Annotated in this window: 38 protein-coding genes and 3 riboswitches; of the genes, 29 read left to right on the top strand and 9 right to left on the bottom strand. The window is 36.4% G+C overall.

Translation table 11 applies throughout. The features are described 5' to 3' along the window. The first annotated feature begins 124 nt into the window (after positions 1 to 124). Positions 125 to 221, top strand: a riboswitch (TPP riboswitch). 57 nt (positions 222 to 278) lie between these two features. The 8 genes from thiS to NK356_RS16725 all read left to right on the top strand — a co-directional run bounded on the left by thiS (position 279) and on the right by NK356_RS16725 (position 7,402). Beyond that, positions 279 to 485, top strand: a complete 207-nt coding sequence (gene thiS / locus NK356_RS16760) for a sulfur carrier protein ThiS (RefSeq protein WP_253317511.1) — start codon at positions 279 to 281, stop codon at positions 483 to 485. A 24-nt stretch (positions 486 to 509) separates the two neighbouring features. Continuing rightward, on the top strand, positions 510 to 2,321 hold the full coding sequence (thiC, locus tag NK356_RS16755) for a phosphomethylpyrimidine synthase ThiC (protein WP_253317510.1): 1,812 nt from the start codon (positions 510 to 512) through the stop codon (positions 2,319 to 2,321). After that, positions 2,318 to 2,905: a thiamine phosphate synthase gene (locus NK356_RS16750; protein ID WP_034692579.1), complete on the top strand. Its 588-nt coding sequence runs from the start codon at positions 2,318 to 2,320 to the stop codon at positions 2,903 to 2,905. The genes thiC and NK356_RS16750 overlap by 4 nt, the downstream gene beginning before the upstream one ends. After that, complete coding sequence (locus NK356_RS16745; protein WP_253317509.1) at positions 2,881 to 3,618, top strand: hydroxymethylpyrimidine/phosphomethylpyrimidine kinase; 738 nt, start codon at positions 2,881 to 2,883, stop codon at positions 3,616 to 3,618. Before NK356_RS16750 ends, NK356_RS16745 begins: the two co-directional genes overlap by 25 nt. Positions 3,619 to 3,623: 5 nt before the next feature. Beyond that, the gene (locus NK356_RS16740) at positions 3,624 to 4,238 is read left to right on the top strand and encodes a thiamine phosphate synthase (protein ID WP_034692572.1); all 615 of its coding nucleotides are present in this window, start codon (positions 3,624 to 3,626) and stop codon (positions 4,236 to 4,238) included. After that, a complete protein-coding gene (locus NK356_RS16735; RefSeq protein ID WP_034692569.1) occupies positions 4,235 to 5,011 on the top strand; it encodes a thiazole synthase in 777 nt (258 codons plus the stop codon). Before NK356_RS16740 ends, NK356_RS16735 begins: the two co-directional genes overlap by 4 nt. 9 nt (positions 5,012 to 5,020) lie before the next feature. After that, complete coding sequence (gene thiH / locus NK356_RS16730; protein ID WP_253317508.1) at positions 5,021 to 6,139, top strand: 2-iminoacetate synthase ThiH; 1,119 nt, start codon at positions 5,021 to 5,023, stop codon at positions 6,137 to 6,139. 546 nt (positions 6,140 to 6,685) lie between these two features. Next, a complete protein-coding gene (locus NK356_RS16725) occupies positions 6,686 to 7,402 on the top strand; it encodes a HesA/MoeB/ThiF family protein (RefSeq protein WP_034692564.1) in 717 nt (238 codons plus the stop codon). A gap of 208 nt (positions 7,403 to 7,610) precedes the next feature. On the opposite strand, the gene NK356_RS16720 is transcribed toward NK356_RS16725, so the two are convergent. Next, positions 7,611 to 9,839, bottom strand: a complete 2,229-nt coding sequence (locus NK356_RS16720; RefSeq protein WP_253317507.1) for a TonB-dependent receptor — start codon at positions 9,837 to 9,839, stop codon at positions 7,611 to 7,613. A gap of 118 nt (positions 9,840 to 9,957) precedes the next feature. Further along, positions 9,958 to 10,055, top strand: a riboswitch (SAM-I-IV-variant riboswitch). 296 nt (positions 10,056 to 10,351) lie between these two features. Here NK356_RS16720 and NK356_RS16715 point away from each other — a divergent pair. Beyond that, positions 10,352 to 13,090: a TonB-dependent siderophore receptor gene (locus NK356_RS16715; RefSeq protein ID WP_253317506.1), complete on the top strand. Its 2,739-nt coding sequence runs from the start codon at positions 10,352 to 10,354 to the stop codon at positions 13,088 to 13,090. A gap of 252 nt (positions 13,091 to 13,342) precedes the next feature. Here NK356_RS16715 and NK356_RS16710 read toward each other — a convergent pair whose 3' ends face one another. Then, positions 13,343 to 15,466: an outer membrane beta-barrel family protein gene (locus NK356_RS16710; RefSeq protein ID WP_253317505.1), complete on the bottom strand. Its 2,124-nt coding sequence runs from the start codon at positions 15,464 to 15,466 to the stop codon at positions 13,343 to 13,345. A gap of 191 nt (positions 15,467 to 15,657) precedes the next feature. Here NK356_RS16710 and NK356_RS16705 point away from each other — a divergent pair, with 191 nt between their 5' ends. Beyond that, positions 15,658 to 16,677, top strand: a complete 1,020-nt coding sequence (locus NK356_RS16705) for a sensor histidine kinase (RefSeq protein ID WP_034692551.1) — start codon at positions 15,658 to 15,660, stop codon at positions 16,675 to 16,677. After that, complete coding sequence (locus NK356_RS16700) at positions 16,670 to 17,347, top strand: LytTR family DNA-binding domain-containing protein (protein ID WP_253317504.1); 678 nt, start codon at positions 16,670 to 16,672, stop codon at positions 17,345 to 17,347. Before NK356_RS16705 ends, NK356_RS16700 begins: the two co-directional genes overlap by 8 nt. A 158-nt stretch (positions 17,348 to 17,505) precedes the next feature. Here the strand turns inward: NK356_RS16700 and NK356_RS16695 are convergent, their stop codons facing one another. Further along, positions 17,506 to 19,773 carry an aconitate hydratase gene (locus NK356_RS16695; protein WP_034692830.1) on the bottom strand — a complete coding sequence of 756 codons (2,268 nt, stop codon included), beginning with the start codon at positions 19,771 to 19,773 and terminating at the stop codon, positions 17,506 to 17,508. 317 nt (positions 19,774 to 20,090) lie between these two features. Continuing rightward, positions 20,091 to 22,874 (bottom strand): bifunctional aconitate hydratase 2/2-methylisocitrate dehydratase, encoded by a 2,784-nt coding sequence (locus NK356_RS16690; RefSeq protein ID WP_253317503.1) that lies wholly within the window; start codon positions 22,872 to 22,874, stop codon positions 20,091 to 20,093. A 287-nt stretch (positions 22,875 to 23,161) separates the two neighbouring features. Between NK356_RS16690 and NK356_RS16685 the strand changes: the two genes are divergently transcribed. The 9 genes from NK356_RS16685 to NK356_RS16645 all read left to right on the top strand — a co-directional run bounded on the left by NK356_RS16685 (position 23,162) and on the right by NK356_RS16645 (position 33,054). After that, a complete protein-coding gene (locus NK356_RS16685; protein WP_253317502.1) occupies positions 23,162 to 23,932 on the top strand; it encodes a WG repeat-containing protein in 771 nt (256 codons plus the stop codon). A 163-nt stretch (positions 23,933 to 24,095) separates the two neighbouring features. Next, a riboswitch (TPP riboswitch) is annotated at positions 24,096 to 24,187 on the top strand. Positions 24,188 to 24,291: 104 nt separating this feature from the next. Beyond that, complete coding sequence (locus tag NK356_RS16680; protein ID WP_034692545.1) at positions 24,292 to 26,409, top strand: TonB-dependent receptor; 2,118 nt, start codon at positions 24,292 to 24,294, stop codon at positions 26,407 to 26,409. Positions 26,410 to 26,631: 222 nt separating this feature from the next. Next, positions 26,632 to 27,384: a hypothetical protein gene (locus NK356_RS16675; protein ID WP_034692540.1), complete on the top strand. Its 753-nt coding sequence runs from the start codon at positions 26,632 to 26,634 to the stop codon at positions 27,382 to 27,384. Then, on the top strand, positions 27,372 to 27,914 hold the full coding sequence (locus NK356_RS16670) for an acyl-CoA thioesterase (protein WP_034692538.1): 543 nt from the start codon (positions 27,372 to 27,374) through the stop codon (positions 27,912 to 27,914). Before NK356_RS16675 ends, NK356_RS16670 begins: the two co-directional genes overlap by 13 nt. A gap of 156 nt (positions 27,915 to 28,070) precedes the next feature. After that, positions 28,071 to 28,376: a GxxExxY protein gene (locus tag NK356_RS16665; protein ID WP_367399311.1), complete on the top strand. Its 306-nt coding sequence runs from the start codon at positions 28,071 to 28,073 to the stop codon at positions 28,374 to 28,376. Positions 28,377 to 28,421: 45 nt separating this feature from the next. After that, positions 28,422 to 29,351 (top strand): 2-hydroxyacid dehydrogenase, encoded by a 930-nt coding sequence (locus tag NK356_RS16660; RefSeq protein ID WP_034692535.1) that lies wholly within the window; start codon positions 28,422 to 28,424, stop codon positions 29,349 to 29,351. Between the two features lie 170 nt (positions 29,352 to 29,521). After that, the gene (locus NK356_RS16655) at positions 29,522 to 30,784 is read left to right on the top strand and encodes a serine hydrolase (RefSeq protein ID WP_253317501.1); all 1,263 of its coding nucleotides are present in this window, start codon (positions 29,522 to 29,524) and stop codon (positions 30,782 to 30,784) included. A 25-nt stretch (positions 30,785 to 30,809) separates the two neighbouring features. Continuing rightward, positions 30,810 to 32,591: an Ig-like domain-containing protein gene (locus tag NK356_RS16650; protein WP_034692528.1), complete on the top strand. Its 1,782-nt coding sequence runs from the start codon at positions 30,810 to 30,812 to the stop codon at positions 32,589 to 32,591. 4 nt (positions 32,592 to 32,595) lie between these two features. Next, positions 32,596 to 33,054, top strand: a complete 459-nt coding sequence (locus tag NK356_RS16645) for a heme-binding domain-containing protein (RefSeq protein WP_253317500.1) — start codon at positions 32,596 to 32,598, stop codon at positions 33,052 to 33,054. A gap of 104 nt (positions 33,055 to 33,158) precedes the next feature. On the opposite strand, the gene NK356_RS16640 is transcribed toward NK356_RS16645, so the two are convergent. The 5 genes from NK356_RS16640 to NK356_RS16620 form a co-directional block, all read right to left on the bottom strand. Beyond that, positions 33,159 to 33,671: an NUDIX domain-containing protein gene (locus tag NK356_RS16640; protein ID WP_253317499.1), complete on the bottom strand. Its 513-nt coding sequence runs from the start codon at positions 33,669 to 33,671 to the stop codon at positions 33,159 to 33,161. Then, positions 33,668 to 34,582, bottom strand: a complete 915-nt coding sequence (xerD, locus tag NK356_RS16635) for a site-specific tyrosine recombinase XerD (protein ID WP_034692523.1) — start codon at positions 34,580 to 34,582, stop codon at positions 33,668 to 33,670. The genes NK356_RS16640 and xerD overlap by 4 nt, the downstream gene beginning before the upstream one ends. 6 nt (positions 34,583 to 34,588) lie before the next feature. Further along, entirely contained in the window at positions 34,589 to 35,011 is a 423-nt protein-coding gene (locus tag NK356_RS16630; RefSeq protein ID WP_034692520.1) for a dCMP deaminase family protein, read from the bottom strand. A gap of 54 nt (positions 35,012 to 35,065) precedes the next feature. Continuing rightward, positions 35,066 to 35,833: an enoyl-CoA hydratase/isomerase family protein gene (locus tag NK356_RS16625; protein ID WP_253317498.1), complete on the bottom strand. Its 768-nt coding sequence runs from the start codon at positions 35,831 to 35,833 to the stop codon at positions 35,066 to 35,068. Positions 35,834 to 35,980: 147 nt separating this feature from the next. After that, the gene (locus NK356_RS16620; RefSeq protein ID WP_253317497.1) at positions 35,981 to 37,468 is read right to left on the bottom strand and encodes a catalase; all 1,488 of its coding nucleotides are present in this window, start codon (positions 37,466 to 37,468) and stop codon (positions 35,981 to 35,983) included. A gap of 134 nt (positions 37,469 to 37,602) precedes the next feature. On the opposite strand from NK356_RS16620, the gene NK356_RS16615 reads away from it, so the two are divergent. The 9 genes from NK356_RS16615 to NK356_RS16575 all read left to right on the top strand — a co-directional run bounded on the left by NK356_RS16615 (position 37,603) and on the right by NK356_RS16575 (position 45,350). Next, the gene (locus tag NK356_RS16615) at positions 37,603 to 38,553 is read left to right on the top strand and encodes a LysR substrate-binding domain-containing protein (RefSeq protein ID WP_034692517.1); all 951 of its coding nucleotides are present in this window, start codon (positions 37,603 to 37,605) and stop codon (positions 38,551 to 38,553) included. A 237-nt stretch (positions 38,554 to 38,790) separates the two neighbouring features. Next, positions 38,791 to 40,071, top strand: coding sequence for a methionine adenosyltransferase (gene metK, locus NK356_RS16610; RefSeq protein ID WP_253317496.1), 1,281 nt, complete (start codon positions 38,791 to 38,793; stop codon positions 40,069 to 40,071). Positions 40,072 to 40,155: 84 nt separating this feature from the next. After that, the gene (locus NK356_RS16605) at positions 40,156 to 40,647 is read left to right on the top strand and encodes a hypothetical protein (RefSeq protein ID WP_253317495.1); all 492 of its coding nucleotides are present in this window, start codon (positions 40,156 to 40,158) and stop codon (positions 40,645 to 40,647) included. Between the two features lie 195 nt (positions 40,648 to 40,842). Continuing rightward, entirely contained in the window at positions 40,843 to 41,433 is a 591-nt protein-coding gene (locus NK356_RS16600; RefSeq protein WP_034692511.1) for an RNA polymerase sigma factor, read from the top strand. A gap of 202 nt (positions 41,434 to 41,635) precedes the next feature. Then, entirely contained in the window at positions 41,636 to 42,331 is a 696-nt protein-coding gene (locus NK356_RS16595) for a YjjG family noncanonical pyrimidine nucleotidase (RefSeq protein ID WP_034692509.1), read from the top strand. A gap of 207 nt (positions 42,332 to 42,538) precedes the next feature. Then, positions 42,539 to 42,988, top strand: a complete 450-nt coding sequence (locus NK356_RS16590) for a PepSY-like domain-containing protein (RefSeq protein WP_034692507.1) — start codon at positions 42,539 to 42,541, stop codon at positions 42,986 to 42,988. 35 nt (positions 42,989 to 43,023) lie between these two features. Beyond that, on the top strand, positions 43,024 to 43,230 hold the full coding sequence (locus tag NK356_RS16585; RefSeq protein ID WP_034692505.1) for a PepSY-like domain-containing protein: 207 nt from the start codon (positions 43,024 to 43,026) through the stop codon (positions 43,228 to 43,230). Between the two features lie 162 nt (positions 43,231 to 43,392). Next, complete coding sequence (locus NK356_RS16580; protein ID WP_034692504.1) at positions 43,393 to 44,064, top strand: response regulator transcription factor; 672 nt, start codon at positions 43,393 to 43,395, stop codon at positions 44,062 to 44,064. Then, positions 44,064 to 45,350 (top strand): HAMP domain-containing sensor histidine kinase, encoded by a 1,287-nt coding sequence (locus NK356_RS16575; protein ID WP_034692502.1) that lies wholly within the window; start codon positions 44,064 to 44,066, stop codon positions 45,348 to 45,350. The genes NK356_RS16580 and NK356_RS16575 overlap by 1 nt, the downstream gene beginning before the upstream one ends. The last annotated feature ends 93 nt before the right edge of the window (positions 45,351 to 45,443 follow it).

Genomic DNA, 45,443 nt, shown 5'->3' with positions numbered 1-45,443 from the left:
ATCATCCTAAAAAAATAATATGGGTAGTTTATAAACAAAAACCGCCTCAAGGAAAATGAGACGGCTTCTTTTTATTTAAAATCATTTCAGATTTTGCCCATTCTGAAAAAATGTCTAACTTCGTCCCAAACTTTAGGGGTGTCTGTTACCAACAGACTGAGACTTTACCCTTTGAACCTGATCTGGATCATACCAGCGTAGGGAAAAGTAGATGACTTTTGCTGTACATTCTATTGTACAATAATGGCCATTCCTAAAGTATATATAAAATATTAGGAATGGAACTTATAATCAACCACACCCGAAAAACATTTGATGTACTTCCTGAAAATCTGGAAGCATTACTGGCTATTGAACTGCCTGGTAAGAAAAAAGGCATTGCTGTAGCGCTCAACAATCGCATTATTCCCCTGTCAATCTGGGCGGAAACAATCCTTAACAACAACGATTCTATTTTAATCATTACTGCCACTCAGGGCGGTTAATTCTCATATTTAATACCAATACTTATGGCTCACTCCATTACATGTTCGCCATTTCCGAACTCAAAGAAAATCTATGTTGAAGGAACATTACACCCTATCAATGTAGCAATGCGTGAAATACAGCTTAGCCCGACCAAATTAACCAATGGCGGCTTTGAACATAATGCTCCGGTAACGATTTATGACACTTCAGGTCCTTATACCGATGAAAATGCAGTCATTGATATTCAGAAAGGGCTTCCAAGAATCAGAGAACAATGGCTTCTGGATAGAAATGATGTGAATATCCTTGACGGAATTACTTCTGAATACGGAAAAGCCCGTTTAGCAGATCCACGTCTGGATGAACTGAGATTCTCTTATGATCATAAACCTAAAGTTGCACAGGAAGGAAAAGAAGTTACACAGCTTTACTATGCCAAGCAGGGAATCATTACTCCGGAAATGGAATATGTGGCGATCAGGGAAAATCAAAGAATAGAACAGCTTGATTCTGTGTCTAAAGAAATGGCTTTTCAACATCCGGGACACAGCTTTGGTGCCAATACTCCCAAAAGCAAGATCACTCCGGAATTTGTAAGAGACGAAATTGCTGCCGGAAGAGCGATCATTCCCAATAATATCAACCACCCGGAAAGTGAACCGATGATCATCGGAAGAAATTTCCTGGTGAAAATCAATGCCAATATCGGAAACAGTGCCGTTTCATCCAGTATTGAAGAAGAAGTAGAAAAAGCAGTATGGGCTTGCCGATGGGGAGGCGATACCATTATGGATCTTTCCACAGGGAAAAATATTCACGAAACAAGAGAATGGATCATCAGAAACAGCCCGGTTCCTATCGGTACTGTTCCCATCTATCAGGCATTGGAAAAAGTAAAAGGAGTTCCGGAAGATCTGACATGGGAAATTTTCAGAGATACGCTGATTGAACAGGCAGAGCAGGGAGTTTCCTATTTCACTATTCACGCAGGAGTTTTACTGAGATACATTCATTTAACAGCGAAAAGAGTCACCGGAATTGTTTCCAGAGGAGGATCCATCATGGCAAAATGGTGTTTATTCCATCATAAAGAAAGCTTTTTGTACACTCATTTTGAGGAGATCTGTGAGATCATGAAAAAATATGATGTTGCTTTCTCTCTGGGAGATGGTCTTCGTCCGGGATCTATTGCAGATGCCAATGATGCCGCTCAGTTTGCAGAACTGGAAACTTTAGGTGAACTGACTAAAATTGCCTGGAAACACAATGTACAGGTGATGATTGAAGGACCTGGACACGTTCCGATGCATATGATTAAAGAAAACATGGAAAAGCAACTGGAAGAATGCCATGAAGCTCCGTTTTACACCTTAGGTCCTTTAACTACAGATATTGCACCAGGGTATGATCACATTACTTCGGGAATCGGTGCAGCAATGATCGGATGGTTTGGTTGTGCAATGCTTTGCTATGTAACACCAAAGGAACACTTAGGACTTCCGAATAAAGATGATGTAAAAGTTGGGGTAATTACTTATAAGCTGGCAGCTCACGCAGCAGACCTGGCAAAAGGACATCCGGGAGCGCAGTATAGAGATAATGCATTAAGTAAGGCAAGATTTGAATTCAGATGGGAAGACCAGTTCAATCTTTCATTAGATCCAGAGACAGCAAGAGCTTATCACGATGAAACACTTCCGGCAGAAGGAGCCAAAATTGCTCATTTCTGTTCTATGTGCGGTCCGAAATTCTGTTCCATGAAAATCACACAGGAAATTCGTGAATCTGCAGAACAGGGAATGCTGGATAAATCACAGGAGTTTATCGAAAAAGGAAAAGAAATCTATATATGATTCTAGTCATAACTCCTGAATGGATTGTTCCGAATGAAACAGATACTATTCATCAGATGTTTCAGGAAGGACTTGATTTGCTTCACATCCGTAAACCGTGGCTCAGCCGGAATGAAATGATTGAATTTATCACTCAGATTGATGAATCTTTCTATTCACAGCTGGTATTGCATACGCATTACGATCTTGGGAAGGAATTTACTATTTCAAGGTTTCATTTCAGGGAGATTGATAGAAAGGAAGAAATATATAAATCGTTTGTGAAAGAAAATACCATTTCAACTTCGGTACATGATATTAAAACATACAATACTTTGGAAAAAGAATGGGAATATGCTTTCATAGGCCCATTCTTTCCAAGTATCTCCAAAAAAGGATATGGACTGGATTCTACCATTAAGGAAGAAATAAAACATCGGGACAATCCTGATGTCAAATTGATTGCCCTTGGAGGAATTGATCAGGATAATATTCATGAAGTTTTCGAATCAGAAGCAAATGGAGCAGCTTTATTAGGTGCCATCTGGGAAAGTGAAGACCCCTTAAAAGTATTCAAAAAATGCAGGAACGTCCTTATGTCATAAGCATCGCAGGTTTCGATCCCAGTGGCGGCGCTGGCTTATTATCAGATAGTAAAACCTTTGAACAATCAAAAGTAATGGGGCTTGGAGTATGTACAGCATTAACATTGCAAACTGCTTCAAAATGTCTGAGTTTAGAATGGCGTCCTATAGACGAAGTAACTGAAGCCATTCAGGTGATGATGGAAAGTTATCCTGTTTCAGCCGTGAAAATCGGAATAGTGAAGGATGCCGAATTTATGGGTAAGATTGTGGAAACAGTTCAAAAAGGAAATCCTGATGTGAAAATCGTATGGGATCCCGTTCTGAAAAGCACTTCCGAATTCACATTTTTTGATCTTGAAACACTTCCTCAATTAAAAAGTACAGTTAATAAACTTAGTTTAATAACTCCTAATTATAATGAATACAGTGTTTTAAAAGAAAATCATCTTTTGCCGGATACGAATCAATGCTCTTTACTGATTAAAGGAGGACATCGGAAAGATCATCTGGGAACGGATATTTTAGTTGAAAGTGAAAAAGAAACGCTTTTAGTTCCAGCCGAAGGTAGTACAACCTATTTTCCCAAACATGGTTCCGGCTGTGTTTTATCATCAGCCATTACAGCAGAGCTTGCCAAAGGTGAAAGTATGGAAACAGCCTGCCGAACCGGAAAGCGATACATCGAAAAATTTTTAAAAAGTAATCCCTCTTTATTGGGAACACATTCATAGAAAACATGGAAAAATTACAATATATATCACAGGGAAATACCCGACAAGAACAGGAACTTTACATCCGTAAAGCACTGGATAACGGCATCAAATGGGTACAGGTTCGATGGAAAAATGCTCCTGAAAACGAATTAATCCAACTCTGTGAAATTTCAAAACAACTTTGTTCAGAATATCAGGCGGTTTGTATCATCAATGACCATGTACAAATAGCTAAAGAAGTAGATGCTGATGGCGTTCATCTGGGATTAAACGATAGCGCTATTGAAGAAGCAAGAATGATCTTAGGCGAAAATAAGATTATTGGAGGAACGGCTAATACCCTTTCAGATGTTCTTCAGAGAATCAAAGAATCTTGTGATTATATCGGTCTAGGACCATTGAGATTTACCACAACCAAAGAAAAACTAAGCCCGATTCTTGGGTTTGAAGGATATCAGTCTATCATTGATGGATTAAGAGAGAAATCAATAGACATTCCTAAAATATTTGCCATCGGAAGTGTTACGCTTGAAGATATTTTACCGTTACAGGAGATCGGGATTTACGGTGTTGCTGTATCCGGGCTTATTACAAAGCAGCCGACCCTAATTAATGAATTAAAAAAAGTAATGATATGAACAATCAGAAATTAGAAATAGCAGGAAGAACTTTTGAATCAAGATTGTTCCTAGGAACAGGAAAATTCGGAAGCATGAGTGATATGGTACAATCTGTCATCGCATCCGAAACGAATATGGTGACTATGGCTCTCAAAAGAATTGACGCCCAATCCAGTGAAGATGGTCTGCTTGATTCATTAAAAGAAACCCATGTTCATCTTCTTCCGAATACTTCCGGAGCACGAACTGCTAAAGAAGCTGTATTGGCAGCGCAGTTAGCAAGAGAAGCACTGGAAACCAACTGGGTCAAACTGGAAATTCATCCGGACCCGAAATATTTATTGCCAGATCCTATTGAAACCTTGTATGCTACGGAAGAATTGGCCAAACTGGGATTTATTGTAATGCCTTACATTCATGCTGATCCTGTTTTATGTAAACGTCTTGAAGATGCCGGAACTGCTGTAGTAATGCCTTTGGGGGCACCTATCGGAACGAATAAAGGATTAAGAACACAGGATTTTCTGGAAATAATCATCAGTCAGAGTAATGTTCCTGTAGTGGTAGATGCCGGAATCGGGGCACCGTCAGATGCTGCAAAAGCAATGGAAATGGGAGCAGATGCTGTTTTGGTGAATACTGCCATTGCTGTTGCCGGAAATCCACTGAATATGGCTTTGGCTTTTAAAGAAGGTGTGATTGCCGGAAGAAGAGCCTTTGAATCAGGATTGGGAGCTATTGCCAACCATGCCGAAGCGTCAAGCCCGCTTACTTCGTTTTTATTTGAATAAATCAGACTCATGAAAAGCTTTAAAGATGTTTTTGAAAACTACCAGTGGGATGAGGTAAAGAATAAGCTTGAAAAAGTAAGTCTGGCCGATGTAAGATGCAGTCTTCAGAAAAAGAATAAAACCCTTGACGATTTTTTGAATCTCCTGTCGCCAGCCGCTTCTCAGGAACTGGAACTGATGGCAAGAATGACACAAATGCTCACCCAAAAACGATTTGGAAAAACCATTCAGTTGTATGCACCGCTGTATCTCAGCAATGAATGTCAGAATATCTGCACCTATTGCGGATTCAGCCTTGATAATAATCTGAAAAGGAAAACGCTTTCCGATATGGAACTGATGATTGAAGCCTCAGTACTGAAATCTATGGGAGTGAATCATGTATTACTCGTAAGCGGAGAAGCCAATAAAATAGTAGGAGTACCTTACTTTCAGAATGCTGTCCGTAAGCTAAAGCCTCATTTTTCTAATATTTCCATTGAGGTTCAGCCATTATTGGAAGAAGAATACAAACTGCTTCATGAAGAAGGAGTGCATTCCGTTTTAGTGTATCAGGAAACCTATCATCAGGATGTATACAGAGAATATCACCCGAAGGGTAAAAAATCTAACTTCCATTTCCGTCTCGAAACTCCCGACAGGATAGGAAGAGCAGGCATTCATAAAATTGGACTTGGAGTTCTCCTTGGGCTTGAAGATTGGAGAGTTGACAGTTTTTTCAATGCATTACACATCGATTACCTTCAGAAGCAGTACTGGAAAAGTAAATTTTCTGTTTCCTTTCCAAGACTCAGACCTGCTGAAGGAATCATCGAACCTAATTTTATCATGGAAGATAAAGACCTTCTTCAATTGATCTGTGCCTACAGAATCTGGAATGAAGACCTTGAAATCTCCATTTCTACCAGAGAAAATGAAGTGTTCAGAAATAATATTGTCTCTCTGGGAGCAACTGCCATGAGTGCAGGTTCAAAAACAAATCCCGGAGGATATGCAGTGGATAAAGAATCTTTGGAACAGTTTGAAACCAGTGATGAGCGTAGCATGGATGAAATTAAAATCATGATCAAAAAAGCAGGCTATGATCCTGTAATGAAAGACTGGGATTCTGTATATAGTGGATTTTAAAATTTTTAAACCATTAAGAAATTTGAAGAGGTGAAGTTGAATTAAGAAAATCAAAGATTTTTAAGATACTCTCTTTTTTGAAGCGAAGCTCAACTTAACTTTCCTTAAAAACTTAAAGAATCTTAATGGTTCAATGATTATAAGTATGGAATTAGAGCTACAATCCTGTAATGAAAGATTGGGATTCTGTATATAGTGGATTTTAAAATTTTAAAACCATTAAGGATTTTGAAGAGGTGAAGGTTATTTAAGAAAATCAAAGATTTTTAAGATACTCTCTTTTTTGAAGCGAAGCTCAACTTAACTTTCCTTAAAAACTTAAAGAATCTTAATGGTTCAATGATTATAAGTATGGAATTAGAGCTACAATCCTGTAATGAAAGATTGGGATTCTGTATATAGTGGATTTTAAAATTTTAAAACCATTAAGGATTTTGAAGAGGTGAAGGTTATTTAAGAAAAATCGAAGATTTTTAAGATACTCTCTTTTTTGAAGCGAAGCTCATCTTAACTTTCCTTACAAACTTAAAAAACCTTAATGGTTCAATGATAATTATGAAAGAAGATCATTTTTCACGGTACAGCCGTCAGATATTTATTGAAGAAATAGGATTGGAAGGACAAAAGAAAATAAGGTCTTCCAAAGTTCTTGTCATTGGAGCAGGAGGTTTGGGAAGTCCTGTTATTCAATATCTGGCTGCAGCAGGAGTAGGAACTTTAGGTATTATCGATTTTGATCATGTAGAACTTCATAATCTGAACCGGCAGATCATTCATACTGAAAACAGAGTAGGATTTTCCAAAGTAAAGAGTGCTGAAATATTTGTAGAAGAACTCAATCATCAGGTTAAATTGACAGGAATTGAGGAAAAACTCAATGAAAATAATGCCGAAGAAATCCTTTCTCAGTATGATATTATTGTTGACGGATCTGACAATTTTTCCACAAGGTATCTGGTGAATGATACCTGCGTAAAACTGAATAAAACTTTGGTTTACGGGAGTATTTTAGGGTTTTCAGGACAGGTTGCTGTGTTTAATCATAATGGAAGCAAAAACTTAAGAGATATTTTCCCTGAACCGCCTTTCGATGAGGATGTACCGGATTGTGACCGCCTTGGTGTCCTGGGAGCTCTTCCCGGAATGATAGGAAGCATGATGGCGCTTCAGGTCTTAAAAATTATTACTGATCTTCCGGTGAATATCAATCAGCTGACATTGGTAGATACGATGAACTGGAGATTCCAGACGATAGATTTCTGATGTAAATGTAAACACCAATGTCACTAATATTTTCACAAATAACACGAATTCAATATCAATAGGAACGGGTTCTGATCCTGAGCGTAGACGAAGGAAACCCGTTTTACTTTTATAAAACCATCCATTGGCTTTAGCCAAAAATTATCCGACAAATAAAAAATAGGCGCAAATCATTTTACGCCTATTTTTATTTTATTGTCAAGAAGAATTACTGTGCCTGCTGCATTACGCCTCCGTTATCTTCTTTTTTAGTCTGGTTCAGGATATTCGGATCCTCTTTTGCCAGTTTATTTCTTGTCGGAATTTTATAATTGATAGAAAATCCGAAATTTCTCGTGTCATACTTGCTACTGATCAAGACCGGCGTTCCTGATGGTGGATTAGAACGTACCTGCATCATCTGTCCGTTGAAAATATCATTCGCAAAAACAGAAAGCGTCAGACGGTTGTTCATAAACTTTTTCGTCAACGTAATATCAAGAGAGTTGTTGAATGGTTTTTCTGCCGTAAAGTAGAAATATCCCGCCTTTGGAGTCAGATAGCTGTAGTTGGCTGTCAGTTTGATGTCCTTAGGTAAAATAACCTGGGTCATGATATTGAAAATCCAGAAGCCTTTATTATTCAGGTTATCGATTTCATGTTTCTGATATCCTGCATATAAATACATGAAATTAATTTTATCCGGATTGAAATTAAATTTCATGATTTCACTAAATGGCTTACTGAAAATCATAAAAGGAACCGGTAATCCCACATTGAAATTGTGAATTTTCATATTCGAAATATTCACCTGCTCGTTGTAAAGTTTTCTTCCGTCCTTTCGGATGATCTGTGCCACCTGGTTGCTTGCCGAACTTACACTATATCCGATAAATGCATAATCAAAAGCTGAAATTTTCAATTCATAATTATCAAAAATAGTAGGCTGTAGGTTAGGATTACCATTTACTTCGGTACTTGGTCCGGAGAAAGTCACGTTATTCGGGTTCAAAGCAGAAATACTCGGTAAGCTGATTTTTCTGTTGTAATTGGCGGCAATATTAACCTGATTCATCATGTTATATTGTACGCTTGCATTCGGGAAAAATTTAAACTTATTGAAAGGAATCAAATTAGCCTCCACCAGTTTTGAATCTTTATCAAAATATCTTGTTACCCCGGAAATATCATAGTTTTCCGCACGGGAACCCAATGTGAAGTCAAACTTTTTCAGTTTAGCCTGAAACTCCAAATAGGTAGAAGCAGTTTGTCTTTGATATTCTAAGTTAGTCAGCCCAAAACTTTCCGTATCATAATCCTGTCTTTCATATAATCCTCCAAAACTTACCTTTCCGCCATCAAGAAGTTTGATAGGTTGGGCATAATCTACTTTGAAGTTGGCAATATTCATTACAGATTTATTGTTCAGAATATCTTTTAAACCATTGGTAGGGCTATTGATAGGAAGATAGGGTGCTGCTGCAAAATTACCATCCTGAAAGAAATTGTCCTGAGAAAATTTACTGTCTGATCTTGTATAGCCAAACTGGAAGTCTAATTTTTGAGATTTATCTGCAAAACGTTTCTGATACGTTACCACAGCTTCCTGTCTGAGACTATTGGTATGGGCAACATCCGAAGATGTATAAAAAGCTTCCCTTAAATCTTTTGGATTATTCTGGAAAGGCAAATCACCATGACCGTTACTTAAAGTATAGTTGTCATTATTATTGTGATAAATATCGTAGTTTAATAATAATCTGTCCTGACCCAAATCAAAAGTTAACCCTGATTTTGCAAAATATCCACGTGCGTATCTATCGGTATGGCTGCTCAAAAGTTCATCTTGTTGACCATTCAGCATACTTTCACGGTAGTTTTGACCTACGTTCAGCTGCCATCCGAAATATTTATTCCTTGCATTTAAATTAACAGAATTGGTTGTCCTGTTTCTATATTTATCATAATTCGTGAAAGAATAATTTCCTGAATACGTAGCAGTTAAATATTTGTTGGCATTTTTATTAGTAATGATATTCATGATGGCACCTCCGGAAGTAGCCGGAAACTCAGCACCGGGCTGTGTGATTACTTCTATTCTTTCTACAGAGTTGGCAGGCATTCCTTCAAGGAAAGAGTTCAATTCATTGGACGTAATATTCAGAGGTCTTCCGTTAAGATACACTTCCAGCATTTTTCCCTGATACATCATTCCTGCAATATCGGTAGATACAAGTCCCGGAAGTTTTTTAATTCCTTCCAGAACGTTTCCGTTATTCAGCTGAGGTTGTTCAGAAAAGTCAAAAATGGTACGGTCGGCCTTTTGTTCAACGGCTTTTTTAGTTTTGGTGATAACTACACCTTCTATTTGTTTTTCTTTAGCACCCGTAGTATTCTTTTCTTGTGAGAAAACAAAAACAGAACTTACCAGTGATAAAGCGAAAATCGTTTTTTTCATAATGTTTTACTGATATCCGGTTAGACGCTGAAAAACAAAATTTGTTACGATAAAATTGTGAAAATCGAAAAATTAAGCTGAAATTTTTTTTATTTCCGAAATAATTATATCTTTGCCAGGTAATTATCAAGAATCTCTAGATGGGATAGCAACCTGCAAAAACAAGCAAGGTGCTGCAATCGATAAGCCGGATCTTCCGGAAAAAATGTTTATCATTCTATCATTATCCCCATCTTGAATTTTTGTTTTAAAGTTAAAACCAATGTTTAAAGACAAGGGAAATCACATTCCATCAGTAATTTTTTATTCTTCAGATCATGAAGTGAGTCTTCATTATTCTGATATGTTTTCATGCCATTTCTATATGCGCATGTGTTGTTGCTGCTAGCACTTTCTATTTCTAAAAAATAATACAAACATTCCGAACATCAATGGTAACCTTACATTTTAGGGTTACAGGATTTGTATTGCTTAAAAACAATTTTTAACAACAAAAAGTAACAACAAACAATATGCATAATTTCAAAACAAAAATATTTGTTCCTTCTATCGCGCTTATCTCTACATTTTATTACGCCCAGACGGACACTTTACAATCTAAAAAAATAGATGATGTAGTCATCCTCGGTTCAAGAGGCTCAGGAAGATCATTGACAGATACACCCGTTCCGGTAGATATTATTAACATATCGAAAATTTTAAAACAAAGCCCCACTAACAATATCAGTCAGGCTTTAAATTATATTGTCCCTTCATTTTCATCCACCTCACACACGGTGAACGATGGAACTGACTTTGTAGACCCTGCACTTTTAAGAGGGTTGGGGCCGGATCAGGTTTTGGTTTTACTCAATGGAAAAAGAAGATACCAGTCTTCATTGATTAATGTTACCCTTACGCCGGGAAGAGGCTCTGTGGGAACTGACCTTAACGCTATTCCAGCCTTTGCTTTAGAAAAAATTGAGGTTTTAAGAGACGGAGCTTCTGCTCAATATGGTTCTGATGCCATTGCAGGAGTTGTCAATCTCGGCCTGAAAAAAAGATTAGGACTTTCGGGACAAGTATTTCTGGGAGGATACGCATCGCCTGTTGCCAATAATTTCTCCGGAGGAGCAGATGGACAGACTATTTCCGTAGATCTTAATTATGGAGCTAAAATAGGAAAAACAGGATTTATTAATATTACAGGTTCTGCACAATATCGTGATCCTTATTCCAGAGCCGGAGTAAGAGAAGGTGATATTTTCAATGCTTATAATGCAATTAATTACAGAGCATTGCAGGATGGAGTGAATATTGATGGTTTGTATAAAAATATTTCGAATACTTCCAATACTCAGCAGATTATCAATACGATAAAACAATATGCAGCTAAGGTGGGTTATTTTGGAACTGATTTTCAATCTCAAATTTCAGGAGCCAACAGCATTTCCGATCTTCAAAAATTATTAGGTAAAGATTTTACATCTCAGGAGCTTAATTACAGAGGACTGGAGAGAAAAGATTTCAGCCTAAGAGCGGGACAGTCTAAGCTGCAGTCGGGCCAGCTCTTCTTCAACTCTGAAATTCCTGTGAATGAGGATTGGAAGGTGTACTCATTTGGAGGCTATAGCTACCGCCTTGGAAATGCCGGAGGATTTTACAGACTTCCGAATACTGAAAGAAATATCAATGCAGTGACTCCCAATGGATATCTTCCTCAGATTGAAGCAGCCGTGAATGATTATTCTCTTGCTGCCGGAATTAAAGGAAAATGGAATGGCTGGAATGTGGATTTCAGTAATACTTTCGGGAAAAATACCTTTGGTTTTGGGGTTGTCAATACATTTAATGCTTCTTTGACAGACAATTCTCCAAGAACCTTTGATGCCGGAGGATCTGAGTTTTCACAAAATACCGTCAATCTTGACTTCTCAAAAAAATATGATGTATTGAAAGGATTGAATATTGCATTCGGAGCAGAATACCGACATGAAAATTATAAAGTGAATGCCGGAAAAGAAAATTCTTATGCTTCTTATGATATCTATGGACGTGTAGTAACTGCTAAAACTCCTGAAAATGAGAAGGTAACCGACTTCTTCGGAAATGTAAGGCCAGCGGGAGCACAGGTTTTTCCAGGCTTTAGTCCGGAAAATGCCGTTTCAGGAAATAGGAACAGTATTGCTGCTTATGCTGATGCAGAACTGGAAGTTACCGATGGTTGGCTATTGGAAGGAGCTTTGCGATATGAGAATTATTCAGACTTCGGATCTACATTCAATTATAAAGTGGCAACCAACGTGAAGCTGGCTCCTAACCTGAACTGGAGAGGTGCTGTTTCTACAGGATTCAGAGCGCCTTCTTTAGCTCAAATCTATTATAGCTCCACATCTACACTGATTCAGCAGGGAAAAACTACACAGGTCGGTACTTTTAGGAATAATTCTGAAGCCGCACAGGCATTGGGTATTCCGAAATTAAAACAGGAAACTTCACAATCCTACAGCACAGGAATTACATGGAAGATTCCATCATTAAACCTGACTTTCACCGCAGATGCTTATTTAATAAAGATTAAAGACAGAGTAGTACTTACGGATCTGTTTTTCCGTCCGGATAAAATCAACAATGCTGATGATCAGGTATTGCAAAGTGCCTTTGATCTGGCAAGAGCCAGCGCTGCCAACTTTTTTGCCAATGCTGTAGACTCTCAGACAAAAGGGTTGGATATTACGATTTCTCAGAACTCAAAAATCTCATCGGGAGTTTCTTTGGAGAATAATTTGGGAATCAACTTTAATCAGACCAAAAGAATCGGAGATATTCATGCGTCACCTAAATTGGTAAGCCAGATTGATAATTATTTCTCAGAACCCAACAGAGTGTATTTTGAAGAAGCTGTTCCCCGTGTAAAAGCTACTTTATCGAATACTTTAAGAGTTTCCGGATTTACCTTTGTACTGCGTAATTCTTTCTTTGGTAAAGTAACTGATGCAGATGTTCTGGATGCTAATTTTGACGGAGTAACAGGAAGTACAGAGCATTTTGTTCTTAATAACCGCTTTGTGACGGATTTATCTGTAGGGTATGATTTTAATAAAAATATTTCAGTAACGATCGGGAGCAATAACATCCTGAATATTCTGCCTTCTAAAAGCCCGAATATAAGTTCATTAACTGCTGATAACCAGTTTGTGTATTCCAGACAGGTTTCCCAGTACGGTATAGGGGGAAGGTTCTTGTTTGCAAGAATTGAATTCAGATTCTAAATATTGACATGATTTATAAATTATTTTAACCAAAAAATGAAGCGTCTCAAAAGTCAAACAATTTGGCTTTTGTCATTCTGACGAAGGAAGAATCTTGTTGATAACCAAACATATGAGATTCTTCACTACATTTATGAACTTCGTTCGCAGACTTTCAGTCTGTGTTCAGAATGACACTTTTGAGAATGCTTCGTTTTTTATATATGATGATGGTTATCTCAGGGAAAAATCCCTAAGCTTAGCTTTTTGCAGTTATTGGGCACGGTTTTTTTCTTCAAAATTGACTGACCTGTTATTCGATTTTACTTTCTGATTTCCAAAATTATAGGTGATGCTGAGGTTCATTCTTCTGGCATCCCAATAGTTGTTGAATGACTGCGTGTTATCAGTAAAATACATATCAGCTCTCAATCCGGACTGTCTGAAAATATCGCTCACCGAAAGATTGACCTGAAGGGCTTTTTCCGCAAAACTCATTTTGATTCCTGCATCCAGACTTGCTGTGTTTTTCATAGAAAAATATCCGTCTCTGGAAGGAAGGTTATTCCAGTAATTGACAAATAGCATGAATGTCTTCGCTTTATTCAGCTGGAAGGTATTGTTCAAAGAAAAATAAAATGACTGTCCGTTTTTAGCAACCAGATTGAACTTTGTAATCTGAGTTTCATTATAGCTGAAGGAGGTAGAAATATTACTTTCCCAGATTTTGAAATAGGTGTCCGTATAATTGAGATTGAGCCCGTAAATATTTTGATTGTAATAATTTTCATAAGTACTGGTAAGGTCAATTCCGTTCAGGAATGAGAGTTGATCAAAATTATTTGTGGTTCTCTGATAGTAAAGATTGGCAGAAAATTTACTTTTAAAAATATAATTGAATTCAATATTGTGATTGAAAGAAGGTTGCAGACTTGGGTTTCCGGTATAATATGTATTAGGATTAGAATACCATCGGAACGGGTCTAAAGCCCGGAAGTAAGGACGGTTAATTCTTCGGGAATAATTAATGCTGAACTGATTGTTTTCATTGGCTTTATAAGATATATAGGCTGTTGGAAAGAATTTTCCATAATTGTTCTCCGATTTTGATTGGGTAGTAGGAGAAAAGCCGCTGGTTTGTGAATATTCATAACGAAGCCCTGCCTTTACAGACCATTTTTCGCTGAGGTCTTTACTGGCACTGATATAGGTTGCATAATTTTTTTCATGATAATCAAAAAGATTACTCTTTGCCGGATCTATGATATAATTTCCATTGTTAAAATTAAAATATGCGATGTCTGAATTATTAGAAAACTGACTGTATTTCGCTCCTGTTTCTACTTGAATTTTTTTGAAATTTAAAGTTAAGTCTGCCTGCCCGGAATAGATTTTATAATCTACCGAAGATAGATTTCTAACAATCTGAGTTGTATTACTGACAATATTTCTTGTTGTGAAATTAACCTCATTATCAGGCAAATTTCCATAATAATTGGCTCCGAAACTAAGTTTATGCTCACCCAATTTCTGATCAAAATAAAGATTAAGCATTTGGGTGGTAAAAGGAGAGCGATGCTTTGAATCTGTGTCTGTCTGTAAAGCAGGAGTGCTTCCTGTGAGGTAATTCTGTGTTGAATTGATATCCATATTGGTATGTCCCTTTGTAATATCGTATACCAATCCGATATTGGAATTTTTAGAAAGAGAATAGTCAAAATTGGCATTCAGTCCAAGTCCGTCATTCATATCCTTTCTGTCGTCTTTGCTGATAGAAGAGTTTTGCCCGATGATATTATTTTTTTCTACAGACCTTTTATCTCCATCATATCCCATCACCTTTACAGAAGCTTTTATCTTTTCGTTTTGATAATTTATTCCGGCCACACTACTGAAACCAGCATAGGTTCTCTGGGTGTAGTTAGTATTCAGATAGCCGCTCCATCCCAGATTCTGATTCTTTTTAAGGACGATATTGATAATTCCGCTGTTTCCCTGAGCTTCATATTTAGCAGGTGGAGTTGTGATCACTTCAATTTTCAAGATATTTTCAGAACGAAGGTTTCTCAGATAATTCATGAGTTCGGTTCCGGAAAGATTCAGCATTCGGTCATTTACCATTACAGACACTCCATTTTTTCCGGCAATGGAAAGAAGTCCTTTATTTTCATCTACCTGCAATAAAGGAGTTCCTGCCAGAACTTCAGTCCCGGAGCTTCCCTGTGAAAGCATGGAGTTTTGAACGTTGTAAACAAGACGATCCACTTTACGCTCTACAAGAACTTTTTTACCATTCACCGTCACTGCTTCAATTTTGTTAACATTGATGGTGTCTTTAGTTTGTGCTACTGCAAAAGAAAAAGCAAGGGTTGTTATAAATAAAATATGTTTTTTCATGGGATATTAATGACAGATTAAATAATGATTGTGTTAAATTTCTCTCACAAAAGTATTGGAAGGGCTCTTGAATGGAAATAGCATTTAGATGAAGGGGAACATTATGCATGTCAAAAAAGTTTCGTCGGAAAAAAACAGGTTTTTATCGAAAAGGATTGATGAGTTGTGCCTGCAGAGATTTATATTTGAGTATGAATAAAAAGCAAATTATCTGGCTTCAGATTTTGTATTGGAGTTTCAATTTTATAGGAAACAACATTACACCTTACTTCTTTTTTCCTGAGCGAAGAGGATTTGAAACGTATGTGCTGAACTTTACCTATTTTATTTCTGAAATTTCTACTTTTTATCTTTTGTATCTGGTTATTATTCCGAAAGTATTAAATCTGGAGAAACTTTATTCTGCCGTTTTAGTTTTTTTGATCTCTATATTAAGCTTTGGTGTCATTCGGTATGGAATAGAAGAAGTGCTGCTTCCTATTACTCTTGGATTCAGAAATTATAATAAAGATACCGGACTTTTATATTATTTGACAGATAATATCTACAATGCTTCACTGACGGTTTTCATTGCCGGAATTTTGTGGATCGTGGAGAAATACGGAGTCGCAGAAAATGATAAAAAACAACTTCTGATCGAAAAGAAACAGGCAGAGCTACAGGCTTTGAAAACACAGATCAATCCTCATTTTATTTTTAATTCATTAAATAATATTTATTCTCTTGTCTATCAAAAATCAGATAAAGCGCTTCCTGCCATTGAAGAGCTGGGACAGCTGCTGAGATACAGCACCAAAGATCTCGAAAAAGACTCCATTTCTTTGGATAAGGAAATTGGTTACATAGACAGTCTGATTGCGCTGGAAAAGCTTAGAATCAGAAATCCTGAACTTTTGTTGATAGAAAAAGATATTCAATATCCTCAACTGAAGATCTCACCCATGCTGTTGGTTCCTTTTGTTGAGAATGCCTTCAAGCATGGTGATTTCCGTGATAAAGGTTTTGAAATGAAAATTTCAGATCAGAATAAAATTCTGCATTTTTATCTTTTGAATTTTAAAACACAGAAAATGAAAGATACCGTTTCAGGAATAGGTATTCAGAATGTGAAAAAAAGACTGGAAATATTGTATCCTAAACATCAGCTGGAGATCAGGGATTCGGAAACAGAATTTATGGTGGATTTAAAAATAGATTTAAGGGATGAATAAGATAAAATGCATTATTGTGGATGATGAGCCTTTGGCAATCTCTCTTCTTGAACATTATGTAGAGAAGATTCCCTTTCTTGAATTGGTGTTTTCCACAGAGAATCCAATCCTGGCTTTGGAATATCTTCAAAAAAACGATTCAGACCTCATCTTTCTGGACATTCAGATGCCGGAACTTACAGGAATCAATTTTATGAAAATTGTAGGACCTGATCAAAAGTATATTCTGACAACAGCTTATTCAGAGTATGCTCTGGAAGGATATGAGCATAATGTAGTGGATTATTTATTGAAGCCTATTTCATTTGAAAGATTTCAAAAGAGTATATCAAAGGCTCAGGAGCGGTTTCCTTTTCCACAGGAGGAAAATACCCATTTCTTTGTAAAATCTTCAGGGCAGAGACATCGTATCGGCTTTCATGAGATTCTTTATATTGAAAGTATCAAAGACTATGTTAATATCCGGACGGAAGCCAATGAGTTTATCGTTCTGGATACTCTTAAATCAATGGAAAACCAACTTCCTGAAAGATTTGTGCGGATTCATAAATCTTTCATTGTCAATCTGGATAAAATCAAAAGTATAGGTGCTAAAAAAGTGATTCTTCCCGAGTATGAAATTCCGATTGGGGAAAGCTATAGAGCAAATCTTCTGGATAGATTAAAGTGAAAATGTTTTAAGATTAATATTAAACCTTATAGGTTTTTAAAACCTATAAGGTTTGAAATATTTACCAAAGTTCAGCAAAGAATATTTCAATACAGTTAAAACAAAAAAGACGACTTCTAATGAAGCCGCCTTTCTATTAATTAATCTAACAATTAATTTTATTTTTCCTGTTGTTTGATCAGGTTTAGCGCTGAACCAGCCTTAAACCAATCAATTTGTTGATCGTTGTAAGTATGGTTGGCCATAATGATGTCTTTAGTTCCGTCAGCATGAACGAATTCTAAAGTCAATTGTTTTCCTGGAGCAAATTGGTCAAGATCTAAGAAGTTAACCGTGTCATCTTCCAGAATTTTATCATAGTCTGCTTCATTAGCGAAAGTAATTCCAAGCATTCCTTGTTTCTTAAGGTTGGTTTCGTGGATTCTCGCGAATGATTTTACCAATACTGCTTTCACACCAAGGTGTCTAGGCTCCATGGCAGCGTGCTCTCTTGAAGAACCTTCACCATAGTTCTGATCTCCTACCACAATGGTTGGAACACCTGCAGCTTTGTAAGCTCTTTGTACAGCCGGAACTTCACCGTATTCACCGGTTAATTCGTTTTTAACTTTATTGGTTTCCATGTTGTAAGCATTTACCGCTCCAATCAACATGTTGTTTGAAATATTATCAAGGTGACCTCTGTATTTCAACCAAGGTCCAGCCATAGAAATGTGGTCAGTAGTACATTTTCCGAAAGCTTTGATCAATACTTTAGCTCCTTGAATGTTTTTACCATCCCAAGCCGGGAATTCTTCCAATAACTGAAGTCTGTCTGAAGTAGGACTTACATTCACAACTACTTTAGAACCATCATGTGATGGAGCCTGATATCCGTTGTCATCTACCGCAAATCCTTTTGCTGGAAGTTCAAAACCTTTAGGCTCGTTAAGTTTTACCTGTTCACCTGATTCGTTAGTTAAGGTATCCGTAATTGGGTTGAAGTCCAGTCTACCAGAGATTGCTACAGCAGCTACCATTTCCGGAGAAGCTACGAATGCGTGGGTATTCGGGTTACCGTCAGCTCTTTTCGCAAAGTTTCTGTTGAAAGAGTGGATAATAGAGTTTTTCTCTCCTTTTTCCGCACCTTCTCTGTCCCATTGTCCGATACATGGTCCACAAGCATTGGTAAAGATTCTTGCATTCTCAAATTTTCTGAAAGAATCTAAGAAACCGTCTCTTTCTGCTGTGAACTTCACTTGCTCAGAACCAGGGTTGATTCCAAGGATTGCTTTAGGTTTTACCCCTTTTGATACTGCATCCTCTACAATGGAAGCTGCTCTTGATAAATCTTCATAAGAAGAGTTGGTACAAGAACCGATAAGTGCCCATTCTACTTCTAAAGGCCATCCGTTAGCTTCAGCTTTAGCTCTGAATTCAGCAACTGGAGTCGCTAAATCTGGTGTGAAAGGTCCGTTTAAGTGAGGAGTCAGTTCAGAAAGGTTGATTTCTATTAATTGATCAAAATATTGTTCAGGGTTAGCATATACCTCAGCATCACCTGTTAAGTGTTCTGCAATTGTATCAGCAGCATCTACTACATCCTGTCTTCCAGTAGCGGAAAGATATCTTCTCATAGAATCATCATATCCGAAAGTAGAAGTTGTAGCTCCGATTTCAGCACCCATGTTACAGATAGTCCCTTTACCTGTTGCAGAAAGAGATTCAGCACCTTCACCGAAATATTCTACGATGCATCCTGTACCTCCTTTTACAGTAAGGATTCCTGCTACTTTTAAGATAACATCTTTTGCAGAGGTCCATCCATTCATTTTACCGGTTAATTTTACCCCGATAAGTTTAGGCATTTTAAGTTCCCAGGCCATTCCTGCCATTACGTCTACTGCATCAGCACCACCTACACCAATTGCTACCATTCCTAATCCTCCTGCGTTTACCGTATGAGAATCGGTACCGATCATCATTCCTCCAGGGAAGGCATAATTTTCCAGTACAACCTGGTGAATGATACCAGCTCCCGGTTTCCAGAATCCGATTCCGTATTTATCACATACAGAACTCAGGAAGTTGAATACCTCAGAGTTTTTGTTGATCCCTTCCTGTAAATCTTTGTCTGCACCTACTTTCGCCTGGATCAGGTGATCTGCATGAGCAGTAGAAGGAACGGCTACTTTAGCTTTTCCTGCCTGCATGAATTGTAAAAGAGCCATCTGTGCTGTGGCATCCTGCATTGCTACTCTGTCTGGTGCAAAGTCTACATAAGAGTTTCCTCGTTCATATGCTTGTGTAGCATTTCCTTCCCAAAGGTGGGTGTAAAGAATTTTTTCTGAAAGGGTAAGAGGTTTTCCCACGATTTGTCTTGCCGCAGCAATTCTTTCCGGGTAGCGCTCATACACCTTTTTGATCATATCAATATCAAAAGTCATATCGTATTTTAGTTTTGTTCTTTTTCCGTTAAAGCTTCTTTTTCTATGGGATGAAAAAGAAAAATCACTCTTTTGTACATCAAAAAACGTTCCTATAATCCATAAATAGGGTGTTTTTGACTTTAAAATCAATAGATTTTATAACTTTCAATTTAAGAAAAATTAGAATTTATTTTCCTGATTTTATCGAAAAAAAGACGTAACTATCTTAAAATAGAAACGTTCTAAACAAAAAATTGGAAGATTTTAAATCCAAAAGGACCAAAATCTTCCAATGATATAGTTTTTAATAGGTCTTTCGACGTATTATTAATCTCTTAGTGAGCGCTTGTACTTGTCAGTTCTTTAATAGAAGGAACAAAAGTAGTAAGGTCAATTCCCTCAACAGCAGCTTTATACTCATCAATGCTAGGAATTCTTCCGATAATCGCAGAAAGAACAACAACCGGCGTTGAAGCCAATAGAGATTCTCCTTTTTTACGTTCAGAATCTTCCACTACTCTTCCCTGGAAAAGACGGGTAGATGTAGCTAAAACAGTATCTCCTTTCGCTGCTTTTTCCTGGTTACCCATACAAAGGTTACATCCAGGACGCTCAAGGTACATTACGTTTTTGTATTCCACACGAGCTTCTCCTTTTGGAGCGTTATCATCAAATTCAAAAGCTGAGTATTTTTCTAATAATTCCCAGTCTCCTTCTGCCTTTAACTCATCAATGATGTTGTAAGTAGGAGCTGCTACTACAAGAGGAGCACTGAATTCTACTTTACCTTGTTGTTTTTCAATGTTTCTAAGCATTTGAGAAACGATCTTAAGGTCACCTTTGTGAACCATACAAGATCCTACGAAACCAAGATCTACTTTTTTCTCACCACCATAGTAAGAGAGATCTCTGATGGTATCGTGTGTATATCTCTTGGAAACATCGTCATTGTTTACATCCGGGTCAGCAATCATTGGCTCAACAATTACGTCAAGATCTACAACTACTTCAGCGTAATATTTAGCGTTTGAATCCGGAGTCAAAGCAGGTTTTTCTCCTGATCTGATTTCTTCGATTCTCTTGTTTGCTTTATCAATTAGTCCCTGAAGAACTTTATTGTGGTTATCCATACCCTTGTCGATCATGATCTGGATTCTGCCTTTTGCAATTTCCAGTGATTCGATCAAAGTATTATCTTCAGAAATGTTGATAGAAGCTTTTGCCTTCATCTCAGCAGTCCAGTCTGTAAATGTAAATGCCTGGTCAGCAGGAAGTGTTCCGATGTGAACCTCAATGATTCTACCCTGGAATACGTTTTCTCCTCCAAACTGCTTCAACATCTGAGCCTGTGTAGCATGAACCACATCACGGAAATCCATGTGTTCTTTCATGTTTCCTTTGAAGGTTACTTTTACAGATTCAGGAATTGGCATAGATGCTTCACCGGTAGCTAATGCAAGAGCCACAGTTCCTGAGTCAGCTCCGAAAGCTACCCCTTTTGACATTCTTGTGTGAGAGTCACCTCCGATGATGATGGCCCACTCGTCTACAGTGATGTCGTTAAGAACTTTGTGGATAACGTCAGTCATCGCGTGGTATTCACCTTTCGGGTCACGGGCTGTAATCAAACCAAATTCGTTCATGAACTTCATTAGCTTCGGAATGTTAGCCTGAGCTTTTTTATCCCAAACAGAAGCAGTGTGACATCCTGACTGGTAAGCACCATCAACAATTGGAGAAATCACAGTTGCTGCCATAGATTCAAGCTCCTGAGAAGTCATAAGACCTGTTGTATCCTGGGATCCAACGATATTTACCTGTACACGAACGTCTGAACCAGCGTGTAAAACTTTTCCTGGTGTAGTTCCAACTGCATTTCTGTTGAAAATCTTTTCTACAGCAGTAAGTCCTTGTCCTTCGTGAGAAATTTCTTTTGATGGAGCAAAAACAACTGGAGCTTCAACTCCTAAAAGCTGAGCTGCAAATGTTTGTAACTTCTTACCAAATACGATAGCGTAAGATCCACCAGCTTTGATGAATTCCATCTTTTGCGGAGTGAAAGATTTGGTAAGGTCGATCAATTCCTGATCTCCGTTATATAATTTCTTTTCTTTTGTATTGATTGTTAAAACAGTTCCTGTTGCTACTGAATACGCTTCTTCAAGAACGATGTCTCCATTTTCGTTACGAACAGGGTTTCCGTTTTCGTCTACTTTCTTCACCCAGTTTTTAAGGTCGATACCAATACCTCCGGTAACGTCTACTGTGGTAAGGAAGATAGGAGAAATTCCGTTTGTTCCTCCTACAATAGGAGCAATGTTTACGAATGGTACATATGGGCTTGCCTGTTTTCCTGTCCAAAGAGCAACGTTGTTTACTCCGGACATTCTTGATGAACCTACACCCATTGTTCCTTTTTCAGCAATAAGCATCACGCTTGCATTAGGATGTTGTGCCTGTAAAGCTTTGATTTCTTCCTGAGCTTCAGGAGTGATCATACATTTACCGTGAAGTTCACGGTCTGATCTTGAGTGAGCCTGGTTACCCGGAGAAAGTAAGTCTGTAGAGATATCTCCTTCACCGGCGATAAATGTTACTACTTTGATTTCTTCTGCAACTTCAGGAAGTTTAGTGAAGAATTCAGCTTTTGCGTAGCTTTCAAGAATTTCTTTTGCAATTTCGTTTCCGCTGTTGAATGCTTCTTTCAGACGGGTAGTATCTGCTTCATAAAGGAAAACCTGAGTTTTAAGAACGTTAGCCGCTTCTTTAGCAGTAGCAGGATCGTTACCTAGAGCAAGATCCAGCAATACTTCAATAGAAGGTCCGCCTTTCATGTGAGATAACAATTCAAAGGCATATGCAGGGGAAATTTCTTCTACTACGGATTCACCTAGAATAATTTCTTTTAAAAATTTTGCTTTCACTCCCGCTGCACTTGTAGTTCCGGGTAGTGTGTTATAAATGAAAAATTTAAGAGAATCTGATCGGTCAGCATTACCTGAATCTTTAATTTGTGTAATGATTTCGCTTAGTAATTCAGCCCCATCAATTGGCTTTGGATGAAGCCCTTGGGTTTTTCTTTCTTCAATCTCTTTGATGTAATCCTTATAAATACTCATAATAGAAGGTCTTTCAAAATTAAAGGTAGGCCTGCTTTTTCTTTACCGGTGTGTATAAATACAATTAATGACATTTTGAGTTCTCGCATTTTGATGCAACATTAACCGAATAAAGTCAGCATAATCTACACTTTTTCAAAAGTTTTTTAAAATTATCAAACAATTCAAAATGTTCCCAAAATTACGAAATTTTACTATTTTATAAGAATGAAATTATTTAGATTCTTTATAAATATGAATTTTATAATATCTATTTTTGGTCGTATTTTTGTAAACAAATGGAGAATATGAAAAATATCCTGAATGTTTTGTGTGTTTTTATTTCGATTTTCGTTTTCTCACAGACCCAATCTGTGAAGAAAGTTCCCTTGAAGAAAGGATCAAAAACCACGACTAAAAAAGCAGCTGCAGCTAATAAACCTAATGCTGATCTGGTGGTGATCAATAAAGATCTTCCGGTTTTGATTCCTAAGAAAAAAGGTGATCAGTTCGGATATGTCAATCAGAATGGGAAATTTATTATCCAGCCGGAATATCATATCGCGGTATTTTTTTATGAAGACTGCAATCTTCTGAATTCTCCTAATGAAAAAGTCAGAAAATTTGGAACAAGAGACTATGCTACGGTAGAAAAAAATATGATTTCTTATCGTGTGGATCAGTCTGGAAAGAGAGTGTATCAGTTCAAAGAAGCAGATTTTGGAAAATGTAAATTTGAAGAATATAAACAACAGTTATTTCAGGCCTATATCCTGAATGGTTTTTACGGAATCATTGAAAAATCAAAATTTGTGAATGCAGCCGATTACAGACAATATCAGATCTATCCTCAATATCAGTATCTGTTCATTCTTGAAGGAGATGATGTGGCTAATCCGATGATTGTTGCTTCCAATAATGATAAATTTGGAATCATCGATGTTAATAATAAGATTATCATTCCGTTTGAATATTCCAATATTAAGCGAAACTTCAGCTGGAAACTGGGTAAGATGTTTGAAGTAACAAAAGATGGCTCGAATTACTACTATATCGACGCCAACAACAAAACTTACTAGAGAGTTATAAGTGATGAATGATTCATCTGATAACTCCTATTTTTCGTAGTATTTTTTCCATTGCGTAACCCTCAACCTAACACCCTGAGTCTCGCACCTCGTAACCCACTATCCTGCATCTCGAAACCCGAATTCCAATTCATATATTTTTTGTAATTTTGCAGCTGAAATAAAGGGGTGCTTTAACAGGCTGAGATTATACCCAATGAACCTGGAACAGGTAATGCTGTTTAGGGAACCATTTAAATAATTGATAGATGATTAGCGATAAATGATCGGTAAACATCACGTATCATTTACTATTTATCAATTATCTCATAATCACCCCTTTTATTCATTAAATGTTAAAGATTTATAGAATGAAAGGATTATTTTTTTTAGGGCTTAGTGTAGGCTCTGTAGCTTTTATACAGGCCCAGAATAAAGATTCCCTAAAGGTCAGGGAAATTGAGGCAGTCAACTTTACCAAAAGACTGCCGGTAGCAAAGGAAATCATCAATGTACAGAAAGATCTGGACAGTAAGAATCTGGGACAGGATCTTCCTATTCTTTTGAAAAATCAAACCTCCATTATTTCTACTTCCGATGCTGGAAACGGAGTAGGTTACACCGGTTTCAGAATCCGTGGTGTTTCAGGAAGTGCTATCAATGTCATGATGAATGGTGTTCCCTACAACGATTCTGAAAGCCAGGGGACATTTTTTGTCAACGTTCCGGATTTAACAAGTTCTGCCTCACAGATTGTCATTCAGAGAGGAGTAGGAACTTCCAATAATGGAGTGTCTGCCTTCGGAGCAAGTATTAATGTACTTTCTAAAGATCCGGAAGAGAAGTTTTATTTTAAAACAGATGACAGTTACGGATCATTTAATACCTATAAATATTCAGCAGAAATAGGCTCCGGAAAGTTCTGGAAAAACCGTCTTTCCGTGATGGGAAGATATACCCATATTCATTCTGACGGATATATAGACAGAGCTTCATCCAATTTACATTCTTATAATTTCACTGCTTTATTTGAAGAAGGAAATACGAAATTACGTTTAATGGCCTTCGGAGGAAAAGAGAAAACGTATCAGGCATGGAATGGTATTGACCGTAAAACCTGGGAAACGGACCCGAAATTCAATATTTCAGGAGCGATCTACGATGCCAATTGGGAGAATATTGTAAGTTTCTATGATAATGAAACGGATAATTACAGACAGAATCATTATCAGTTGCTTTGGGAGCAGAAATTCAGTGACCGCTGGAATCTGGAAACCACGTTCCACTATACAAAGGGAAAAGGATATTACGAAAACTATAAACAGGGAAATCCTTTCTCAAGGTACAATCTGCCTAATATCATTGAAGGTGGACAAACTATAAAATACTCAGATTTTATCAGAAAAAAATGGCTGAATAACGATTTCTACGGAATGGTTTCTACATTGTACGGGAAGTTTGAAAATCTGGATCTGAACTTTGGTGCCGTTGTGAATCAGTATTACGGAAGACACTATGGAAATGTGACGGGAGTATTTTTCCCTCAGATTGATGAAAGCGAATATTACAGAAACCGCTCTGTGAAGAATGAAGTGTCTGGTTTTGCAAAAGCTTTATTAAGAGTGAATAATTTTGAATTCTTTGGTGATTTACAGCTTAGAAAAATTAATTACAATACTAAGATCCTGATGGCAGGGGACGGTGAAGGTGCAGATTTAAGTAAAAACTGGCTGTTCTTTAATCCTAAAGCCGGAGTGAATTACAGGATTGACGGAGGTAAAATTTTCCTTTCATACGCTCATGCTCATCGTGAACCCAACAGAGATGATCTGATGGCCAATAACGATGTGAAAGCAGAAAAACTTCATGATATTGAAGCAGGTTTTGAAAAACAGTTCGGGATTGTTTCATTGACGGCCAATGTTTACTATATGTATTATGTGAACCAGTTGGTGTTGAACGGAGAACTGAATAACGTAGGAGCATTTATCAGAACAAATTCAGGGAAGAGCTACAGAAGAGGGGTTGAAGTAGGTGCTTTGGCAAAACTATCTAAACAATGGGAGGTTTCAGGAAACGTAACGTTAAGTCAGAACAGAAATCAGGATTTCAATATTCAAAATGGAGATTTGCCTAAAAGCCTTGGAAATACTCAGATTTCATTCTCTCCGAATGTAATTGCCAATATAAGCCTGAAATTCAATCCTACAAAGAATTTCCAGTTTGCTTTAATGAATCAGTATGTTGGAAAACAATATCTGGACAATACCGAAGATGCGAATCTTCAGCTTAAAGATTATTTCCTGACAGATTTCAATGCGCAGTATCAGTTTAAAATTGCTAATAATGAAATTGCATTAAAGCTATTGGTGAATAACCTGTTCAACAAGAAATATGTGAACAACGGATCTGTATATGAAGGCCAACCGTATTATTTTTCACAGGCAGGAACGAACTTTATGTTTGGAATAAGCTGGAAGATTCAGTAATCAGGAAAAAAGTTTAGGGAATAGATCTATGGAACCACAAATCTGTTCCTTTATTTTTCAGCTTTTTTCTCTTAAAACCATAATAGTAAAGCTTTTAAAAAAGGATTTGAATAATGGTATTCCTTTTTTAATACAGAATAATTAAAAGGCTGCTCCGGCAGTCTTTTTTATATCCATTAAATATTACAAAAAGTCCCGAAAAAGTTATAAATTTGCTGCCAAATGAATATTTCAGCATATATTTTAGAATACTTAAAACAATTTGGAACTGCCACAGTTCCAGGCTTTGGGGTGTTTTCACTGAAAAATTCTAAGGCAATTATTAATTCTGAAAACGGAAGCATTCTGCCTCCGGCCAGTCAGATTGAATTTACAATAGATTACGAAGTACAGGCTGAAGATCTTGCTGCTTTTATTGCAGAACAAAAACAGATGTCTCTGGAAGCTTCAAAAAGTGATCTTAAAATTCAGACTGATTTTTGGAAGAAAAAACTTCAGGCCGAACAGGTTCTTGAAATTCAAAACCTTGGAACAGTCTTCATTGAAGAAGGGCACACTCATTTCAAGGGAAAAAGAATAGAATCCGGACGTCCGGATTTTTACGGATTGGAGGAAATCAGATTCTCAGATATCAATAACGGGGAAAAAGTGAATACCACAGTGAATCGCGAAAAGGATTTTAAATTCAAAAAAACAATTCTTTGGATTTTCCTTCTGGTTATTCCGGTTCTTGGAATTTTATACCTTGCGTTTACCCAACAGGAACTTCTTTTTGGAAAAAAATCTTTCAATAATGTTTCCGTACAGACCTCTACCCATAGAATTGTAAAAGATACGGTAAAAGTGATGGTACATACCCCGGAAACACCTGTTTCAGATTCTTTGAAAAAAGATTCATTAGTAAAACCTGTCGGAAAAGGAATGAAACCTGCTCCGGCTGTCCCAAACAACACTAAGACTAGATGGCAAAAATAAAAAAAGCGTCAGAATCTCTGACTATTATGACCAATATCGTTCTTCCGAACGAAACCAACTCTTTAAGAAACCTTTTCGGTGGTGAACTTCTGGCAAAAATGGACCGTTGTGCATCTATTTCTGCAGCAAGACACTGTGAAAGAAGAGTAGTAACAGCTTCTGTAAACCACGTATCTTTCAACCATCCGATTCCGGAAGGAGGTGTAGTGGTATTGGAATCTAAAGTTTCCAGAGCATTCTCTACTTCCATGGAAGTGTATGTAGATGTATGGTTGGATGATCCGATTAACCAGAAGAAAATTCATACAAATGCAGGGATTTATACGTTTGTTGCAGTGGATGAATTCAATCGTCCGATTCCTATTCCGGAAATGATTCCTGAAACAGAGGAAGAAAAAGAAAGATTTGCAGCAGCATTCCGTAGAAAAGAACTTTCATTAATCCTTTCCGGAAGAATGAAACCTTTGGAATCTGTAGAACTTAAAAAGTTATTCCAGGAACCGCAGGAGTCTAAAAAAGACAAGAAATAAAACACAAAAAACACAAATGGTTGGCACAAATTTTCACAAATGGTTTGTGCCCAGTCAGATGAAAAAATAATCAAAATGGATATTTCAGAAAATGATATATCAAAAATTGTTTATGAAGCAGGGTATATAGTTCATAAATCTCTTGGACCATGACTTTTGGAAAGTGCTTATGAAGAATGCCTGTTTTATGAATTAAGTAAACATGATATTCTTGTAGAAAGACAAAAACCGATGCCATTAATTTATGATGAAGTTAAAATGGATGTTGGCTATAGACTTGACTTTTTGATTGAGAAAAAATTTGTGCTGGAAATAAAATCTATAGAATCATTACAGAATATTCACTTAGCACAAATACTTACTTACCTTCGTCTGAGTAATTGTAAACTTGGGATATTGATCAACTTCAATACACTTCAGTTTAAAAATGGGGTTAAGAGAGTAATTAACGGTACTTTATAATTTGTGTTATTTGTGAAATAAATTAGTGTCATTCGTGTTTAAACTATGAAAATACTTCTTTTAGATAAAAATCATCCTCTTATTACTGAACAGCTTTTGGCTCAGAATTTTATTTTGGAAGAGGATTTTACGTCGTCTTATGATGAGGTTTGTGATAAAATTGAGAATTACGACGGAATTATTATCAGAAGCCGTATCCCACTTAACAAAAACTTTCTGGAAAAAGGAAAGAACCTGAAATTCATCGCAAGAGTAGGTGCCGGAATGGAAAATATTGATATTCCTGTTGCCGAAAAACTGGGAATTCAGCTGATTAATTCTCCGGAGGGAAATAGAGATTCTGTGGCGGAGCATGTAGTGGGAATGCTGCTTGTTATTATGAACAGACTTTTTATTGCTTCTCAGGAAGTGAAAAACGGGATCTGGAAACGTGAAGAAAACAGAGGTGACGAGTTGTTAGGGAAAACAGTAGGATTAATTGGATATGGAAACATGGGAAAAGCTACTGCAAAAAGACTTTCAGGATTCGGATGTAAGGTGATTTTCCATGATATTCTTCCTGACCTTTCTGATGAATATGCAACACAGGTTTCATTAGAAGAATTAAAACAATCTGCAGAGGTTGTAAGTTTACATATTCCTCTAACGTCAGAAACGCATTATCTTATTGATCAAACATTCATTCAGGAAATGAAAAACGACTTTTATTTCGTGAATACAGCAAGAGGAAAGAATGTTGAAACTAAAAGTTTAGTAGAAGGGTTGAAATCAGGAAAGGTAAAAGGGACTTGTCTGGATGTATTGGAGTATGAAAAGTCTTCTTTCGAGAACATAGAATCTGAAAATGAAGATTTAAAATATCTTCTGGAATCAGAAAAAGCAATTGTCACACCCCATATTGCAGGCTGGACGCATCAGAGTAAAGAAAAACTGGCTCAGTTTATTGTAGATAAAATAGTAGCTTCACATTGTTAAGAATAGAACGCAAAATTATAAAACAGTAAAAAGGCGAAATTGCAGAAGTGTGAATTCGTCTTTTCGCATTTTTAATTCTCTATTCATTTATGTTAAATAATTCATAATATCCACCTCATATTTATTATTTATTTTGAGTTTTATTAAATTGCCGCTCATTTTTGAATCTCATGAAGACGCGTAATTTTGTACTTATCCTAACTGTTTTATTATCGATATTTTCCTGTAAAAAAAAGTCTGAAGCCAAAGAAGCTTCGGCTGAAAATACAACCAATCTGCCCAACTATGGAAATGTAGATCTGGGTGATATTTTTACAAAAGGGGACGGACAACTTCTGAACAGACAGACTACTGTAAGTTATATCGATCAGTATTACAAAAAGGTATGGGAAGGAGGAGACCTTAGTGGTGGAATTCTTGTTGCCAAAGGTGATGAAATCCTGTATGAAAATTACAGAGGCTTCGGAAGAGAAGGAAATCAAATGCCGATCGACAAAAATACACCTTTACACGTTGCTTCAGTTTCGAAAACTTTAACGGCAATGGCCATGATGAAGTTGATAGAGGCAGGAAAAATAAAGTTTACAGATCGCCTTACTCAGTTTTTTCCAGGATTTCCCTATCCGAATGTTACCGTTCAGACTTTACTGGATCAAAGAAGCGGTCTTCCGAAATATGAATATTTTATTACCAAAATACAGCCGGCTCCGGCAGAACTTTCCAAGCCATTCATTACGAATGAAGATGTATTGAACATGATCATTAAATATAAACCTGATCTGGCAAGAGATACAGATACAGGATTTATGTATTGCAATACGAACTTTGCTTTATTGGCTTTATTAATTGAAAAAGTGACCAAAACTCCTTTTCCACAGGCGATGAAAGAAATGGTTTTCACACCGTTGAAAATGAATAACACGTACATCTTCCAGGAAAAAGATATTCCAACAGCATCACAATCTTTTTATTATGGAGGAAATAAGCTGTATCCTTTAGACAGACTTGATTTGATTTATGGAGATAAAAATGTGTACACTACGCCAAGAGATCTGTACAATTTCTCAAAAGCCATGTTTTCAAAAAATTTCCTGAAGCCTGAACTGATGCAGATGGTATTCACTCCTTACAGCAATGAAAAAGCAGGAATGAATAATTATGGTTTAGGATTCAGAATGAAAATATTTGATAACGGTGAAAAGCTCACTTATCACAATGGATGGTGGCATGGTACGAACTCTGTATTTGCCCATCTTTTAAAATCTAAGGTTACCATCGTAGCTATCGGAAACAAATATTCAAACAAAGTATATACAGCTCTTGCATTATCCGGATTATTCGAGGATTTCCCTTTGCAGAAGGATAAGCTTCATTCGGTGATGCATGACAATAAAGATACTTTGAATTCCGGACAGGAAGTTTTTGGAGAATAATGTTTACTTTTGCCTAAACATTTTCATGAAAAGGTTTCTTTTATTATTCGTTATCTGTTTTCTTGTACATTCATGTGCAAGAGTAGGATCTCCTGTTGGAGGACCTAAAGATACTCTGGCGCCGAAGTTTTTAAGTTCAAACATTGATACAACAAGAATTAATGTCAAAAGAGATATTCACCAGCTCCGTCTGGACTTTGATGAATATGTGACGTTGAAGGATATCAATAAAAACCTGATTATTTCACCTCCTATTAAAGGAATAACGAGGATTCTCCCGTCCAATATTGCCAACAAATTTGTTCTGATTCAATGGTCAGATACTCTTCAGGCTAATACTACTTATAACTTCAATTTTGGAAACTCAATTGTTGATAATAACGAATCCAATATACTAAGGTATTTCAATTTTGCTTTTTCTACAGGCGATAAATTGGATGACCTTTATATCAGTGGTGAAATAAAAGATGCCCTGGATACTAAAAAGAAAACAGGAACTACAACAGCTGAAAATAAACTTGTGGTAGGATTGTATCAGGTAAAAGATACGATGGATTACAAGAAAAAGCCTTACTATATCACTAAGGTAGATGAAGACGGATATTACGAACTAAACTATCTGACTCCTGGAAAATATAAAATTATTGCTTTTGAAGATGAGAACGGAAATTCTATGTATGACCCGGGGAAAGAAAAAGTAGGATTCCAGAAAGATCCAATCAATTTTGAGAAATCTATATCAGGATTAAACTTAAAAGTATATCCTTCCAAAAAGGCTGTAAAGTATGTAGAAATGAAAGAAATCTCAGGAGGTGTTCTGATGACTTTTGAAGGAAATCCTGATGAAGTAAAAGTTCAGTCGCTGAATGAGAAGCTGAAAGATGTAAAAATAACCCATACTCCGAAATCGGACTCTGTAAGAATCTGGTTTGATGCGGCAAAAGATAATGTAGGGCAGGATGCCAATGAAAAACTGATATTCACTCATAATAAAGGTCCGAAAAAAGACAGTGCCTACAGTGTATCTTTATTTTACAGATACAATAAAAAGAATGTCATGGATCTCAACAGTGATAATGGAGGTGAATCATTAGCTCCAAAGTCAGATTTTAAGATATCTTCCAATTATATAGTTGATAAAATAGATCCTTCAAAATGGACATTGAGAGTAAAAGGAGACAGTTTAACAACGTTACCATTTACTGCGAAAATTTCAGAAACCAATCCATACCAAATTCAGGTTCAGTCAGATTTTGTGATGGGAAAAAGCTATGAGCTTACTGTGCCTAAAGAAACTGTATCCTCATTCTATGCAAAAAATACTCAGTCTAAGCGTTTCGATTTTGATGTTGACAAAATAGACCAGTTTGGAAGCGTTGAATTCTCCATTTCTAATGCACCTACGACAAATTATTGGATTCAACTGCTGGATTCTTCAGATAAAATAGCCTATCAGAGGTATACAAAAGGAGATAAAGTGAAATTTGATATCCTGAAACCTGGAGAATATGTAGTGAGAATTCTGGTAGATAATAACGGGAATAAATATTGGGATGAAGCAGATTTTGCTAATGATATTTTTGCTGAAGATGCTTATATTTTCTATAAAAAAGTGATCATTAGAGGTCTATGGGAAACAAGAGAAGAGTGGGATCTTAAGGATACCAAAACACTTGATAATCCTAAAGGAGCTACACCCGCTGTAGCAACTCCTGCAGTGGAAACACCATCAGCTACCACTGAAGTGAAACAAGAAGCTAAAAAAGAATTGAAATCTCAAAATGCTGTTTTAACGCCAGTAAAGTAAGTTGATGAAGATTGCTAAGAAAATAATATTCTGGACATTGGTGGCATTTGCTCTGATTCAGTTCTTTCCTATCGACAGAACCAATCAGCCTGTGGATACGAAGGTAAACTTTGTTGATGCAAGGAAATCACCGGAAAAGATCAGAACACTGCTTAAAAATGCCTGTTACGACTGTCATTCTAATGAAACAGTATACCCAAAATATGCTTTTATTGCGCCCGTTTCCTGGTCTGTAAAAAGCCATGTGAATGAAGGTAGGGAACATCTTAATTTTTCTGCCTGGCAAACTTATAATAAGGATTTGAAGGAGAACATGCTTACTAAATCTATTCAGACCATTCAGAATAAAACAATGCCGATGCCTGGCTATATCGTGTACCATAAAGAGGCTAATCTTTCAGAAGCAGAAAGAGCATTGCTGATTCAGTATTTTGAAGAAATGCTGAAGACTAAAACTTATTAATCTCTACCATAAAAAAACTCCCGCAGATTTTACAGACCGGACAGATATTTGTTTTAAACAATCTGCTCAGTTTGTAAAATCTGCGGGAGAATATTTTACAAAAATTATTTCTTTAAATAGCTCTCAAAAAATCTCTTCTGAGAATCAAAAGCAAGATCTTCAAGATCCAGATTCTGTAAAGGAATCCAGACTGCTTCCGAAATCTCAGAGAGCTCAAGATTTAACTCAAACTTTTCCGAAACATTGTATTCATAAAAGAGATCGATCGTATTATAATCAATTTCCTTGTATTGATAGATGTTGGGAAGGCTGGTAAGGTATTTCAGGTTAGAAATATTGATATCAAGCTGAAGTTCTTCAAAAAGTTCTCTCTTACAGGTTTCCTCTGCACTTTCTTTAGGGTCAACAAATCCTCCTGCAAGATCGAGTTTCCCTTTTTTAGGATCTCTGTTTCTTCTCGTAAGATAAATTTCGTCTCCACATCTGATGACAACCGCTACAGCACCTGCCACATTATTATACAAAGTAAAACCACATTCCGGGCAGCTCCATTTTTTTTCACCATCCCAGTGTAAGGACTCCTTGCCACAGCTTTGGCAATATTTCAATAGTTTCATTGAGCAATATTAATATTTCTCGGGTGATAACTTAAAATAACATCCCTTAATTCTTCCGTTTTCAGGTGCGTATAGATCTCCGTTGTTGTAATACTGGAGTGTCCCAGCATTTCCTGAATATAACGCAAATCTGCTCCATTCTGTAATAAATGGGTCGCAAATGAATGTCTGAATGTGTGTGGAGATATTTTTTTGTTAACCCCTGCTTTATCTGTAAGTTCTTTGATTATAAGAAATACGATTACTCTGGACATAGATGTCCCTCGGCTGTTTAAAAACAGAGTATCTTCATATTTCTTATTCACTTTTCCTTTAGAACGTACCTCTTTGATATAACTTTCAAGCAAATCAGCGGTATAGTCGGCTAAAGGAACAAAACGGGTTTTATTTCCTTTTCCGTGTACCTTGATGTACTGTTCTTTGAAGTTGATATTGGAGATCTTCAGATCGATCAGTTCAGAAACACGAAGTCCGCATCCATATAGTACCTCTATGATGCAGTGGTTTCTTTTTCCTAGATCTGTATTGACCTCAATAGCAGCAATAATTTTGTTGATATCAGGCAGGCTTAAAGTATCAGGTAGATATAATCCCAGTTTAGGGCCTTCAAGTAACGCCGCAGGATTGTCTTCACGATATTCATCCTCCAGCAGAAATTTAAAGAAAGCTTTGATGGAAGATATCCATCTTGCTTGTGATCTCTCACTGAATTTCTGTTTGGAAAGATTGAAAATGTATTCCTGCAGGTTTTCGTAACCGATGGAGTCTGGACCGACGTTTTCCAGATCCTCTTCTGCGTAATCTTTTAATTTCTTAATGTCCCGAACGTAAGCGTCGAGCGTGTTTTCTGAAAAATTTCTTTCGAAACGAAGAAATATTTCAAAATCTTTGATCTTTTCATCCCAAGTCATTTGTGCTTATTTTTTTAGTTCACAGTCCGATATTTGTTCTATTTCAATGTTATGGTTCCTCAGGAACGATATTCCATCGTCATCCGAATACTCATTAATGTACACCAGTCTCGTAATCCCGGCCTGCAGAATCAGTTTACTACATTCTTTACATGGAGACAGCGTTAAATATAACGTTGCTCCTTTCGCAGATTGGGTAGAGGCAGCCAGCTTTAATATAGCGTTAGCTTCCGCATGCAATACGTACCAGTGTGTTTTTCCTTCTCCATCTTCACAGCAGTTTTCGAATCCCGAAGGAGTCCCGTTGTAACCATCTGAAATAATCATCCTATCTTTTACGATAAGAGCTCCCACCTGTTTTCTCTTACAGTAGGAGAGTTTTGCCCATTCCTGAGCCATTTTTAGATAAGCTTTATCAAACTTATTCATACCGCAGCATTGTTTTTTTTCGAAATAATTTGGATTAAAATCTTTTAGAAAGATTTAGAAGTTAGGCTTTCTCTTCTCTAGAAACGCAGTAACTCCTTCTTTCTTATCTTCCATTTCAAAAAGTTCTCCGAAATATTTAATTTCAGTTTCAAAACCTTTCTCCGTATCAGATAAATTCACGGCATTTATAGCCTTCGATATTGCCATTGGTGAATTGTAGGCAATCGTGTTTGCTAATTCTTTCGTTTTGGTTAATAATTCTTCAATAGGATATACTTCATTCACCAATCCGATCTCTTTTGCTTTTTGAGCAGGGATCATTTTGGCAGAGAAGATCATTTCATTGGCAATACCTTTTCCTACAAGCTTTGGAAGCCTCTGAGTTCCTCCATATCCTGGAATTAATCCAAGAGTTACTTCAGGAAGTCCTAATCTGGCGTTTTCCGATGCGTATCTGATGTGGCATGCCATGGCAAGCTCCAAACCTCCTCCTAATGCAAAACCGTTTACGGCTGCAATGACAGGTTTAGACATATTTTCAATTTTGTTGAACAATGTATTTTGTCCGTTTCTTGCAAGTTCTTCAGCTTTTTCCTGTCCGAAGTCGCTGAATTCCTTGATATCAGCTCCCGCTACAAAAGATTTTTCTCCACTTCCGGTAAGGATAATTATTCTACATGAAGTGTCAGCGTTAAGCTCATCCAGTGCGGTACTGATTTCCTGAATTGTTTTAGCATTTAAAGCATTTAAACTCTCAGGTCTGTTTATGGTAATGATAGATAATTTATCTTCTTTTTTTAATAATATGTTCTCGTAACTCATTTTTCCACTTTAAAATATCATCCTTTGCAAATTATGAATTTTTTACAAAAAAAAGGAAAAAATATTATTTTTTTTTCCTTTTTTTTACAAAAAAAAGGAAAAAATATTATTTTTTTTTCCTTTTTTTTAATTTATCATTCAATATGATTATTTGGAATGATTCATCATATTTGCATCAATATTGACGTTTAGCTGAGAAGCCACTTTCATGCCAAGCTCAATGTTAGCACGGAAAAAGTGACATAGTTGTCGGTTGATAATCTCGTCTTTTTTAGGCCCTGTAATGCCATTCATGCTGCCTACAATATTTTTGATCAAATGATCTCTGTCTTCTGAATTCATTGCTTTTGAATACAAAAGTCCTGGTTGGGTATAGTGATCACTGTCGTTGTCATTTCTGTTGTAGCTGGCAACATGAGCGCTGTCTAACTCATATTCATAGTTTTTATAAGATGAATCTGCTTTGATGTCATCAAAACTGTTCGGATGATAATTAGGTTTGTCCTGATACTGGCTTGAATCTGCCATATAACCATCTCTTTGGTAATTGTTGACTTCAAATGGACATCTGTTCACTTCCAGCTGATGAGAGTTGACCCCTACTCTGTAACGGTGAGCATCAGGATATGAGAATAATCTTCCCTGAAGCATTTTGTCCGGAGAGAAGCTGATTCCGTTAATCAGATTGCTCGGAGAAAAAGTAGACTGCTCTACATGCGCAAAATAATTAACAGGAACTTCATTAAGTTCCATTTCTCCAACCTCAATCAAAGGAAAATCGTCATGGAACCATACTTTGGTTACATCAAACGGATTCCATCTGAAATCTTTTGCCTGTTCCTCAGTCATTACCTGTATAAATAAGGACCATTTCGGGAAATCTCCATTTTCAATAGCATTGCAAAGATCTTCCTGTGCAAAGTCCGGGTTTTCTCCGGCCATTTTTACCGCTTCTTCATCCGTGAAGTTTTTTACACCCTGTTTAGTCTTGAAGTGGAACTTTACCCATACTCTTTCATTTTTATCATTAATCATGGAGAAAGTATGAGATCCGAAACCATGCATATGTCTGTAACCATGTGGAGTTCCTCTGTCTGACATTAATATAAGAACCTGATGAAGTGATTCCGGGTTTAGGCTCCAGAAATCCCACATCATGGTGGCACTTTTTAAATTGGTTTTTGGTACTCTTTTCTGAGTATGAATAAAATCCGGGAATTTTTTGGCATCCTTAATAAAGAATACAGGAGTATTATTTCCTACAAGATCCCAGTTTCCGTCTTCAGTATAAAATTTTAATGCAAATCCTCTTGGGTCTCTTGCCGTATCTGCACTTCCTTTTTCACCTCCCACAGTAGAAAATCTTGCAAACATTCTGCATGAGTTTCCTACTTTTGAAAACAGTTTTGCTTTTGTGTACTGGCTGATATCATGCGTTACGGTGAAAGTTCCGTAAGCTCCGCTTCCTTTGGCATGCACAATCCTTTCAGGAATCCTTTCCCTAACGAAATGTGCAAGATTTTCCTGAAGAATAAAGTCCTGCAGCAATACCGGGCCTCTTGGTCCTACCGTCTGTGAATCCTGATGTTCAAAATAAGGTGCGCCGCTACTTAACGTTAATTTTTTAGAATCCATATCATTAATGATTTGTATAAATGTTTTTTGTTTTTCTAAATCCAAGTGTAAAGGTAATGAATATCAAATTTACTTGAATTTTTAATTGGTAATAGCAAAAACGTTATATCTTTGTAATAGATAATATTAATCAAATGAACATTCAGCAACTGGAGTATCTTATCGCTGTAGATAAGTATAAACATTTTGGTAAGGCCGCTCAGGCGTGTTTTATTACCCAACCTACGTTAAGTGCCATGATACAGAAATTTGAGGATGAACTGGATGTAAAGGTGTTTGACAGAACTACCCACCCGATTCGTACCACGGATGTAGGTCTTCAGATTATTGATCAGGCAAAGGTAATTATCGAGTCTGTGAATGAGCTGAAAAACAAAGCCAATCTTTTGAATAATATTTTAGGAGGAACCATCAATCTGGGGATCATTCCTACAGTGTCTTCTTTCATTCTGCCAACAGAGATTTTCAAATTCCTGGAGGAAAATCCGAAGATTCAGATGAATGTGAAAGAAATGACAACAGATAATATTATTAAAGCTTTAAAAGCAGGAGAACTGGATGCGGGAATTATCTCTACTCCTTATGATACTGCTGATGAGTTTTATCAGGATTTCCTATTCAATGAGGAGCTGATGATTTACAGTTCCAATACAGAAGCTAACAAAAAGAATTCTTATATCATTCCGGAAGATCTGAATGTAGAGAAAGTATGGCTGCTTGAAGAAGGAAACTGTCTGAGAAATCAGTTTGAAAATATCTGTCATCTGAAAGAAAATACCCTGAAGCCTAAAAATTTAGATTTCTTAGCTTCCAATATCCAGACTTTGGTGCATATGGTAGATAAAGTAGGAGGAATCAGTATTCTGCCGGAATTGGCTCTGAGCCAGCTTTCAGAAGAGCAGAAGAAGAATGTTTTCAGATTCAAAAAACCTTTCCCTTATCGAGAAATCAGTATTATTTATTATAAACCAACCTTTAAGCAAAAAATTATTGATGAATTATCACATTCTATCAAAACTTCTTTAGAACTTAAGTTGAATTACCACGAAAGTCCGAAAGAATTTGTAAGCATTAAGCCTCAGTAATGGAAATGCTTTAAAGTGATAGAAATCATCAATTTAAATAAAATTATAATTAATAAACAAAATTTTTGAGTATTACGAAAATAGTACTTAAATTTGCTGACGTTTATTACGAGGAAAAATTTGACCTGATTGCAACCTCTATAAAAAAATGCTAAAACAGTATTCTTTTTTCTGGGCAATTTCATTCATATTTTTCGCAAATACAATTTTTTAAATCTTTAAAAACAAAAGAATTATATGTCTTATTTATTTACATCTGAATCAGTTTCAGAAGGACATCCGGATAAAATTGCCGATCAAATTTCCGATGCATTAATCGACCATTTCTTAGCATATGATAAAGATTCAAAAGTAGCATGTGAAACTCTTGTAACTACCGGACAGGTGGTATTGGCAGGAGAAGTAAAATCAGATGCTTACCTTGATGTACAGACCATTGCCAGAGAAGTAATCAATGGAATCGGATATACGAAAGGAGAGTATATGTTCAATGGAGATTCTTGTGGAGTAATCTCTGCAATCCATGAGCAGTCACCTGATATCAACCAGGGAGTTGACAGAGCGGTAAATGATGAGTCTTTCGAAGCTAAAGCAAATGCACAGGGAGCTGGAGACCAGGGAATGATGTTCGGGTATGCTACCAATGAAACGGCCAACTATATGCCTCTTGCATTGGATCTTGCTCACACAATTCTGAAAGAACTTTCTGCCATCAGAAGAGAAAATAAAGAAATCGCTTATCTTCGTCCTGATGCAAAAAGCCAGGTAACCATTGAGTATTCTGATGATCATAAACCAATCAGAATAGATTCTATCGTAGTTTCTACTCAGCATGATGACTTTGGAAGTGAAGAAGAAATGTTGAACAAAATCCGTGAGGATATCAAAAATATTCTGGTTCCAAGAGTTGTTGCACAGCAGACTGAAGAAATCAAAGCTTTATTTAACGATCAGATTAAATATCACATCAATCCTACAGGGAAATTCGTAATCGGAGGACCTCACGGAGATACAGGTCTTACAGGTAGAAAAATCATCGTTGATACTTACGGAGGTAAAGGAGCTCACGGTGGTGGTGCTTTCTCTGGAAAAGATCCTTCTAAAGTAGATAGAAGTGCTGCATATGCTACAAGACATATTGCTAAGAACTTAGTGGCTGCAGGCGTAGCGGATGAAGTTTTGGTACAGGTTTCTTATGCAATTGGAGTAGCTGAACCTTGTGGTTTATACATCAACACTTATGGAACTGCGAAAGTAGACCTTCATGATGGAGATATCGCGAAAAAAGTTTCTGCTATTTTTGATTTAAGACCTTATGCTATCGAGCAGAACTTAAAATTAAGAAACCCTATTTATCAGGAAACAGCTTCTTACGGACACATGGGTAAAGAGCATTATGTGGCTGATAAAACATTCAATAAAGGACATAAAAATGAGCTTACATTGAAAGGGCTTGAGTTCTTTACTTGGGAGAAACTAGACAAAGTTGAGGAAATTAAAGCCGCTTTTGGAATTTAATTTCTTTTAAAGAATAATAAATGAACTGCTTTATCTTTGGATAAGGCAGTTTTTTTTAATTTTACACCTTAATAATATAGAAAGATGATGAATTTTCGAACTGTAGTTGCTGTCCTGTCCCTGTTTTTGCTAAGTACATTAGTAAAAGCTCAATATACCATGCATAAAATGATCAGTGTAGGGTATACTTACCAGAATCAAAGTTTTGGTGAAGTAGGAGGTAAATTGCTTTTCCTTAAAAATGATGATGTTATTTACAGATTGGGAGGATCTGCAATGATGGGATCTGTGGATTCTAAATTTGCTATTATGCCGAAACTACAGGCTGATGTACTTCTTAATTTTGAAAAAAATGTAGACTTCTATCACTCGTATTACTTTTTAGCAGGAGTAGAAGGTACCAATAAATACGTTGCCCCTAAGATAGGAGTTACCTTATTTGGGATGCTCGATCTTACAGGAGGCTATGCTTTTCCTATCGGAGATACCCGATTGAACGGTAAAGAGATGAAAGGACTGAATGTTAATTTAACATTAAATATCCCCACAGTCTTTATTCATGACATGTTTAAATGATTTTTTTTAAATTTTTCTCTATAAAATTTAATAATAGGTTAACAGTTATTAAAAAATTATTATATTTACATCATAATAATTGTACTACCGCCTATAGAAGATACTCTACTCTAGAACTGTTTTGTTTATACAGCAAAGGCCAGAAGAAATATCTGGTAGAATGCCTGTCTGCAAATATTTATATTGAGAAGAGTTATGAAATCAAAATCGGATAGTTTACTAATTTCCCTTTACCAGAAAGGTGATGAGAGCGCATTATCAACCCTCATTCACCGTCATCAGAGAGAACTTTTTACATTCATTTTTTACAAAATTAATGATGAAGATTTAGCCAACGATATCTTTCAGGATACATTCATGAAGATTATTGTAATGCTGAAAGAAGGACGCTATAACGAAGAAGGCAAATTTATTCTTTGGGCGAAAAGAATTTCCCACAATTTAATCATCGATCATTTCAGGTCAAAAGCCAAGAATATCAAAGTTTCAGAAACTACTTTTGAAACAGATGAATATTCTATCTTTGATTTGATCAGAGAGCCTTCGGAAAATATTGAGGATCAGCTAGTGACCAATCAGATCCAGGAGGATTTATTAAGGATGTTACAGTTTTTACCACAAAACCAGCAGGAGGTAATCAAGCTGAGATTTTTTGATGGTTTGAGTTTCAAAGAAATTGCAGATCATACAGAGATGAGCATTAATACTACTTTAGGAAGAGTAAGATATGCACTCATCAACCTGAGAAAAATCATGGATGAAAACAATATAATATTAACCAGATAAATAATATTTTGTGAAATTTTACGTTTTAAGGAAAACATACTTCGCTTATGAAAAAAAATGACTCCTTAAAAGTGAAAACTTTGAAACCTAAGAAACAAACAATTGATTTTTTGCTGAATTTTTCCAAAAGCCTTGAGATTGTGAAGAGCAAGAGCAAAAATTATCCTATTACAAAAAATTAAAATTATTAACTTTGTGCTGTATGAAAATGCAGCATGTTTTTTTTGACCTGGATAATACACTCTGGGATCACCGCAGAAATGCTTATCTTACCATCAAAGATCTTTTTGAAAAACAGGAAATTACTTCGAAGTACTCTATTGACTTTGAAGAGTTTCACTCTGTATATCACGATATCAACGAAGAATTGTGGGAAAAGATCAGAGACGGAATTATTGGCAAAGAGTACTTGAGAGAACACCGTTTTTATGATTCATTTAAACATTTTGGAGTAGATAATAAAGAGCTTGCCCTTTATTTTGAAGAAAACTTCCTTGATAATATTGTGAGCCATAATGAACTGGTAGAAGGCGCTGAAGATGTTTTGGAATATCTGAAAGCTAAGAATTATACACTACACATTATCTCCAATGGTTTTCAGGAGGTCACAGAAAGGAAGTGTACCCTGTCCGGAATTGCACCTTATTTTAAAACCATTACCAGTGCAGATGCAGTAGGAGTAAGAAAGCCCAATCCAAGAATTTTTGAATATTCATTAGGACTTTCTGAAGCCAGAAAAGAAGAAAGTATCCTGATTGGCGATGACTGGATTGCAGATGCTATGGGAGCTACGGATTTCGGAATGGATGCAATCTTCTTCGATGTTTATAAAGAAGACAAACAGAAGGAAGGTTTAAAAGCCATTACCCATCTTCAGCAGATTAAAGAATATTTATAGAGTATAAGATCATAGAATCTGATAAAAAGCCACTAAGAACACCTTAGTGGCTTTTCTGTTTTCAATACACTTCAGAACAAACATTTGTGATCATCTGTGTCAATCTTTGGTTAAATTAAATATTCTCCACCAAAATCATTTTTCCCAATTCTTTCCCAAATTGATTAGGAACTTTGCTCCATAATAATAACAGAAAAATGTAATAGTATGAAAAATGTAAAGAAAATCACAGGAGTATTAATGGTTTTATTTTTATTGATCGGAGGCTTTGTTTCTGCACAGGACAGAGCAATCAATGCTAATCAGTTACCGAAAACAGCTAAAAACTTTCTTGCGGCTCATTTTAAAGGAATACCAGTAAATTCAGCAATAGAAGACAGAGAAATCTATGGTGTAGATGAGTACAAAGTATATCTGACTAATGGAATGAGAATGGAGTTCGATAGCAATGGAAACTGGAAAGAAGTAGATGGAAAACATCAGAAAATCCCATATGGTTTTATTCCTGCTTCAATCAGGAATTACAGCACGAAAAATTTCCCTAACACTTACATTATTAAGATTGAAAAGAAAAGATGGTCTTATAAAGCAGAACTTTCTAATGGATTGGAGCTTGAATTCGACAGAAACGGGAATTTTAAAAGAATCGATGATTAACACGTAACCGAATACAAACACTAAATATTAATACTATGGTCAACTGGAATTTAATAAACAGCAACGGAAGAAAGGTTTCTTCTGCGATGATTAGAAAAAGTATTGTGTCTTTTATGACAAAGCACCATCCCGGTAGCGTGATTGATTCTATTGAGAAAAAATATAATGCCTATAAAATCAATCTAATGAATGGTATCAGTCTCGTTTTTGATGCAGACGGCCGATATGTCAAATCGAATTAATGGTAAGACTGGAAGTTGGAGGCCGGAAGAAGGAAGTTAAATGAAACTGCATAGATTGATGGAGTCTGAATAACTTCCAGCTTCCCTCTTCAATCTTCCAGCTTTTAATTTCATATATTTGATATACATTAATGAAGTAGCAGAATATACAGATCCAGAAATATGAAGATTTTAATAGTAGAAGATGAACCCGAACTGAAAGATACCGTACAGAAGTTTCTGGAAGCAGAGCATTTCATTGTTGAATATGCGGAAAATTACAGTGGTGGGCTGGAGAAAATTATTTCTTACGAATACGACTGTATTTTGCTCGATATTATGCTGCCTGACGGAAACGGAATAGATCTTCTGAAAGAGATCAAAAAAATGCATAAGAAAGATCCTGTGATCATTCTTTCTGCCAAAGACTCTGTGGACGATAAGGTGGCCGGACTGGAAATAGGAGCAGATGATTATCTTGCAAAACCTTTCCACCTTGCAGAATTGATGGCCAGAATCAAGTCTGTGATCAGAAGAAAAAATCAGGATGGTGAAAATATCATCCGATACAAAAATATCAGCATTGATCCGGAGAACAGAACGGTAAAAGTAGGGGATGAAGAGCTTATTCTTAACCGAAAAGAATATGACCTTTTGTATTATTTTGTAATTCATCCGGAGAAAACCTTACAGAAAACAACATTAGCCGAAGCAATCTGGGGAGATTATATCGATCAGGCAGACAGTCTGGATTTTATTTATTCCCAGATTAAAAACCTTCGAAAAAAACTGAAAACTCTCAATGCAGAAGCTGATTTTCAGGCTGTATACGGAATAGGATATAAATTCATCTGATGAAGACTTCATTAAAATATTACACGATAAAATATCTGATCATGATCCTGCTGCTGATTATAGCAGTGTGGGCCGGTCTTTTTTATGCCTATATCCTGGATGAAGTACATGATAATGTGGATGATGGATTGAGGGACAGAAAGATACAGATCATTAAAGCGGTTTATCTTAATCCTCAGCTTTTGAAGAACAATGAATTTGGATTCAATGAATTTAAAATCAATCCGATCAAAGCTGGAGATTATCAAAATAAAAGCAGGCTGTACAACAAGATGTACTATATGGAGTATGATGACAAAGACCAGCCTTACAGAGTTCTTGAGGCCGACTTTATTGATCAGTTCAAAGGTCATCAGCGGCTTGTCATCAGAACATCTACGGTAGAAGAGGATGAATTGATATACGACCTTACGACAGCCTTAATTGTGCTTTATATCCTTTTGGTGGTAAGTATCGTAGCTGTCAATGGATATCTGCTGAATAAAGCCATGAGGCCGTTCTATCTGATTTTGGATAAACTAAAAAAATATCAGTTTGGAATTCCTTTTTCTCAGGAAAAACAGAACTATAAGATCACTGAGTTTGAAGAATTAAATGTGGAAATCAATGAAATGATTGAACGTAATGAATTGGTTTTCTATCAGCAGAAACAGTTTATTGAAAATGCTTCCCATGAGCTTCAAACTCCTTTGGCTATCGTGATTAATAAAATTGATCTGATGATTTTAAATGATGATCTTGACAAAAAGAATCTGACTTTTCTTACGGAAGTGAAGAATGACCTGAGAAGAATGGTAGGTTTAAACAAATCTTTATTAATGCTTTCCAAGATTGAAAACAGCCAGTTTAATAAAACTTCAGATGTTGATTTTAATGCAATGATCGCTCAATTAGTTCAGAATTATGAAGACTTTATTGCCTTTAAAAAAGTAGAAGTCAGTATCATTGAGAAAGGAAAATTTGTCGCAGATTTCAATCAGGATCTTGCCGATATTCTTTTGTCTAACCTTCTTAAAAATGCAGTAAAATATAACAACGAAGAAGGAACTCTAAACATTATCATTGAAAATAACAGAATAGCATTTCAAAACAGTGGAAACCCTGTGTCTTTAGATCAGTCAAGGATCTTTAACCGCTTTTACAAACAAGGTTCAGATCATACGTCCACCGGACTGGGATTGTCTATCATTAAGACTATTATCAAACAATATCCGGGCTGGGATATTAATTACGAATATGGAGATCAGATGCATTACTTTATCCTGACCAAGAATAATGCTCGATAATAATTTATATCAAAAGAAAAGAAGCCGTCTCATTTTCCTTGAGGCGGTTTTTGTTTATAAACTACCCATATTATTTTTTTAGGATGATTTTTT

Source organism: Chryseobacterium sp. S0630, from assembly GCF_024158915.1.
GTDB lineage: Bacteria > Bacteroidota > Bacteroidia > Flavobacteriales > Weeksellaceae > Chryseobacterium.
The sequence above is the reverse complement of the archived record's forward strand: the minus strand, read 5'-3'. Positions and strand labels throughout refer to the sequence as shown.

Bases quoted from the DNA above. Each gene is read 5' to 3' on its own strand.
- thiS (WP_253317511.1), top strand. From the start codon at position 279: ATGGAACTTATAATCAACCACACCCGAAAAACATTTGATGTACTTCCT.
- thiC (WP_253317510.1), top strand. From the start codon at position 510: ATGGCTCACTCCATTACATGTTCGCCATTTCCGAACTCAAAGAAAATC.
- NK356_RS16750 (WP_034692579.1), top strand. From the start codon at position 2,318: ATGATTCTAGTCATAACTCCTGAATGGATTGTTCCGAATGAAACAGAT.
- NK356_RS16745 (WP_253317509.1), top strand. From the start codon at position 2,881: ATGCAGGAACGTCCTTATGTCATAAGCATCGCAGGTTTCGATCCCAGT.
- NK356_RS16740 (WP_034692572.1), top strand. From the start codon at position 3,624: ATGGAAAAATTACAATATATATCACAGGGAAATACCCGACAAGAACAG.
- NK356_RS16735 (WP_034692569.1), top strand. From the start codon at position 4,235: ATGAACAATCAGAAATTAGAAATAGCAGGAAGAACTTTTGAATCAAGA.
- thiH (WP_253317508.1), top strand. From the start codon at position 5,021: ATGAAAAGCTTTAAAGATGTTTTTGAAAACTACCAGTGGGATGAGGTA.
- NK356_RS16725 (WP_034692564.1), top strand. From the start codon at position 6,686: ATGATAATTATGAAAGAAGATCATTTTTCACGGTACAGCCGTCAGATA.
- NK356_RS16720 (WP_253317507.1), bottom strand. From the start codon at position 9,839: ATGAAAAAAACGATTTTCGCTTTATCACTGGTAAGTTCTGTTTTTGTT.
- NK356_RS16715 (WP_253317506.1), top strand. From the start codon at position 10,352: ATGCATAATTTCAAAACAAAAATATTTGTTCCTTCTATCGCGCTTATC.
- NK356_RS16710 (WP_253317505.1), bottom strand. From the start codon at position 15,466: ATGAAAAAACATATTTTATTTATAACAACCCTTGCTTTTTCTTTTGCA.
- NK356_RS16705 (WP_034692551.1), top strand. From the start codon at position 15,658: ATGAATAAAAAGCAAATTATCTGGCTTCAGATTTTGTATTGGAGTTTC.
- NK356_RS16700 (WP_253317504.1), top strand. From the start codon at position 16,670: ATGAATAAGATAAAATGCATTATTGTGGATGATGAGCCTTTGGCAATC.
- NK356_RS16695 (WP_034692830.1), bottom strand. From the start codon at position 19,773: ATGACTTTTGATATTGATATGATCAAAAAGGTGTATGAGCGCTACCCG.
- NK356_RS16690 (WP_253317503.1), bottom strand. From the start codon at position 22,874: ATGAGTATTTATAAGGATTACATCAAAGAGATTGAAGAAAGAAAAACC.
- NK356_RS16685 (WP_253317502.1), top strand. From the start codon at position 23,162: ATGAAAAATATCCTGAATGTTTTGTGTGTTTTTATTTCGATTTTCGTT.
- NK356_RS16680 (WP_034692545.1), top strand. From the start codon at position 24,292: ATGAAAGGATTATTTTTTTTAGGGCTTAGTGTAGGCTCTGTAGCTTTT.
- NK356_RS16675 (WP_034692540.1), top strand. From the start codon at position 26,632: ATGAATATTTCAGCATATATTTTAGAATACTTAAAACAATTTGGAACT.
- NK356_RS16670 (WP_034692538.1), top strand. From the start codon at position 27,372: ATGGCAAAAATAAAAAAAGCGTCAGAATCTCTGACTATTATGACCAAT.
- NK356_RS16660 (WP_034692535.1), top strand. From the start codon at position 28,422: ATGAAAATACTTCTTTTAGATAAAAATCATCCTCTTATTACTGAACAG.
- NK356_RS16655 (WP_253317501.1), top strand. From the start codon at position 29,522: ATGAAGACGCGTAATTTTGTACTTATCCTAACTGTTTTATTATCGATA.
- NK356_RS16650 (WP_034692528.1), top strand. From the start codon at position 30,810: ATGAAAAGGTTTCTTTTATTATTCGTTATCTGTTTTCTTGTACATTCA.
- NK356_RS16645 (WP_253317500.1), top strand. From the start codon at position 32,596: ATGAAGATTGCTAAGAAAATAATATTCTGGACATTGGTGGCATTTGCT.
- NK356_RS16640 (WP_253317499.1), bottom strand. From the start codon at position 33,671: ATGAAACTATTGAAATATTGCCAAAGCTGTGGCAAGGAGTCCTTACAC.
- xerD (WP_034692523.1), bottom strand. From the start codon at position 34,582: ATGACTTGGGATGAAAAGATCAAAGATTTTGAAATATTTCTTCGTTTC.
- NK356_RS16630 (WP_034692520.1), bottom strand. From the start codon at position 35,011: ATGAATAAGTTTGATAAAGCTTATCTAAAAATGGCTCAGGAATGGGCA.
- NK356_RS16625 (WP_253317498.1), bottom strand. From the start codon at position 35,833: ATGAGTTACGAGAACATATTATTAAAAAAAGAAGATAAATTATCTATC.
- NK356_RS16620 (WP_253317497.1), bottom strand. From the start codon at position 37,468: ATGGATTCTAAAAAATTAACGTTAAGTAGCGGCGCACCTTATTTTGAA.
- NK356_RS16615 (WP_034692517.1), top strand. From the start codon at position 37,603: ATGAACATTCAGCAACTGGAGTATCTTATCGCTGTAGATAAGTATAAA.
- metK (WP_253317496.1), top strand. From the start codon at position 38,791: ATGTCTTATTTATTTACATCTGAATCAGTTTCAGAAGGACATCCGGAT.
- NK356_RS16605 (WP_253317495.1), top strand. From the start codon at position 40,156: ATGATGAATTTTCGAACTGTAGTTGCTGTCCTGTCCCTGTTTTTGCTA.
- NK356_RS16600 (WP_034692511.1), top strand. From the start codon at position 40,843: ATGAAATCAAAATCGGATAGTTTACTAATTTCCCTTTACCAGAAAGGT.
- NK356_RS16595 (WP_034692509.1), top strand. From the start codon at position 41,636: ATGAAAATGCAGCATGTTTTTTTTGACCTGGATAATACACTCTGGGAT.
- NK356_RS16590 (WP_034692507.1), top strand. From the start codon at position 42,539: ATGAAAAATGTAAAGAAAATCACAGGAGTATTAATGGTTTTATTTTTA.
- NK356_RS16585 (WP_034692505.1), top strand. From the start codon at position 43,024: ATGGTCAACTGGAATTTAATAAACAGCAACGGAAGAAAGGTTTCTTCT.
- NK356_RS16580 (WP_034692504.1), top strand. From the start codon at position 43,393: ATGAAGATTTTAATAGTAGAAGATGAACCCGAACTGAAAGATACCGTA.
- NK356_RS16575 (WP_034692502.1), top strand. From the start codon at position 44,064: ATGAAGACTTCATTAAAATATTACACGATAAAATATCTGATCATGATC.